Genomic DNA, 57,671 nt, shown 5'->3' on the forward strand with positions numbered 1-57,671 from the left:
TACGTGCTTGGGATAGTGTCACCGAGCTGGCTTCCAGCCGGGCGCAGTTAATCTCTGACAACGACCGCCTGCGCGCCGAAGCTTTGCTCACCCAGCGCAAACTGCAAAAGCTGGCCACGCTGACCGAGCAAAACGTGCGTTTGCGCGAACTGCTCAACTCGTCTTCCCTGGTGGATGAGAGGGTATTGGTGGCTGAGCTTATTGGCGTGGACCCCAATCCTTTTACCCAGCGCATATTGATCGATAAAGGCGAGAACGAAGGTGTCTTTCTCGGTCAGCCAGTGCTGGATGCGACCGGCCTGATGGGCCAAGTGGTGGAAGTACTCCCGCATTCTGCTCGGGTTTTGATGATTACCGATGCGTCCCATAGTCTGCCGGTGCAGATCAATCGCAACGGTTTGCGCGCTATTGCCAGCGGAACCGGCCGCAATGAGTGGCTTGAATTGCGTTATGTTGGGGATACTGCCGACATTCGCGAGGGCGACATCGTGGTCAGCTCTGGTTTGGGGCAACGTTTCCCGGCGGGCTATCCGGTGGGCCGGGTACAGTCGGTTGTGCGCCATCCCAGTCAGTCCTTTGCCGAGGTGCGCGTAACGCCCTCGGCACAGCTCAATCGTAGCCGCTATCTGTTGCTGGTATTCAGCCCTGAGAGCGGTTACGGCGCTGTGTTGCCAGCCCTTGATCTGACACCAGAGGCAGATCTGCCAGCTGAGGCGGTGGGTGCCCAGGACAACACTACCCCGGCAGCGCAAGGAGAGGAGGGCGGTAGCGATGCGCAATAGTCTGGTCATCGCGGCCACCATTGTGGTGGCGCTGCTGCTTAGTGTCATGCCGATGCCGGAGCCCTTTAATATGGGGCGTCCGATGTGGCTGGCGCTGGTTTTGTCGTTCTGGGTTATGGTGCTGCCGCACCGCGTTGGCATGCTTACGGCCTGGCTTGCAGGCCTGCTTACCGATGCATTGTTCGGACAGCTATTCGGCCAGCATGCCTTGGTTATGACCCTGGTTGTCTGCCAGCTATTGCTGTTGCATCAGCGCATTCGTCGCTTCCCATTGTGGCAGCAGAGCCTGGTCATGCTGCCGGTCTTCGGTATTGCCCAGATGGTACTTTTATGGCTCAACAGCTTGAGCGGTAACCGTCCGCCCACCTTGCTGTTTCTACTCCCCGCACTGGTCAGTGCCATACTCTGGCCGTGGATCTTTACCCTGCTGCAGGGCGTGAAGCGGCGATTCCGTGTTAACTGAACAGCGCTTGCTGTTGGCTTCGGCTTCACCGCGTCGCCGTGAGTTGCTGGCGCAGATAGGTATTCCTACGACGCGTGTGGTGTGTCAGGTTGATGAAAGAGTCGAGCCAGACGAGACGCCCGCGGTCTATGTTGAGCGAGTGACACGCGACAAGGTGCGCGCTGGTGTGGCGGCGGCGCCTGCAGGATCGGTGGTGCTGGCGGCTGATACCGCCGTAGTGCTGGACCAGCAGATTCTTGGCAAGCCGCGTGATCGCGCGCATGCATTGCAGATGCTGGGCGCGCTCTCGGACCGTGAGCATCAGGTAATGACTGCTGTGGCAGTGGCCTGCGAGGATCGGGTGGAAGTGCGTCTGGTTGTCACTGAGGTACGCTTTCGTGCGCTATCGGTAGCCGAGTGCGAGCAATATTGGGCGAGCGGGGAGCCGGCAGACAAGGCGGGCGCCTATGGGATTCAGGGATTGGGCGCCGTGTTTGTTGAGCATATCAGCGGCAGCTACAGCGCTGTAGTCGGGTTGCCTTTGATGGAAACTGCTGCATTACTCGATGGATTTGGCATTTCCTGTTGGCAATCCTGCTGACACGCTGTCATGGCGCGCTTAACACCGGTATTCTGGGGCCAAGACTTGAACGGAAGAGCCCATGAGCGAAGAAATCCTGATCAATATCACCCCGATGGAAACCCGGGTAGCACTGGTTGAGAACGGTGTGCTGCAGGAAGTGCATATTGAGCGCACTCTGCGCCGTGGCATCGTCGGCAATATCTATAAGGGCAAGGTAGTCCGCGTATTGCCAGGTATGCAAGCGGCGTTCGTGGATATCGGCCTTGAGCGCGCTGCCTTCATCCATGCCTCGGAAATCTCTGACCGTGAAGGTGCGGCGGTCGAACCTATCAGTGCACTGGTGCATGAAGGCAAAGCGCTGGTAGTGCAGGTTACCAAAGACCCGATCGGTACCAAAGGTGCTCGCCTGACCACACACCTCTCGATTCCCTCGCGCTACCTGGTTTATATGCCGCGCACCCCGCATGTGGGGATTTCGCTAAAGATCGAGGATGAGGTTGAGCGCGAGCGACTCAAACAAGTGGTTGCCGACTGTGTTGAGCAAGAAGGCATTCAGGAGGAGGGTGGCTATATTCTGCGTACCGCTGCCGAGAGCGCGCGGGCGGAGGAGATTCTGGTCGATATTCGCTATGTTCGCCGCCTGTGGTTGCAAATTACCCAGCAGATGGGAGCAGCCCCGGCGCCGTCGGTAATCTACGAAGACTTGCCGCTGGCACTGCGCACCCTGCGTGATCTGGCCAACCCTCGTTTGGAAAAGGTCCGTATCGATTCGCGGGAAACCTTCCAGAAGGTCGAGCAATTTGTGCAAGAGCTGATGCCCGGCGTAGAAGAGTTGCTGGAGCACTACCCTGGTGAACGGCCCATTTTCGACCTTTACAGTGTCGAAGACGAAATTCAGAAGGCCATGGAGCGCAAGGTCATGCTCAAGTCCGGTGGTCACCTGGTGATCGACCAGACCGAAGCCATGACCACCATCGATGTGAATACAGGCGCTTTTGTTGGGCATCGCAATCTGGAAGAAACCATCTTCAAGACCAACCTGGAAGCAGCTACCTCTATTGCTCGCCAGCTGCGTCTGCGCAACCTCGGCGGCATCATCATTATCGACTTTATCGATATGGAGGATGAGGAGCATCAGCGTCAGGTGCAACGCACGCTGGAAAAGCAGCTGGAGCGTGATCACGCGAAAACCAACATTATCGGCATTACCGAGCTGGGTCTGGTGCAGATGACCCGCAAGCGCACACGCGAAAGCCTTGAACAGATACTGTGCGAACCTTGCCCCTGCTGCCAGGGTCGCGGGATACAGAAGACCCCAGAGACAATCTGCTACGAAATATTCCGCGAGATACTGCGTGAAGCGCGCGCGTACCAAGCGGGTGCTTACATGGTGCTCGGCTCGCAGTCGGTTATTGATCGGCTGTTGGATGAGGAGTCCGGTAATGTCGCGGACCTGGAGCTCTTTATTGAGCGCCCGATCAAGTTCCAGGTGGAAACCATGTATACCCAGGAACAATATGATGTGGTCCTGATGTGATGGGCTGGTAATCGGGGTGCAATGGCAACGCTGGATCAAGCAAGGGCTTAACGGTCTGATATTGCTGCTGGTCGCCTGGCTTTTACTGGCGGCCGCCTATGTCAGTCTGGGGCGTCAATTTGTCCCGGCGATTGCCAATTATCAGTCCGAGCTGGTCGCTGAGGCGGAGTCGCTTACAGGCCGCTATATTCGACTTGGTGGCCTGAGTGCGCAGATGCAGGGCGCTCAGCCGGTTTTTCGCCTGCGTGGGCTGGAGGTCCATGCCGACGCGGACCCTGGCAGCCCTGTTCTGTTTGCGCTGGATAACGTAACCGCGCGCCTGGACGTTTGGAAGAGCCTCTGGCACCGCCGTTTGATGATGGATGCGCTGCAGATTGAGGGGTTGTCACTCTCGGTCAGCGAAGATGCACAAGGGCAGTGGCACTTGCGTGGACTGGGCCGACAAACCCAGTCTCTGGGTGGTCTGGATCAGGCAATCAAGACACTGCGCGAGCAGCGCCGCATTACCTTGTTGGATACCCAGATCAGCGTCAGCCCTTATGACGAGCCCCGTTGGCAGTTTGAGCATGGCGAGCTGACCTTGATTAACGGCGCTGGCTGGCAGCGACTCGATGGCCGTTTGCGCTTACCCGACGGTGAGCTGGTGCGCTGGCAAGTCAGCGGTTTGCTCGATAGTGATAATCTGGCTGACCTGTCGTTGGGTTTCTTTCTTGAATTACCGGCGAGTGACTGGAGTCGCTGGCTGCCGCGCGATTGGCTGCAGCGCAGCCATCTGCAGCAACTGGTAGCCGGCGGGCGCTTCTGGGGGAGCTGGCAGAATCAGCGCTTGCAGCGCTTGCAGGCAACTCTGGTGGCCCCTGATGTCAGTTTTGACTTTAAAGACTCACCTCCGTTAGAGGATGTCTTTAGTCGTTTTGAGTACCGCCATAGCGAAAGTGGCGAGCATATCCTGGTCGAGGATTTCAGCCTGCGGATAGACGAGCAGGTATGGCCAATGATGCGCGTTCAAGCAGAGCGCCAGGGTGCGAATGGCGACTGGTCTCTGGCAGTAGACCGGCTATCACTTGATCGTCTGCGTGACTGGGTCCCGCGCTTTGTCGATCACCCGCCCATGGCTGAGTTGGTTACGACTTTGGCGCCGCAGGGTACCCTGCGTAATCTTCATCTCGCTGGACACGGTTCGCCGACCGACCTTAATGCGCTGCAGGTCAGCGCTGTCCTTGATCAGGTTGGTATTCAGGCCTATCACAATGCACCTATGCTGCAGGGTGTCAGCGGCAGTCTGGTGGGCTCGCCGGCGTCCGGTGAGTTACGGGTGAATAACACGCAGTGGAGCATGCAGCTGCCCCATCTGTTTCCAGAGGTCTGGCAGTACGACAGTGCGTTGGGCGCATTGAATTGGTCCTGGTCCAGAGACGATGGGTTAAGGCTGAATACGCCTGGCATGTCGGTAGCAGGCCCGGACGGCAATGGAGCGGCGCTGCTGGATTTGCATCTGCCGCCGAGCGGGCAAACCCCGACCATGGATTTGCGCGTTGCATTGCGTGACTCACAAGCCCCGGTGCATCGGCGCTACCTGCCGTTGCGCGCGCCTGCCTTTAATCCGGCGTTGGCGACCTGGCTGGCCGCCAGCGGTATCAAGGGCAAAGTCCCGCTGGCGATTTTTAGCTACAGCGGCTCACTATTGAAAAGCGCCACCAACGACGAGCGTCAGCTCGGCCTGTACGCCGAGCTGCGTGACGGCGAGCTATTGTTTCAGAACGGTTGGCCGCTGTTGACCGAGGTGAACGCAGATCTGCGGTTGCAGGACGGGATGCTCGATATTCGTGGTGAGCAGGCGCAGCTGTGGAGCACCAAGGCCAGTGATATTCGCGTAGGTGCGCAGGTGCTGGGACGCACCGGTCCGCTCATGTTGCAGGTGGAGTCTGGCTTCGACGGTCCGGTTGGCGATGCGCTTAAACTCATGCAGGAAACCCCGCTGCGCGACCTGAGCAATGATCCGCTGGCCGGCTGGACGGTGGGCAGCGGTCAGGTTTCCGGCGATTTGGCGCTGAGTATTCCCTTACAGTCTGGTGCCCAGTCTCAAACCCGGGCTGACGTGAGCTGGCGTTTGAGTGCCAGTAGCCTGCTTATCCCGCAACTGCAGGAGCCGTTGCGCAAGCTGCGGGGCAATTTCGTGTATTCGCGTGAGCAGGGGCTGCGCTCTGACGATTTAACCGGCACCTTTCTTGGTGCAGCCGTTAAAGCGAGCCTGAGCCAGGCAGACGGCGCCCAGCAGGTAAGCCTGTCAGGCAGCCACAGCGTGGAGCAACTGCGCAGTTGGTCGTTGGCTAGCGCGGTGCCAGCGGGATTGGCCAGTGGCCGGTTCAGTTGGCAGGCGCAGGTCAGGGTGGCTGCGCAGCAACAGCGTATTCAGGTCAGTAGTAATCTGAAAGGCCTGGCTCTGACGCTACCGGCGCCCTTTACCAAGGAGACGCAGAGCGAATTACCGGCCAAGCTGGATTTGCGCATGGCCAATAGTGGCGTCCAGCGCTGGCATATCTCCGCAGATAACGGCCTGGACGCGCAGTTGCTGAAACAGGGCGATCAGATTTCCGGTGACCTTCGCTTTCGCGCCGGAGAAGCGACACAGTCAGCTACTCCCGGTGTAGTCGTGGTTGCCAGGCTGCCGCGGTTGGACTGGGATGAGTGGCAAACGTGGCTGCGTCAGTTACCGGCTGCGTCCAGCCAGGGAGGCGGCCGCGCTGGTTCAGCGGCGAAGGTGGTGCGTCGTGCTGATATAACGGCTGATCAATTTACCGGCATGGGCTTATCGCTGCGTGACCTGCAGGCTGGAATACAGAGAAGGGCAAGTGGCTGGGATCTGGCGTTAACGCAGGCTGATGTTGAGGGCGATATTTATCTTCCGGATAACGACGCTGAGCCTATCAACGTCGACTTGCAGCGCCTCAAGTTGGGGGCGACAGATAAGGAGGCTGCGCAGCTTCTGCCAGCCATAAGCGCGAGCGAGGTTAGTGCTGATGCCGAGCCTGCTGATCCGCTGGAGCGTATAAAGCCATCAACACTGCCGGCGCTGGACGTGCAGATTGCCCAGTTGTCCTGGGGGGCTGAGCCGGTTGGTCGCGTCGCCTTCAAGTTACGCCCGGATGCAACCGGTGCTCAGTTGCCAGAGGTGTTTGCTGATTTACGCGGGCTCAAGGTAGAGGGGAGCATGGATTGGCGTGAATCGCCTGCGCACAGCGTATTCGACGGCAGCATATCCGCTGACAATATTGGTGAGGTGCTGACTGCCTGGCAATATGCACCGACTATTACCAGCAAGACGTTCTCTACTCGAGCACAGCTGAACTGGCCCGGTTCGCCAGCCCTTTTCAGCATGCGCCGTTCCTCGGGTAGTCTGGAGCTTGCTGCGCGTGACGGCATGTTGCAGAGTGGCGACAATGGTACGCAGGCTCTGCGCGTTTTTGGTTTGCTCAATTTCAATTCGCTGACACGCCGCCTGCGCCTGGACTTTTCTGACCTGTTCAGCAAAGGCACTGCCTACGATACCCTGGACGGTGCGATCTACGCGGATAACGGCGTGTTGCACAGTGATAAGCCAGTAGTACTGGAAGGTCCTGGGGTTAAAATGCAGTTTGAGGGTAGCCTTGATCTGCGCAGCGATAAGGTGGATATGGGGGTGCTGGTCACGCTACCGGTAACCAACAACCTGCCGCTCGCAGCGCTGCTGGTAGGCGCGCCTCAAGTAGGTGGCGTACTCTTCCTGGCCGACAAGATTCTGGGTGACAAGGTGGCTCGCTTTGCCTCGGTCAAGTACAAGGTCAGCGGTGACTGGAAACAGCCGGAGGTCGAATTTGATCGTGCCTTTGATGATAAGGCTGCGCTGGAAGAGGATTGAGGTCTCATTCTCATTGCCGCCGTTATTTAACCCACCCGTAAAAGGTTAGCCCTATGTCTCGTGTCGCCGCTATTCAGATGACCAGTCAGCCTGATGTGCAGGAAAACCTGCAACAGGCCGCAGGTTTGATTGCTCGCGCCGCAGAGCAGGGGGCCGAGTTGGTTCTGTTGCCAGAGTGTTTTGCTGCCATGGGTAATCGCTCGCTGGTAGCGATCGCCGCCGCCGAGTTTGGTCCGCAGCGGCCGATTCGTCATTTTCTTGCCGAGCAAGCGCGCGAACACGGTATCTGGTTGGTCGGCGGCAGCCTACCTTTGCCACGCTCAGCAGGCGGCAAACCCATGGCGACCCAACTGGTACTCGATGAGCAAGGCATAGAGGTTGCCCGCTACGATAAGCTGCACTTGTTTGATGTGGATGTTAGCGACAGCCACAAGACCTACCGCGAGTCGGATGATTACGCTTTTGGTAGTGAGCTGGTTTGCCTGGATTCACCAGTCGGGCGGCTTGGGTTGAGCATTTGTTATGATGTGCGCTTTCCTGAATTGTATCAGGGGTTGCGTCTGGCTGGCGCTGAGTTGATTGTGGTGCCCGCCGCCTTTACTGCCGTCACCGGGGCCGCGCACTGGGAGATCTTGTTGCGCGCCCGCGCTGTGGAAACCCAATGTTATGTACTGGCCGCAAATCAAGGCGGTACCCATTACGGAGGACGCCAGACCTTCGGTCACAGCTGTCTTATTGATCCCTGGGGCGAGTTGGTATCCGTCTTGCCCGAGGGGCCCGGCATCGTTACCGGCGAGCTTGATCTCGCCTACCTGAGCGAGGTTCGCCAACGCATGCCGATAATCGCACACCGCCGTTTTGCACCGCCTGCAGCACCGCAGCCGGTTGCCAAGGAGTCGAGCAAGAATGAGTGATCTTATCAGCCAAGCCGAAAATGCCCTGCTGCGTCCCGCCGACCTGACGCCCGATGCCGTCGCCAGCGTGTTGGGCACGTTGGTCGCGGCGCCCGGCGTAGACGCCGCTGACCTTTACTTCCAGCATCAGATCAGCGAATCCTGGGTTTTGGAAGACGGTATCGTCAAGGATGGCAGCTTCCACGTCGATCAGGGGGTTGGTGTGCGTGCGTTGTCCGGGGAAAAAACCGGCTTTGCCTACAGTAACGATATTCGCTTGGCTGCTCTCAGTCAGGCAGCTGGTGCGGCGCGCTCGATTGCCCGTGCCGGTCAGACTGGCACCGTCCAGGCCTGGAAGCGTCCCGCCTTTACCTCGCTTTATGTGGCAGATAACCCGTTGGAAGTCATGGCGCAGGCTGACAAAGTCGCATTCCTGCAACGTATTGATGCCTACACCCGTAGCCTTGATTCGCGCATCACCCAGGTCAGCGTCAGCATGAGTGGCGTGCACGACACCATCATGGTCGCCGCCAGTGACGGTACGTGGGCTGGTGATATTCGCCCGCTGGTGCGCCTCAATGTTAGCGTTATCATTGAACACAACGGTCGTCGCGAGCGCGGTAGCTCAGGTGGTGGTGGACGCACCGATTACCGCTATTTTGAAACAGAAGAGCGCGCTCTGGCATACGCCCGAGAAGCGGTGCGACAGGCTAACGTCAATCTGCAGGCGATTGCTGCACCGGCGGGTAGTATGCCGGTGGTAATGGGCCCAGGTTGGTCCGGTGTGCTCCTGCATGAAGCGGTCGGCCACGGTTTGGAAGGCGACTTCAATCGCAAGGGCAGCTCTGCCTATAGCGGTCGCGTGGGCGAGAAAGTCGCTTCCAGTTTGTGCACCATAGTTGACGATGGCACCTTGCCCGGTCGCCGCGGATCACTGTCGATGGATGATGAGGGGCAGCCTACCAACTGCACCACCTTGATCGAAAACGGCATTCTCAAGGGCTATATGCAGGATAAGTTGAATGCGCGCTTGATGGGCGTACCCGCGACCGGTAACGGCCGCCGCGAATCCTATGCGCACCTGCCCATGCCGCGTATGACCAATACCTATATGTTGGCGGGTGAAAGCGATCCGCAAGACATTATCGCCTCGGTAAAAAAAGGCATCTATTGCGCTAATTTGGGCGGTGGTCAGGTCGACATCACCAGCGGCAAGTTCGTGTTTTCCACTAGCGAGGCGTACCTGATTGAGGACGGTAAAATTACCGCTCCGGTCAAAGGCGCCACGCTGATTGGCAACGGACCGGAGGTGATGAACCGGGTGTCCATGGTAGGGCATGACCTTGAGCTGGATACCGGCGTTGGTGTCTGCGGCAAGGACGGGCAGTCGGTACCTGTAGGCGTAGGGCAGCCGACGCTGAAGATAGATCAGATTACGGTCGGCGGAACCGGCTAAGGCGGCGCAGGAGCTACAAGCTACAAGCCAGATTTTGTGGTGTTCAGGCGTGCGGTGTAACTATGTTAACCGTGTTACGCGCATTAAAAGCCACCCACCCACCCACGCGGGTGTCTTGTCGCTTATGGCTTGAAGCTTGCCGCTGCGCGCCGAAGGCGCGCCTAGCATCCCTCAAATCGTGCGGCGAGCCGGTTCTTGCGGACCTGATCAACCGGGAATACTCGGCCACTCATGGCGACATATACGCCGTGCGGCATGCAGTTGAGTGCACCGACGGCTAAACCCAGATTGAACAGGGCGTCAGAATCGCGAAAGCGGGCTGGTTGCATGGCGCCGGTCAGCACTATTACCTTGCCATCGATATCGGCCAGTCCTGCGCCAGTGACCGTCATGGTGTCTGTGCCGTGAGTAATCAGGATATGCTCATGTGGGCAGGTACTTACCTTGTCGTGAATGAGTTGCCGATCAAGGTCATCCAGTTCCAGGCTGTCCTTTCTGGTCAAGGATTCGATGTTATAGTCAAAACCAACCTGTGCTTGTTGCAATAGCTCGCCGACGACAGGTTCGCCTATCTGGTAGTCGCTGAGCGCATCAAAGTAAACTTTGTCCAGCGTGCCACCGGTGCTGAAAATTTGTACAAACATAGTGGTTCATTCCTGAAGATGCTGTTTGATCATGTCTGCCAATAATACTGCCACCACTGAGAAGCAGGGGAAAGCACCCGATGCGCTTGCCTCACGGCAATGGTGGGTATACATGGTGCGAGCGGAAAATGGCCATCTGTACACGGGGATCAGTACAGATCCCGAGCGCCGTTTTCGGGATCACCAGCGCGGCAAAGGTGCACGCTTTTTCAATCGCAGCCCGGCTAGCGCATTGGTCTGGTGGCGGCGCTGCGAAGGGCACGGTGATGCGCTGCGCCAGGAGCTGTCGACCAAGGCGTTGACGAAGAAGGCCAAAGAGCGACTCATCAGTCAGTTCGATAGCGCTTCATCATTGCTTGTGAAGGCCTGTGCACTGTCATCCGCAGAGGCTAAGCTGAGCGCAAACCAATCGGAGGCTCAGCATGAATGAATTGATTCTGCACCACTATCCGCAATCCCCGTTCGCCGAAAAGGCGCGTTTGATGCTGGGTTTCAAGGGGCTGTCCTGGCGGTCAGTGATGATTCCAGCGGTGATGCCCAAGCCCGACCTCACCGCCTTGACGGGTGGCTATCGGCGCACCCCGGTCATGCAGGTGGGCGCTGATATCTACTGTGATACGGCGATGATCGCTCGTCGTCTGGAGCAAGAGAAGGTTGCGCCCGCACTCATCCCTGAGGGCCGCGAAGCAGCAGCCGTGGGCTTGGCGCAGTTCGCCGATCAGGTTCTGTTTCAGCACGCCGTTGCCATCAACTTCCAGCCCAAAGGGTTGGCCGCGCGTTTTGCCGGTTTGCCTGAGCAAGTCGTGCAGGGTTTTATGGCTGATCGCAAGGCGTTGTTTGAGAAGGGGACTGCCAACCGTCTGGATAGTGCAGTGGCGCTATCGCAGTGGCCCGCGTTGTTGAGCCGCCTGGAGACTCAATTGCAGCGTGATGGTGACTTCCTGCTCGGTGACGCTCCCTGTATTGCCGATTTTGCGCACTATCATGCGCTCTGGTTTGTTGGCAGTAATGCGGCGGTAGCTGACGCACTGGCCGGGTATCCGGCGGTTAACAGCTGGATGCAGCGCATGGCTGATATCGGTCATGGCGTTGCCAGCGAGCTTAGTGCCGAAGAGGCTCTGCGCATTGCCAAGGAAGCCACGCCAGCTGAGCTGCCGTCTAACCCTATTACCAGCCCCGGCAGTTTTGCTCTTGGTCAGGCTGTCACGGTCAGCGCAGTTGATTATGGTGCAGATGAAGTGGCTGGCACCCTGGTATTCGAGGGCGCTGAAGAAATCATTATCGCCCGTGAGGATGATCGTGTCGGTCTGGTGCACGTTCACTTTCCGCGCTACGGCTACGCCATCAAAGCGGCCTGATCTGACCCGCAGCAGGCTACTTGTTTGCAAGGCCGCCAGGAACTGCTCTGGCGGCTTTTTTTGTGCGTGCGATACAGGTCTTTGGTGCTTGGCTGCGCTGCCATTGTTTCCTGCCTGAACTCAGGATTCGCAGGGCATTGCGCAGTACCCTGGCGTTGCCTCAACCCTGGAGAGCCATGCTCTTATGGCCGGATAATTAGTCAGTTCAAAGCCGCCTTCCGGCGCGACGTGGGTGTAGGCATACAGACTGAGGTCCGCGATGCTTAGCTGGTCGCCGACCAGGTATTCGGTTTGTTGTAACTGCTGTTCCATTACTTGCAAGGCTCGATGGCCGCCGGGCTGCTTGGCGTGATATTCCGCTCGGCGCTCTTCTGGCAAGCCAAGATAGCAGGCGATAAAGCGTGCTACCGCGATGTAGGGCTCGTGACTGTATTGTTCAAAAAACTGCCATTGCAGTACTTTGGCCAACGTAAAATTGTCTTGCGGGAGGAGTGCGGAGCCGCTGGCTAGATAATTGAGTATCGCGTTGGACTCGCTGAGTGTGCGCCCATCATTCAATTCAAGTAACGGAACCTTGGCATTGGGATTGAGGATTAGAAATCCGGGTGTACGGGTTTCTTCGCGCAAAATATCAACATGCACCCACTCATGTTCAAGCTGCAACAGATGGCATAACAGCTTGAGTTTGTAACAGTTGCCAGACTTCAGGTCGCCATAGATTTTCATGCCTGCTCCGGTACGCCTGCGCGCATAGTTGCGTCATCCTGCCTACCGGCAATGACCACGGTTCCTGCCAATTTGTCGTGCCAGCCCTGCTTGCGCTTGTCGAAAGCGACCCATAGCAAACCCAGGCAAAACGGGACGGTAGCAACAAAGTAGCCCAGATAGCGGATGATCAGTTGGCCGGTGCCCGGCGGCTGGAATGTGCGGGCGTCGACCACCCGAGCATGCACCGCCATTTTGCCTGGCGTCGCCTGTTTGGCCCTCCAGAACAGGATGACGGCTATGGCTGGCAGTATCCAGGTGAGTATAACGTCCGCCAGGCCGTCGACCGGAGGTGACTGGTAGGGGTCAAAGTAGGCCCAGCCATAGAAGTACACCAGCAGAGGCGTTATCAGCAGCATCATCCATAGAGTATCGATTAGACTGGCGAGAGTGCGCAGCCAAAAACCGATGTAACGCACTTGAGTATTTGTTTGCATGAACGCGGATTCCTTACGACCTGCTAAGTGGGACAGCGTATTCTGCGCAGAGAATCCTGTCATCTACTAGCTCGGTGATACGTCACGACGTTGCTCAATCCTATCCGCTCGACCAAGGTTGGGCTGATGCTGCGCGATTCACCTTGATTGCGATCTAACTTCTGAGATTGCTGCATACAAGGCATCCCATACGTGCGTGGTGCTCTGTGCCGTTAGCCCCTTAACCCTGCAGTGTGCAGGGCTGAATCGCCTCAAGGTTAGGCGTATGCTGTGGCTCAAACCTAGCGCGTAGTCTGGAACCTCTGGCTGTCGCAGCCTCACTTATATGCGGGGGACGTGTGGATAATATTATTCAGGTCAACGAGTTGACCAAAACCTATGAATCTGGCTTCCAGGCGCTCAAGGGCGTGAGTCTGAGTATCCGGCGCGGTGAGATTTTTGCTTTGCTGGGCCCGAACGGTGCGGGTAAAACCACCTTGATCAGTATCGTCTGTGGTTTGGTCAATGCCAGTAGCGGCAGTGTCTTGATCGATGGGCATGACAACGTACGTGATTACCGCAAGGCGCGCAGCAAGATTGGGCTGGTACCGCAAGAACTGACCAACAATATGTTCGATAGCGTATGGTCGACCCTCAAGCTCAGCCGTGGCCTGTTCGGCAAGCCGCGTAATGACGCCCTGCTGGAAGAGATACTGCGGGAATTGTCATTGTGGGATAAGCGAAACGATCGGATCATGGATCTTTCCGGTGGCATGAAGCGCCGGGTGCTGATTGCCAAGGCGCTGTCGCATGAGCCTGATGTGCTGTTTCTGGATGAGCCGACCGCGGGCGTTGATGTGGAGCTGCGCCGCGACATGTGGAATACCGTGCGCCGCCTGCAGCAGCGTGGCGTCACCATCATCCTCACTACGCACTATATTGAAGAGGCCGAGGAGATGGCCGATCGTATTGGTGTTATCAGTCAGGGTGAGTTGATTCTGATCGAGGGTAAGGACAAGCTGATGCAGCAGTTGGGTACCAAGCAGCTGTCGATTCAGCTGCAATCACCCCTCGAAATACTCCCCGAAAGCCTGCGCAGCGACGCGTTAGCACTATCGGCAGATGGCTATGCGCTGGTCTATACCTTTGACGCCCAATGCGAGCAGACGGGTATCGCCGAGTTGCTGAAAAAACTCGATCAGGCGGGTATTGAAGTCAAGGACCTGCATTCAAGCCAGAGCTCGCTGGAAGATATCTTTGTCAATCTGGTGCATGAACGCCGCGATGCAAAACGTGCAGGAGGTGCGCAATGAACTTTTATGGTGTTCGCGCTATTTACCAGTCGGAAATGGCGCGCATGTTGCGCACGACGCTGCAAAGTATAGCCTCTCCGGTTATCTCTACGTCGCTGTACTTTATTGTCTTTGGCGCGGCGATTGGTACACGGATGACCGAAGTAGACGGTGTCAGTTATGGCGCCTTCATCATCCCCGGCCTCATCATGCTGATGCTGTTGAACGAGAGTATTTCGAACGCGTCCTTCGGCATTTATATGCCAAAGTTCACCGGGACGATTTATGAGGTTTTGTCGGCACCAGTGTCGCCGTTGGAAATCGTGGTTGGTTATGTCGGTGCGGCTGCAACCAAATCAGTGCTGCTGGGCTTGCTGGTATTACTGACAGCGCGCCTGTTTGTTGACTATGAAATCCAGCATCCGCTGTGGATGTTAGGGTTTCTGGTGCTTACCGCCGTGACTTTTAGTCTGTTTGGTTTTGTTATTGGGGTATGGGCTGACGGCTTTGAGAAGTTGCAGATCATCCCGTTGATGATTGTTACACCGCTGGCTTTTTTGGGTGGCAGTTTTTACTCCATCACCATGCTGCCACCGTTCTGGCAGACAGTGACCCTGTTTAATCCGGTGGTTTATCTGATCAGCGGGTTTCGCTGGAGCTTTTACGGCGCAGCGGACGTGCATATTGCCGTCAGTCTGGGTATGACGCTGGTATTCCTCAGTATCTGCCTGGTGCTTGTCTGGTGGATATTCCGCACAGGGTACAAGCTCAAGCCTTGAGCCGTGGATAGTGCGCTGGCGCTGACCATTCTTTTTTCTTGCGGCCTTTGCACAGGCCGCAAGCCATCTTCGAACGCATCTTTGGCTGTCTTTGCGGGCCACTCCATGTCTCTCCATGCCAACATATTGACGTCGATTGATCGCTCTTTGAGCTTTCGTCAATATGCTGGTATGGTGGCTTATCGATATTAGTGAATGATTCGCTAATGTAGTTGACTTGGACATAAACACATGCGGCTGTCGGTTCTGCTCCCGATGCCTTGTCAGGCGAACGGAATCGCGCGAGGAGTATCTTGGTGGTGTATTACTTTCTTGCCGACGTTCGGCGTGTGGTTCGTGCTTTTTCCTGCCTGTTCATCTTTTTTTGTTTTTCCGTTCAAGCTGCTACTGCACCTGATTCCAGGCCGGAATCGGTCGCGTTCTGGTACGCGGACAGTCCGCCGTTGCCGGAACTGTCCCAGTTTGATTGGGTTGTTCTTGAGCCGGGTCACGCCAGTGTGGCAGATGTGGCTTTTTTGTCTGCGCAGGGCGCTTTGCCTTTTGCCTACTTGTCGGTGGGAGAGGTTGATGGCGGTATGCTCGCAGAGGCGCAAAGTGCGGGCGTGTTATCCGGGACGGCTAATACCTTGTGGCAAAGCCAGGTTGCCGACCTGAGCAATCCGAAATGGCAGGCGATGCTGCTGGAACGCGCCAAGAGTTATCATGAACAAGGCTATGACGGTCTTTTTCTGGATACGCTGGATAGCTTTACGCTGCTGGCTGATGAGCGTCAGCCAGCCCAGCGTGAAGGGCTACTGGCACTGCTGGAAGCCTTGCATGAGCAACTGCCAGGCATGAAGCTGTTCTTCAATCGCGGGTTCGAAGTCTTGCCGGCGTTCGCTGGCGTGGTCGATGCGGTCGCGGTTGAGTCGTTGAGTGCTGGCTGGAACGCGGCCAGTCAGACCTATGTGCCGGTTTCGGCGAGTGACCGAGAGTGGCTGAATGGCCAGTTGGCGCCTTTAAAGGACGTCGGTATTCCGCTGGTTGCGATTGAATATCTGCCTGCCGATCAACCTGAGCAGGCTCGCTCGCTCGCCAAGGAGCTTGTCAGCGAAGGTTATATTCCGGTGATCACCTCGCCTGACCTGGATCGTCTGGGTGTCAGTAGTATTGAGGTTCAGCCACGGCGTATTGCACTGGTCTATGACCCTCGTGAAGGCGAGCTGACGCTGAATCCAGGGCATGTCTACCTGGGCGGTCTGCTGGAGTACCTGGGTTATCGTGTTGACTATATTCCAGCAGATGCCGACATACCCTTGTCTCCCATGTCGGGCCTCTATGCGGGGGTGGTGATATGGATGACCAGTGGCACGCCTGCTGATGTTTATCGTTTCAATGAATTCATCTCTGCTCGCCTGGATGAGCATATTCCTGTCGCTTTCATGGGCGGTATTCCGATTGATAATCCCGCCATCCTGTCGCGGCTTGGCGTAAACAAGGGCGTCGGCGATCCGCAGTCGGTCCAACTGATTCAGCAGGACGAGAGCCTTATTGGTCACTTCGAGGCGCCATTGCGAATGCATAGCCGCGACCTGACCCCGTTGCAGGTGACAGGGTCAGATCTGGTGCCCGGCCTGACCTTGAGGGACAGTGCCGAGCGTACTTTGGTCCCTGTGGCGATAGCGCCCTGGGGCGGCTTTGCTCTATCGCCTTATCTGTTTCAGGAAAGTGCAGCTGCCCGCCGCTGGGTTATCGATCCGTTCGCCTTTGTTACGCGCGCGTTGCGGCTTGTTGATATGCCAACGCTGGATGCGACTACCGAAAACGGACGCCGTATCGCCACAGTGCATCTTGACGGTGATGGTTTTGCGTCCAGGGCCGAGGTGCCGGGTACGCCATATTCCGGTGAGGTGGTGCTCAAGGATTTCATCCAGGCGCATGATTATTTGACCTCTGTTTCGGTGATTGAGGGTGAGATCGGTGCCAAAGGGATGTATCCCTATTTAACCAAAACTCTTGAACCTATTGCGCGGCGGATCTTTGCCGATCCCAAGGTTGAGCCTGCGACGCACACCTTTAGTCATCCTTTCTTTTGGGAGCCGGAGAAGGCTAGATTGCGTGACGGGTTCAACCCGGAATACGGCATTAATATGGCCATACCCAACTACCCCGTGATGGATCTGAATCGCGAGATAGTGGGCTCGCGCGACTACATCAACACGCACCTGTTGCCGCCTGGCAAAGAGGTGAAATTGATCTTCTGGTCCGGAGAGGCGCTACCCAGCCCCGATGCGATTGGCATCGCTTATGCTGCCGGTATGGCAAACGTTAACGGCGCTGAAACCTATATTACCCGAGCTAACCCTTCGCTGACTGGGCTTAACCCCTTGCACAGGCCGACCCGCGGCGGCTTGCAGATCTATGCACCGGTGATAAACGAAAATCTGTATACCAACCTGTGGAACGGCCCTTTTTACGGCTTTGAGCGAGTGGTGGATACCTTCGAAATAACCGATGCACCGCGACGCCTGCGCGGCATCAACCTTTACTACCACTTCTACTCTGGCACCAAGCAGGCCTCGCTCAGGGCCATGGCTGATATATACACCTACATGGATCGGCAGCAGCCGATCTCGTTGTGGATGGGCGACTACTTGCGCCGAGTGCGTGGTCTCTATGAGGGCGGGTTGGCAAAACGCCTGGACGGTAAATGGCAACTAAGGTCGTTGCAGGGTATGCGCACGGTGCGGCTTCCGCCTGAAATGGGCTGGCCAGATATGTTGGCGTCAAGTGCAGTAGCAGGCGTGCGTGATCTGCCGCAGGGCCGTTATGTTCATTTGGCCAGTGATAACGCGGTATTGGCGCTGCAGCCTGGGCGTGATTCTGCGCCATCCTTGGAGCAGGCCAATATCCCGCTGACGCAGTGGCATTATCGTTCTGAGCGTGAGATCGAGCTGTCCTTTGCCGGTAAGTTTGATCTGCGCTTCTCCGTACGCTACGCCGGAAGCTGTGAGTTGAACGTCGGACAACAACGGATAAAAGGCATACGTCGTGGCGCGCTTGTTGAGTTTGCAGTAAATCGGCACGAGGTGAGCAATGCGATACTCTCCTGCCGCTGAGTCGGCGTCGCTGTTTCGCCCTTGGGCGTTGCTGCTTGCTGGCGTTGTAGTGGTTGCCATGTTGTTTATGACCTACCAGAACAAGGATGCTTTTCTGCCGCAAAAGGGTGAGGTTGACGAGGTGTCGGTCAACTATGCCGAGCTTTTGCTGAATGCTGACCCTGGCGACGTTACCCTCCGTGCCGAGCTGGTCGATATGCTGATTCAACTCGGTGACCTGGATCGTGCGGCAAAGTACTTGCAGGGCTGGAGCGGCGCAAACATGCCGCTTAAACACTTCTATGAGCTGGTACTGAACCTGACTCGGGCGACGGTAAACGATGACCCTGTGGTGATGTCTTCAGCGCAGGCCAGTCTGGCCGTGTTTGATACCAGTGATCTGAGCGTGTCGCAGCAGCGCCAGCTGGCTGAGTTGGCCCTGGCGGTCGGCATGCCGCAGATTGCGGCAAAACTCTACGCCACGCTTGCCGATGCGATCCCCGCGGAGCGTGAAGAGCTGCTGTTGGCGTCGGCACGTTGGTATCTTGCCGCTGGCGATCAACACAGCGCAGGCATTATCTATCAGCGTTTGGCTGCGCACTCAGACAGCCCGGAGCAACGTCGTGACTATGCCAAACTGGCCTACGACACTATGGTTGCCGGTGGCGAGTCGGAGCAAGCCAGCATCTACTTGTTGGATCAATTAGCCCAGGGTGCTATGGCTGCGCCGTTAACCGATTGGTGGTCACGTAGCGTGATTGTTGCTCAGGGGGCGTTGCGGCATGACCTGGCCGATCAGTTGTCGGCGAGTTGGCTGCAACATGAACCTGACAATATTGCAGCCTTGCAGCAGCGCTTTGATCTGCAGTTGGCTGGCGGTGATACACAGGGTGCATGGCGGACGGGGCAGCACCTACTGGACACAGCACCGGCCTCTGCTCGTGCACTCAAGCAGATGGCGCTGCTGGCGCAGTGGACTGGTCGACCGCAGATAGCCCTGGATTACTGGATAGCCTATCTGGGCATGCAACCGGACATGGAGGCGCGCGAGCGTGCCTGGCGTTTGGCGTTTGGCGTTTTCCCTGTTTGACTATAACCGGGGCATTGATCTGCTCTCCGGCGTCACGGCGACACGCCAATTGACGGAAGAGGAACTGGAGGCCCTGGTTTACGCTCAGGAGGCGCGCGGCACCCCTGAGCAGTCCGAGCGCTGGTTGCGTCGTTATCTTGAGCGTGCTCCAGCTCATCGTATGGCCTGGGTCAAGTTGATTCAGAACCTGCAGAACACGCTCCAGCTGGACGCAGAGGCCCAGGTTTGGAAGGACTTTTCCAAGCACCACACCTTGACCACAGCTGATCGGGTGAGCTGGGCCGAAGTACTCTGGAACAGCTATCAGCCCGAGCAAGCCTGGCAGGTCTTGAATGAAGGCACGCTGGAGGTATCGGAGGCGGGCTTCTGGCGATTGCGAGCTGCGCTGGCGTGGGAGCTAGAGAAAGACGATGAGTTACAGGCCAGTTATGAGGCCATGCTGAATAAAGGGCTTGAGCTTAACTTCAGTGAAGAAGGTCAACTGATCACCCTGTATGGCCAGAAACAGCCAACCAAGGCGCTGGAGCTGCTGATTGCCAGCTGGGAGCGTACCGGCGACCCACGCCGTTTGATTGATGCCATTCAGTTGGCTGAACAACTTCAGCAATGGCAGCAATTGAGTCTGCTGGTCAAGGACGCAGAGCAGCAGCCAGGGCTGGCGGCTCGACTACCGGTTATTTTGGCGCAGGGTTTGCTGGCCGAGCGGCGGGGAGAGCGCCAACTGGCTGAGCGCTATTATGTGCAAGGGCTGAAGGCAAACCCGACCAGTACGACGTTACGCGAGCGACTGTTGTGGCTGTACTTCGACAGTAACAATACCGGCAAGCTGGCTGAGCGCTTGCGTCATTGGGAGCCAGGCGCGCAGAACGTGCGCTCGCTCTGGCTGGTAATGGCAGCAGCCAACCAGCTTTTGGGGCGACAAAGCCAGGCGTTGCAGTGGTATCACCGCTACTTGCAGGCGACGCCCAATGATCTATTGGTGCGTGCGGCTTACGCCGACGCCCTTGAGTCTTCGGGGCGCCACGCCGATGCCTTGGCGCTGCGCACCGCCGTGTTGAAGCAACTAATGAAGCAGCCTGACGCCCTGGCGAGCGATGAGAGTCGTTTGCTATGGCTGCGTCTGGTTGCCGTCAGCGATTCTCCAGACGCTGCAGTGCAGCAGGCGCGGCGCTGGCAGGACGGCTCTTCGACGCTATTGCAGTCCTGGTTCAATGCTCAATTGAGCCATCTCGATTCGCTTAATCAGGAGGCGCAGAAAGATGATTGGCTCGCCTGGGGACGTAGTCGAGGTCTGACAACCGATCGCTATAACCTGATTCAGAGTGCGTTCCGTGATTATGATCGCGATGTGCTGACGGCTTTGCTGGAAGAGGGTGGTCTGGACTCGGCTCAGCAGGTTGAGGCTCTGAGCCAGCTGGGCGACAAGGGGCGCGCGCTTTCGGTTGCCTTGTCTGAGCTGGGTGATGAGCAGCCGCTGGCTGTGCGCCAGCAGCTTTGGCGGCAGGCGTTGGAGCTGACCGAGCAGCATCCGCAAGGTCTGCGCGTGCAATTGTCGCGGGAGGATTTTGGCGGCCTGCAGCTTGATGGTCCGCAATTCAGCGCAGCCAGCTACCTGGGTAATGACTGGTATTCGCGCCTGGACCTGGGAGCCGTGAAATATGATTCCCCACTGTTGGCAGACTCAACCCTGGGGCAGGAGCGTAATGCCAGCTTGAGGTTGGAACGGCAGCTGCGTAATGGTGATGCTGCCTTGGTGTTCGATGGCAGTGCCCGCAAGGACGATAACCGGACAGGTTTGGGTGTCGAGCGCCGCTGGAATCTGGGCAGTGATCAATTTGCAGCTGGCTTGGACTGGCAACGTCAAAGCTCGGAGACTGGCCTCATGCGCGCGTTGGGTCAGCAGGACGGCGTTTGGTTGAACGGCAGCCACAGTATTTCCGCACGTGATCAAATCAGCTGGTCGTTAGCGCAGCGGCGCTATGAAACGCGCTCGAATCTGGCGATTGGTGCCGGCCAGCAGGCCTCCCTCGAATTCAGCCAGATCCAGTTTTTTGAGGGGCCAACCTGGGTATTGCGTTCGGGGCTGGAGTTACAACGCAATCAGCTCAAGGGCACCGCATTCGATGACTTGCTGGTAAGTAATGGCGGACCCGTCAACCAGGACGAGTTGAATGCCGATCAGCTTTTGCCCGAGCGCGTGGGCCGGTTTTATGTCGGTAGCCAGTGGCGTCGCGGCTTACCCGGCGCACTGAACCGCACACGCGGGCAGTACACCTGGTTGCTGGATACATCCACCGGCTGGGATTGGGAAGAACAGAGCATGACCTATGCAATCAATGCTGGCTTGGGCGTCGAATTGTTGGGCGACGACGAGCTGTCATTGACCGGTGGCTACCAGTCAGCGCCGATTGGTGGAGATGGTGATTCGGGCGGTAACGTGAACCTTTCATATAGTGTCCGTTTCGGGCGTTGATAACATATTAAGGAGCAACAAAATGCGCGTATTACGTTGTTTTACTCTTATTGCCGCAGTTGTAACTGTCTCTGCCTGCAGTACTTTTTCAGGCAGCAGCAGCCCGGAGTTTCGAGCTGATGCGCAGTGGGGACTGCTACCGATGGTCAACTATTCGCAAACACCGCAGGCGGGTGAGCGCGCGGAGCAGATTCTGCTTAGCGTCTTGTCTGAAGAAGGTATTCAGCCGCGCGTCTACCCGCTCCCGGCTGAGCAGGATCTTATGCTGCTGGACGATCGCAAGCGTTTTGATGATGCGCTGAGCTGGGCTGGTACCCAGTCTTTTGACTACCTGATCAGCGGTAGTGTGGAAGAGTGGCAATACAAGAACGGTCTCGATGGAGAGCCTGCTGTGGGTATCAGCCTGCGGGTTCTGGATCCCAAAACCGGGCAGGTACTTTGGAGCAACAGCGGCGCGCGCGCCGGCTGGTCCCGCGAGAGTCTGGCCGGCTCCGCGCAAAAAGTACTGAACACGCTCATCGGCGACTTGCGGTTTGAATAATGTTTAGACATACCCCCCATAAGGATTACAGCCTTACACCGCGCGCCAGGCATAACTTTGCCTGGCTGGAAACGCCTATTCTGACGGCGGCGGTACTCGGGCTGTGTTTCTGGTTTGAACCCACGGACCCCCTGTTCGTGAACCGTTTCCCTTGGCCAATTCTTGCGCCTTTGCTGCTGGCTGTGCGCTACGGTTTTCTCCACGCTATGGTTAGCGCCGGCATGCTGGTGGTAGCCACCCTGGTATTGATGCGAGAAGGTTATCCTGGGTATGTCGAGCTGCCGGCTTCTTACATCGTCGGCATGTTGGTCAGCAGTATGGTTGTGGGCGAGTTCCGAGACCTCTGGGAGCGCAGGTTACAGCGTTTGCAGATGGCGAACGAATATCGCCAGTTCCGGCTGGATGAATTTACCCGTGCTTATCAGATGCTAAGGTCATCCCACGATCGACTGGAAGAACGGGTCGCCGGCAGCGAAACCAGCTTGCGCAGCTCGCTGTTACTACTGCGTAAACGAGTATTACAGGTTCGGCCAGAAACCAACGTGCTGAAGTCCAGTGCTGATTCCATTCTCAGCGTGCTGGGTCAGTATGGATCATTCAATGCGGCAGCACTTTATCCCGTGGTTGATGGCCAGCTGCAGGTCAGCAAGGCCTATGCTGAAGTCGGCGATATGGGCGCGCTGGATGCAAATGACTTGCTGATTCGGCTCTGCCTTGAACGCGCCGATGTGGTGAGTGTGCGTGATGTCTTCCGTGAGCAAGGCAGAGAAAAGTCCGTGTCCGGCCTGCAAGCCTGTGTGCCATTGGTAACCGTCGACGGTGAGCTACTGGCAATTGTCGTAGTGCGCAGCATGCCCTTTTTCTCCTTTAATGAACGCACCTTTATGTTGCTGGCATTGCTGGGTGGGCATATTGCCGATTTGCTGCATTCCGACGCTCAGGTGCTGGCGCTGGAAAACAACGAAGCTCGGCGTTTCTCGCAACATCTGCAGCGCTCGGTGCTGGATGCCGAAAAGCACGACCTGCCTGGCAGCCTGATGTGTTTCGAGCTGCCCGCGGACAGTACACCGGTATTGAAGGCTCTGGTCGACAGTCAGCGCGGTCTTGACCTGCAGTTGTCGCTGAGCAATAGCCGGGGTATCGATATGCTGTTGGTCTTGATGCCGCTAACCGATGCGCAGGGAAGTCAGGGCTATTTGGGCAGACTTGATCAGATTATCGCAGAACGCATGGGCGGCGAGCTATCCCTGCAAGAGCGTGGAATAACGTCCCACTATCACGAGCTGGGGCGGGAAAATACCCGTGCAGCGCTGAGCGAATTCTTGTATCGGGAGTGCGGACTGAATGACCAGCAAGTGGCTATTTAGTGGTGCGCTGGCGTTTGAGCTAGGCAGTTGGTCAGCGCTGATTGGCAGTCCAACGCCCGTTGAAGCCCTGTATCTGTATATTCTGCCACATGCGATCGGCTCGGCATTGCTGGCGGCGGGGCTTTGGCTGCTGCTTCCCCGGCGCTACAAGTTTCCACTACCGTGGTCTCCGTTGCTGCTGTTCAGCTTTATCTTTTTTATTCCGTTAGTGGGGGTGGTGGGTACGATCGCGGGTGTCTTTGCCGGCTTGTATCTGCCGCGTCGTACGAGTGAGCAGGGTTGGCAGGCGACGCGTATGCCGGCGTTGCCTTTTCGCGCAGTAGAGCAGCGTAATTCGCCGCTATTCAATGATGGTGGCCTGCAGGATGTGCTGCAGTTGGCCAGTGACCCGGAGCAGCGGATGGCGGCGTTGCTGGCGACCAAACGTATGCCCGGTAATGAGGCGGCGCCGATACTCAAGCTGGCGTTGCGTGACCCGGAAGACGATGTGCGTTTGCTCGCCTATTCCATGCTGGATCAGCAGGAAACCGCAATCAACCAGAATATCGAACGCCTGCAGTTGCGCCTCGCCGAGCAGCCACGTGCGCCTAAAGCAGCTCACGCTGCGCTGGCACGCTGGTATTGGGAGTTAGCCTACCTCGGCTTGGCTCAGGGCGGTGTGCTGGAGCATATTCTGGCTCAAGCTTTGCTGCATACGCAGGCGGCGATGGAGGGGGGCGATAATGCTGATCTCGACTTGCTGGCCGGCAGAATATTGATGGCTCAGGGGCAGGTCGAGGAGGCCCGGGAGCGCTTGCAACATGCCGTTGAACTGGGCATGAATCCTAGCCGAGTGGCACCTTTTCTGGCTGAAATTGCTTTTATGGAACAACGCTATAGCGATGTTGCGCTCCACCTTAACGCTATTCCTGAGGCGTTGCGTAACAAGCCGCCGCTGGCGACTGCGGCGAGGTATTGGTTATGAGTGAGAACGCTGAAACAGCGGATATCTGCCTATTGCTGGAAGGCACTTGGCCCTACGTGCGCGGTGGCGTTTCCAGCTGGGTGAACCAGATACTGCTGGGGCTACCCGATGTGCGCTTCTCGGTTGTGTTCATTGGCGGGCAACGCGATTCCTATCCGCGCAGGTACTATGATATTCCGCCTAATGTAGTCCATATTGAAGAAGTCTTTATTGCCGAGTCCTGGCAGCCGGGGACGGTAAAACGAGGCTCGCCGCCCAAGGCTGATCATGCAGCGCTCGAGCAGCTCTATCGTTATTTCCATCATCCGGATACCCCTGATCAATCCATGGTTGATGGTCTGCTCGGTAGCCTGGCTGCCGGAGAGTTAACCTGTGATCAGGTATTGCGCAGCAAGGCGAGTTGGCAGGTGCTGAGCCAAGGGTACATGGAGCATTGTACCGATCCCTCTTTCATCAATTATTTTTGGACATTGCGTACTATTCAGCCGCCGGTGCTGATGCTTGCCGACCTTGCGCGCCGCTTGCCGCGTGCCAAGGCTGTGCATGCGATTTCCACCGGCTACGCTGGCTTGTTGGGTGCTATTTTGAAAACCCATTGGCAGTGCCCGTTTGTACTGACCGAGCATGGCATTTACACCAAAGAGAGAAAGATTGATCTCGCGCAGGCAGCCTGGGTTGCCGATGCCAAGGATGAAGCCCTCAGTGGCGGCCTGGATACGTCTACCGGTTATGTCAGGGCGTTATGGATTCGCTTTTTTGAGCGTACCGGCCTGCTCGCTTATCAGTCTGCTGATCCGATTATTTCTCTGTATGAGGGCAATCGGACACGACAGATCAAGGACGGCGCCAGTGCAAGCCGCACTCGGGTTATCCCAAACGGCATAGCGCTCGCACCCTGGGACCCCATTCGTGCCGAGCGTGCCCCCGGCATTCCTATGGTCGCAGGTCTTATTGGACGCGTAGTGCCGATCAAAGACGTAAAGACCTTTCTTCGTGCGGCGCGCAGCGTGGCTAACGTTATTCCTTCATTTGAGGCCTGGATTGTAGGGCCGGAGGAAGAGGACGAGGTTTATGCGCAAGAATGCCACAGCCTGGTGAGCAGTCTGGGTTTGGGCGACCACGTGCGTTTTCTTGGTTTCCAGAATATTCGCGACATCATGCCCCGCCTTGGTGTGATGGTGCTGACGTCCATAAGCGAGGCACAACCCCTGGTTATTCTGGAGGCCTGGTGTGCCGGTACGCCGGTAGTGAGCACTGACGTCGGCTCTTGTCGAGAGCTGATTGAAGGCGCTGGCGAGGAGGACCAAGGGCTTGGTTCGGCTGGCGAGGTCATTCCCATCGCTGATCCTCAGGCTACTGCCTTTGCCATCCAGCGCCTGCTGCAGGACCCTGTTCGCTGGGCCAATGCGCAGAAAGTCGGTCTGCAGCGGGTTACCCGTCTGTACAGCGACGAACTCATGTTTAGCCGCTATCGCGACATCTATCGCGCAGCAACGGGAGATAACTGATGGCCGGTATTGGCTTTGAACTGCGTCGAATTTTGGCGCGTGACACCTACTCTTCGACCTTGCGAGCTTACGTCTATGCCGGTTTGATCAGTTCGGGCCCCTGGGTGCTGTCGATCATCAGCGTCATGTTGATCGGTGTGATGAGTATCGGTTTTATTGTGCCGGATTTATTGGTCAGGCAGTTTCTGGTAACCGTGACCTATCTGATGGCCACCTCGCTGATTTGTACCGGTGGTTTGCAGCTGTTCTTTACCCGTTTTGTCTCAGACCGTCTGTTTGAACAGCGAATGGACGTGATTACGCCCAATCTGCTCGGCATCCTGATGTTGGTGACGCTGGCGTCAGGTGCCCTGGGTATTCTCGTGCTCTTGTTGCTCTTTGATCAGTCATTTATTTATCGGCTGCTGGTCTTGGCCAACTTTGTCACCCTGTGCAACCTCTGGCTGGTGATTATCTTTCTTTCCGGCATGAAGGCTTACAATCGTATTCTGCTGGTGATGCTGGGTGGCTACGCCTGCATGATCGCGAGTGCCTATTTCCTGCGCATGGTTGGCATGGAAGGGTTGTTGCTGGCATTGCTTATCGGCCATGCCGTACTGCTGTTTGTATTCCTGTTCGATATCCTGCGCGAATACCCGGCGGATCGTCTGATCGCGTTCGACTTTCTGGATAGAGGCAAGGTCTTCATTAGCCTGTTGTTGACCGGGCTTTTTTATAACCTTGGCATCTGGATCGACAAATTTATCTTCTGGTTCAATCCCGGTACTTCGGAACAGGTGATCGGGCCGCTGCGCGCCTCTATGCTCTATGACTTGCCCATCTTTCTGGCCTATCTGGCAATTATTCCGGGTATGGCGGTATTTTTGGTGCGCATCGAGACCGACTTCGCTGAATGGTATGACCGCCTGTTTTCTGCAATTCGCGGGGGGGAAACACTGCAGCACATCCGTCAGCTGAAAAACGAGATGACCCTCTCTATTCGTCAGGGCTTGCAGGAAATATGCAAGGTTCAGGGGCTTACGGTGCTATTGCTGTTTCTCTTCGCGCCCGCGTTGCTGGATCGGCTGGATATCTCCAGTCACTACCTACCACTGTTTTACGTGGATCTGGTGGGGGTGAGTATTCAGGTGGTATTTATGGCGCTACTTAATGTGTTCTTCTATCTCGACAAGCGCGCACTGGCATTGGAATTGTGCGCGCTCTTCGTATTGTTGAACGCCTTGCTAACGCTTATAACGCTGCAGCTTGGGCCAAGTTTCTTTGGTTACGGCTTTACCGTCTCACTGATGATCTGTGCTCTGGTTGGTCTGTTCAGGCTGTCATCAGCACTCGATAGCCTCGAGTACGATACCTTCATGCTGGAGCGCTGAGACCCTCTGCCGGTAGGTTACCGGCAGACAGCGTGGCTTTCTTTATGCAGTCTCAGCGTTTTTTGTTGCGTAGCTGCTGTACCAGGCCCTTGGGTGGGTGCTTGATGACGAGCGCGTCATCACTCTCGTTGTACTCGACCCGCTCACCGAGCAGATGAGATTCGAAGCTGATCGAGAGTCCATCCGCTTTGCCATAGAAACGCATGAAGTTGCTCAGGGTGCGCTTGTCCGCAGGGATTTCGGGGTTCAGGCCATAGTCCTTGTTGCGGATGTAATCGTAAAAGGCGCGTGGCTGTTCTTCATCTATGACGCCTGACAGCTCTTCCAATCCAACCTGTTCGCCTGCGCGGGTCTGACTGTTGACGTACCCAGTCATGGCCTTGGCTTTGTCCTTGACCAGCTCTGGCTCCATCGAGGCCTCGCCGACATAGTCGCTGAAGGCTTGCAGTAGCGTGTTGGTTTCCTCTTCCGGGTTTGATCCTTCAACGCAGCCAATAAAATCACGGAAGTAGTCCGACACGCGCTTGCCGCTGCGCCCGCGGATAAAGGAAATGTAATTCTTCGAGGTCGCGTTCTGCTTCCATTCGGTCAGATTGATGCGCGCTGCCATATTCAAACTGGATAGGTCCAGGTGACGCGCTGAGGCGACGTCGAGCTGCTCGGTTACGGTGACGCCTTCGGTATGGTGCAGCAAGGCGACGACCAGAAACGCAGTCATGCCCTGGCGATAGCGGATGAACAGCACATGACCACCCAGCGCCAGGTTGGAGCCTTCCATCAGGGTTTTCAGCTGTTCGCTGGCTTTGCTGGTAAAGCCGACAAAGTCGATATCCTGGTCGATCAGTTGCTGTAACCAGCCGCTGAACGGATAGGCGCCGCTCTCTTCGTGAAAGTAGCCCCAAGCTTTGTTGGGTTTGCTGTTGTAGGCCTCGATCAAGCCTGCCAGCAGCTGCTCCAATGCTTCAGAGTTGGCCAGCTCGGCGTCACGCAGCGTCAGGCTGGCGGGCTGGCCATCCGGTTTCTTGTGAATCTGGTGAACGATGCTGTTGTCGATCGGCATAGTGGGTATCCCGCGGTGGCTTGCTATGGGGTGGCGCCGATCCCATGATCGGCGCCGTGCGGCATTTACAGGCTGGCGATATGCTTGCGCTGTTCGCTCAGCTGGGACAGTGCCTGCTCAGCGTCGGCCAGCTTGGCACGTTCCTTATCGATCACGGCGGGTGGGGCCTTATCGACGAAGCCCGCATTCGACAGCTTGCCGCCAATGCGTTTGACCTCGCCCTCAAGACGACCGATTTCCTTGTCCAGGCGCGCCAGCTCGGCGGTCTTGTCGATCAGGCCGGCCATGGGCACCAGCACTTCCAGCTCGCCTACCAGTGCGGTAGCCGACAGCGGTGCCTCTTCGCCTTCAGCCAGTACCGTCACGCTGGACAGCTTGGCGAGCTTCTTCAGGAAGGTATCGTTTTCCTGCAGGCGGCGTTGATCTTCGCTGCCCACTTTGCGCAGCAGCAGCTCCAGCTCCTTGCCGGGGGCTACGTTCATCTCGCCGCGAATGTTGCGCACGCCAAGAATCAGTGCTTTTAGCCACTCGGCGTCGCCCTCGGCGGCGGCGTCAATGCGATTCTGGTCTGCTTCAGGCCAGGGCTGCAGCATGATGGTTGCGCCGCTCTTGCCTGCCAGTGGGGCGATGCGCTGCCAGATCTCTTCGGTGATGAAGGGCATGAAAGGATGGGCCAGACGCAGAGCTGCTTCTAACACGCGGACCAGGGTGCGGCGGGTGCCGCGCTGGCGTTCGGCTGAGGCGTTCTCGTCCCAAAGTACCGGCTTGGACAGCTCCAGATACCAGTCGCAGTATTGGTTCCAGATAAACTCGTAGAGCGCGTTGGACGCCAAGTCAAAGCGGAACTGATCGAGTTGGCGAGTCACTTCGGCCTCGGTGCGCTGCAGCTGAGAGATGATCCAGCGATCGGCCAGCGTCAGTTCTACCGGTGATCCGTCAGCGCCGCAGTCCTTGTCTTCGCACTGCATCATGACGTAACGGGTGGCATTCCAGATCTTGTTGCAGAAGTTGCGGTAGCCTTCTACGCGGCCCATATCGAACTTGATGTCGCGACCGGTAGAGGCCAGCGAGCAGTTGGTAAAGCGCAAGGCGTCAGTGCCGTAGGCGGCAATGCCGTCGGGGAACTCGGCGCGGGTCTGCTTCTCGATCTTTTCGGCCAGCTTGGGTTGCATCATGCCGCTGGTGCGTTTGCTGACCAGTGACTCCAGATCAATACCGTCGATGATGTCCAGCGGGTCCAGAACGTTACCCTTGGACTTGGACATCTTCTGGCCCTGGCCGTCGCGCACCAGACCATGCACGTAAACCGTCTTGAACGGGATCTGCGCGCTACCGTCGTCGTTCTTCATCAGGTGCATGGTCAGCATGATCATGCGTGCGACCCAGAAGAAGATGATATCGAAGCCGGTGACCAGCACGTCGGTCGGGTGGAAGGTCTTCAGCGCTTGGGTCTGTTCGGGCCAGCCCAGGGTTGAGAAGGTCCACAGGCCGGAGCTGAACCAGGTATCCAGTACGTCTTCGTCCTGGCGCAGCGGTGCGTCGCCCAGGTTGTGTTTGGCGCGCACTTCGGCCTCGTCGCGGCCGACATACACATTGCCAGCCTCGTCGTACCAGGCTGGGATGCGGTGGCCCCACCAGAGCTGACGGGAGATACACCAGTCCTGGATGTCGCGCATCCAGCTGAAATACATGTTTTCGTACTGCTTGGGCACAAACTGGATGCGGCCATCTTCAACGGCGTCAATCGCCGGCTCTGCCAGCGGTTTGGTTGAGACGTACCACTGATCGGTCAGCCAGGGTTCAATGACCACACCGGAGCGGTCGCCTTTGGGCACCTTGAGGGCGTGAGGCTCGATCTTTTCGAGCAGGCCGAGCGCGTCGAAGTCAGCGACGATCTGCTTGCGCGCGGCAAAACGATCCATACCGGCATAGGCCTCCGGCAGGCTGGCATCGAATTCGCTGTTGACGCTGCCATCAATATTGAAGACCTGTGCCTTGGCCAGTACGGCCGCGTTCTGGTCGAGAATATTGATCAGTGGCATGGCGTGGCGCTTGCCGACTTCATAGTCGTTGAAGTCGTGGGCGGGGGTGATTTTCACACAGCCGGTGCCAAACTCGGGATCGCAGTAATCATCGCCCACAATCGGAATGCGGCGACCAACCAGCGGCAACTCGATAAACTTGCCGATCAACGCCTGGTAGCGCTCATCATCCGGGTTAACGGCTACGGCGGTATCGCCCAGCATGGTTTCCGGGCGCGTAGTGGCAACAATCAGGTAGGTCTTGCCATCAGCCGTGGTGGCACCATCGGCCAGTGGATAGCGCAGATTCCAGAGTGAGCCTTGCTCATCATGGTTCTCGACTTCCAGGTCGGAGATCGCGGTGTGCAGTTTCGGGTCCCAGTTGACCAGCCGCTTGCCGCGGTAGATCAGGCCGTCTTCATGCAGGCGAACAAAGGCTTCCTTGACCGCTTCGGACAAACCATCATCCATGGTGAAGCGCTCGCGGCTCCAGTCCACTGAGCTGCCCAGGCGACGAATCTGCCGAGTGATATTACCGCCAGACTCTTCTTTCCACTCCCAGACCTTGTCCAGGAATTTTTCCCGCCCCAGGTCATGGCGACTAACACCTTGAGCGCCCAGTTGACGCTCTACAACCATCTGGGTGGCGATACCGGCATGGTCGGTTCCCGGTTGCCACAGGGTGTTGCGACCCTGCATGCGGCGGAAACGGATCAGGGCATCCATGATCGAATTGTTGAAACCATGCCCCATGTGCAGGCTGCCAGTGACGTTCGGTGGCGGCAGGGCAATGGTGTAGGACTCGCCAGAGCCCTGTGGAGCGAAGTAGTTGTTCTGCTCCCAAGTCTGGTACCAGGAGGATTCAATGGCGTCGGGCTGGTAAGTCTTTTCCATGGGTGTACTGGTTATCCGGTAATCAATGAGCGATCAGCGCAGTCGCACGGCTCGATTGGCCGTTGGCGAATGTGGCGCAGAGAAAGCCGCCATTATAGCGGTCCGGAGGGGGTATGGCCCAGCCCGGTAGGCTTATTTCAGCTGCTCACGCACTATCTGTTGCAGTTTGCGCTGCATCCGCTTGCGCAATTCGTCTTCGATGGTGGGGATCAGGTCGTCGATCACGCCCTGCAGAATCAGCTGAGCTTCGGCCTGCAGACGGGCTTCCATGCGGACTTCGCGCGCGGTGGTGGCAGTGGCGGAAAGAGCTGGGGGTGGTTCCTCACCAGACATCAGCTGGTCTAGCTGCATCCGCTCTGCCGCCAATTTGGCCAGTGATGCGTACGGCAAAAAGGGGTTGTGTGCCTTGTCCGCGGGACGCGGCGGCAGGCTATAGGGGGGCGTTACATGAGAGCCGGATGCCGGCGGCGCGGTGGGCGCGGGAATGACATCCTGCAGCAGCGGGATGTCGAGTTGATCATCGGGCGAGGTTGGCTGCGCTTCGCTCTGCTCATCGAGCAGGGTGCGAATCGACTCCAGGTCTTCCAGCAGTCGTGAGGGCTCCGAAGGGTCGCGCTGCTTCATGATTCATCCTGCTATCCGTATCTGATGAGATTGTAGAGGATAGCCCCGTTCGCGGTAGAAACGGAAGCGCTCGCGTGCGGGTACGCGAACCACATCCTGTTCGACCACAATTTCTGCCAGACGGGCAAAGCGGCTGAAGAAGCCAGGCGTCAGGTCGCTCAGATTGATCAACAGGTCGTGGTGCTCACCGGGATCGTCTCCGCAACCGCACACGACGGGCTCGTCTACTTCTTCGCCGCGCAGGGCATGAGGCAGGAAAGCCTCTTCGCGAAACGACCAAAGTAGTTGATCAAGCTGCTCCGCCGCGGCTTCGTCCTGGCAATGCAGGTAAACGTGGTGGCCCTTTTGCCAGGCCTTGTGAGCCAGACGGCAGGCGTACTGCAAGCGGGTAGCTGGCTGTGCGCTGTTGAGCAGGTAGAAGTCGATACGGGTCATAAGGGCAGCCTTAAGCTTCAAGCAGCAAGCTACAAGCGGTTACCTGAGGCCTCGAGAGCCTTGGGCTTGTCGCTTGTAGCTTGCCGCTGCTGGCATTAGCCAGCCTGATTAAGCAGGTACTGGGTCAGCAAAGGTACTGGGCGACCGGTTGCGCCTTTGTCCTTGCCACCACTGATCCAGGCCGTGCCAGCGATATCCAGATGCGCCCAGCGGTACGCTTTGGCGTAGCGCGAGAGGAAGCAGCCTGCGGTGATGGTCCCGGCTTTGGGGCCGCCGATATTGGCCATGTCGGCGAAGGGGCTATCCAGCTGCTCCTGATACTCCTCGAACAGCGGCAGTTGCCACGCCCGGTCGCTAGCCTGGGTGCCGGCACTCAGCAGCTGCTGCACCAGGTCATCGTCGTTGCCCATAAGGCCTGAGGTATTACCGCCCAGGGCGACAATGCAGGCACCGGTCAGGGTGGCGATATCGACCACACTGGCAGGCTTGAAGCGCTCAGCGTAGGTCAGGGTATCGCACAGTACCAGGCGTCCCTCGGCATCGGTGTTGAGTACTTCGACCGTCTGGCCAGACATGGTGGTGACAATGTCGCCGGGCTTGGTAGCTGTGCCGCTGGGCATGTTTTCGGCAGAGGCAATCAAACCAATCAGATTGATCGGCAGCTGCATGGCGACGATGGCCTTGATCACACCAAACACGGTAGCGGCGCCGCACATGTCGTACTTCATCTCGTCCATGGTCGCTGCAGGCTTGATGCTGATGCCGCCAGTGTCAAAGGTAATGCCCTTGCCGACCAGAACGTGTGGCTGGTCCTTGGCCTTGCCGCCGTGGTAGCTGATACGAATCAGCTTGGCCGGCTCGACGCTGCCAGCGCTGACCGAGAGCAGCGCGCCCATGCCCAGCGCCTTCATGTCTTTCTCTTCCAGCACTTCGACGTCCAGCTCCTTGTGGGCCTTGGCCAGAGCCTTGGCTTCCTTGGCCAGATAGGTTGGCGTGCAGACATTGCCAGGCAGGTTGCCCAGTGTGCGCGTCAGGTTCATACCCTCGCCGATCGCTGCGCCCTGGGTGACCGCTAGCTTCAATGTGGCGGCATCGGCCTTGTCGGCGGACCAGAGAGCGACCTTTTTCAGCTTGGGCTTGTCGGCCTTCTTGCTTTTGAACTGATCGAATTGGTAAAGATTGTCGTAGCAGGTTTCAACCAGCAGGCGCGTCTGGGCATACAGGTCGCGATCCTTGACGGGGAGGCTGGTGAAGGCAAATACCGCATCGCTGGCCGCTCCATTTTTCAGGGTCGTGATGGCTTTTTGCGCTAGTCGACGCCAGGCGCGATCACTAAGCGCCTCGTCTTTACCACTGCCAATCAATAAAATGCGTTGCGCTGCAATGCCCGGCAGAGCGAACAGCATCAGCGTATTTCCGGCCTTGCCGTCGAGGTCGCCGCTCTTCAGTGCGGCGCTGATTTGCCCGCCGCAGGCGCTGTCCAGCTGTGCCGCTGGGCCACTGAGGGTTTTGCTTTCACTGACCGCGACCACCAGACAGCCGCATTTAATCGTTTCCAGTGCGCCGTGCTTTACGTTGAACTCCATGGTGCTCCCCAAGACAAATCGTGATGATTGACTGATAATACGGGTTAAATCCCGTGGGTGTCTGTCGGGCTGCTGCTGGCAGACATGTCAGTCCTGCATTCTGGCCTATTCGTGCCGACCCTTAAAGACCCCGAGCCAAGGAACTTATCTGTGATTGTTTTTCGCTATCTGAGCCGTGAGGTTTTACAGACACTGGCTGCGGTGAGCGGCGTACTGCTGCTGATCATCATGAGTGGGCGCTTTATCAAGTACCTGGCTCAGGCCGCCGCCGGCCAACTCGACTCCGGCGTATTGTTCATGATCATGGCCTATCGCCTGCCGGGCTTTATGGTGCTGATTCTGCCGCTGGGTATGTTCCTCGGGATATTGCTGGCCTACGGTCGACTTTATCTCGATAGCGAAATGACGGTGCTGTCGGCGACGGGTATCAGTGATCGCAAGATTATTGGTTACACCCAGGGGCCTGCGTTACTGGTGATGCTGATTGTTGGCCTGCTGAGCTTTTGGATTGCGCCTGCCGGGGTGTTGAAGACGCAGCAGTTGTTTAACCAGCAGGATGCGTTGACCGAGTTTGATACGCTGGCTGCTGGCCGCTTCCAGGCCTTGGGCAGCGGTAAGCGGGTCACCTATGCGGGTGGCTTGTCGGATGATCGCACTCAGCTGGAAGATATTTTTATTACCGAGCGTCGGGGGGAGGGCGAGGATGCCAAGCTGGGCGTTCTGGTTGCGGCCACCGGCACGCAGGAGTTGAACGCAGACGGTAGCCGCTACCTGGTGTTGAATAAGGGCTTTCGCTACGAAGGTCAGCCGGGGCAGCCTGATTTTCGTACCATTGAGTACGATACCTACGGCGTTTTGCTACCCAAGCCCGAGGTGCAGACCGAGGTGACAGATCGCGAGGCTATGTCGACCGGACAGTTGTTGCAGGAACCGGGGCTGGATGAGCGCGCTGAGCTGCAATGGCGCATAGCGATTCCGTTACTCGTTCCTATCGTTGCTTTTTTTGCCGTACCGCTGTCGCGAGTCAATCCACGTCAGGGGCGTTTCCTCAAGCTGTTGCCGGCGATTTTGCTCTATATGGCCTACTTGGCGCTGCTTATCAGTGCGCGGGGCTGGATGGAATCGGGTAAAACTCCGGCCGTTCTGGGCTTATGGTGGGTGCACGGGCTCTTTTTGACTATTGGTTTGCTTCTCAACTGGCGGGCGCTGCTGGCGCCAAGCCGCGCCACTGGAGGTGCCCATGCGCAAGCTTGATCGTTACATTGGCAACTCGGTGTTGCTGAGTATTCTGGTAGTTCTGGCGATAATCCTGGGCCTTGATCTGCTGTTCGCCTATATCAATGAGCTGGGTGACCTGGAAGGCGGCTACGGCCCGGTACAGGCATTGCTTTACGTGCTGCTTACAGTGCCGCGGCGGCTGCATGATTTGTTGCCACTGGCAGCGCTGGTCGGTTGTTTGGTGGGCTTGGGCACCCTGGCCAGCAACTCGGAGCTGACCATCATGCGCGCGGCCGGTGTTTCCATTGCGCGCATCATTGGCTCGGTCATGAAGCCTCTGTTGGTGCTGATGGTGTTGGGGGTATTGGTTGGCGAGTATGTGACTCCTTACACCGAGAATCTGGCAGAAAGTCGCCGGGCGATCGCAGAAGGGAGTAATGAGGCGGTTAAGGCGAAGGGCTTATGGCATCGTGAAGGTGAAGACTTCATTCACATCAACGCGGTGCAGCCCAATGGCGTATTGCATGGCGTGACGCGCTATCGCTTTGATGGTCAGCGCCATTTGCTGGAGGCCAGCTTTGCGCGCCGCGCTACCGTGCAGGACAACGACTGGTTGATGGAAGACGTGCAAACCACCCGCTTTGCCGATGATGGCCAGAGTGAGGTGCTCACCACCTTCCAGGATCTGTGGAATATTCATTTGTCGCGCGATCTGTTGCGCGTGGTCCTGCTTGATCCGGAGGTGCTGCCGCTCAAGGGCATCTGGCAATATCAGGAATATTTGTCTAATCAGGGCTTGAACAATAAACCTTATTGGCTCGCGTTCTGGAAAAAACTCTTCCAGCCATTGGCAACGGCCGCGCTGGTATTTGTCGCTATTTCCTTCATTTTTGGCCCCCTGCGCTCGGTGACTATGGGGCAACGCCTGTTTACCGGTGTGTTGGTCGGCTTTGGATTCCAGATAGGGCAGGACCTGCTCGGGCCCTCGAGCTTGGTATTTGGCTTCTCGCCGCTTATTGCGGTGCTGTTACCGATAGCGCTGCTATTTGTAATAGGCGCTTATTTGTTGCGCCGGGCGGGCTAGACGTCAGTTAAACCTGTATTGATGCAGTTCAGGCACCTGGTCCGGGATTGTCTGTCAGGTCTCGCAAAGGCAGAGTGTGTGCCGCTGGCAAGCGGCGGCGTGAGAACGCTCCGGTTTGTTTGTTGTGCAGCTGGATATGCGTTTGCACGAGGCTGTTCTGGATCAACGGCTCAGCGCTCGTCAGGAGCGTAACCTCTCACGCATATTGCGCGAATGCCTTACCAGTATATTCAAGCATGCCCAGCCCCAGGTTATTTCGGTGCAGTTATCGGTGGAACCGAATCGGCTTGTGTTGCAATATCAGAATGATGGCGCAGGGATGCTGTCGCTAGTTGAATAACCAATAGCCGGACTGGGTTTGCTTGGTATTCAACAGCGCTGCGCCGAGTTGGGTGCAGAGGTTTGCTGGTGCTCACCGCTGCATGGCGGCCCGGCGACGCAATGTGATATCCCGGTAAAGGCGAGCTGAAGTGATGAATGATGTCCTGATTCTGGAAGATCAAAAGGATGCTCAGGGCTGGTTGGCAGAGGCCATTTTAATGGCTTGGCCTCAGGTCCGGTTGAGCGTTTATGGGCGTTTGGATGGCGCCCTGCAGGCACTGGAATCGGGGCAGCCCGATCTTTGTCTGGTCGACCTGCAGCTGCCGGACGGCTCAGGTATTGACTTCATTCGCCAGTGCAGCAAGCGGTATCCCGCAACCTTGCTCGTAGTTGCCACTATATATGACGATGATATGCATCTGTTTCCGGCGTTGCAGGCAGGAGCCAACGGTTATCTATTGAAAGACGATAGCCAGAAACAGATCGCGCTGGCGCTAGAGGGGGTAGCCCTGGGTGTGCCGCCGTTATCGCCGCAGATTGCACAACGTATGTTGGGCTTCTTTCAACAGGCTTCGGGAGCCGGTAGCTGGCGCCCTGGGGGTTCTCCGGATGAGGAAGTGGCAAAACTCAGCGAACGCGAGCGTGAGTTTTTGCTGGTTATTGGTAACGGCTATAAAACGGCTGAGGCGGCCGATATGTTGGGTGTGAGTTATCACACGGCAACAAGTTACATTAAAAACATTTACGCCAAGCTGGGGATCAGTAGTCGTGCGCAGGCCGTGCAGGAAGCCATACGCATGGGGTTGATGAGCTAAAAATAGTTACCGATGTAATGCTTCACTTCTTGAAAGTACCCTTTGGCAGAACGACCAGTTGCGTATTGGACGCTATGTCGTGCCATGTCCGAGACTGCTTGTCCACGAGTTGCCAGAAAAATCCCAGACCGGCACAGAGCCAGGAAAGCTGGCAAACCAACAGCCGGATTAATGCTTGCGTGCGGGTGATCGAGAGCCCGTTCGGTTGCTGCAGGCGGATACGCCAAGCCTGCATGCCCAGGGTTTGGCCTTTTTTGGTCCAGAACAGCAGGTAAAAACCGGTAGTCACGATGATGATGATCACGCTGAGCAGATGGTCACCAATAAAGCCACCCGCGTCTGCTTGCTGATGGGCTGTCGCCTCCCCGTATATACCGATGTAAATGCCAAGGTAGGCAAAGGTCGCGACCATGAGTACGGCGAGTAATAACAGCAGGTCGTAACCCGCAGCCGCCAGCCGCCTGATCAAACCGCAAGACGGGAAGTCCCCTTTAGGGGACAGCTGTTTGACTGTCATGGAGTCTCCTGGTCGCGTGAACGCAGTTATCGCCGGGTCAGCGGCTGGCGGTTAAATGATACTGCGTTGAGGCCGCTATTCATGAAAGCGCGAATGTTGGCGTGATCGCTGCCGGTGGGGTTGTCCAGAACAGACCGGTAGTGCTCGGCAAAGCACTGCAGTGTCTGCAGGTCAGTTAGCTGCAGGTCCTGCGCCGCTGCCAATACCTTGCAGGAGCCCTGGTTCTGGTCCTCTGTATTGTGTATGGCGCCGTTCGCAAATGCGCTGGGCTGATAGTGATAGTGTTGCTCGATAAAGCTGAGGGTATCCGCGAATTGGTGCTCTGGCTTGCCCAGGCGGGCGACAAACTGCTCGGGGGTCATGCTTTATCCTGTTTCTGCGCTCGTTCGAAGGCGGCTTGTTGCTGCGGGCTGGCTTCAGTCTGGTATTTGGCTTTCCAGTCAGCGTAGGGCATGCCATAGATGGCTTCACGTGCTTCATCCATGCTTAGCTCGATGTCCATATCGTCTGCTGCCCCCTTGTACCACTTGGACAGACAGTTGCGACAGAAGCCTGCGAGTGTCATCAGCTCGATGTTCTGCACATCCTTGCGGCTACGCAGATGACTGACCAGGTTACGGAAGGCTGCCGCTTCAAGTTCAAGACGTTCCTGTTGGGTCATCATCAACTCCGGTTTTCATCAGCTTATGTTGTTTATGTCAGCGCACCCTTGATGGCTGACAACCAGGTGCGCCAAGCATAAAACGCAATCAGCCAAAGTCAATCGGCCGCGTCAGTTGCGTTGTGCACTCAGAGTAATGGATACCGATTCAGCAAAACGCAGTGCGTGCGGCTTGTCTACTTCGACTTCCGCATAGTGCACTTGTTGGTGCTGCATCACTATGTCCAGCAGCTCTTGGGTCAGCCGCTCCAGCAGGGCAAAGCGGTTGCCCTCTACATGGGCAATGAGCGCTTTGGTGATGGTGCGATAGTTCAGCGCCTGAGTTATCTCGTTGACGGCGACAGCATCGTCGGCCGGGTAGAGTATGGTCACATTGATCAGGATGTCTTGCTGATTGTGGATTTCTTCATCCTTGATGCCAATGTAGGTGCGTAGACGCAGGTCCTTGATGCGGATGCGGGCCAGGCCCGGTGCCAGTATGCTCATCTCAGTTCCGACCAATCAGCTGCAGGAACTCCTGCCGGGTATTAACCGAGTTACGGAAGTCGCCCAGCATGACCGAGCTATGCATGGATGAATTCTGTTTTTCTACGCCGCGCATCATCATGCACATATGCTTGGCTTCGATGACCACTGCGACGCCGCGTGCATTGGTGACCTTCTGCAGTGCTTCGGCGATCTGTCGGGTCAGGTTTTCCTGGATCTGCAGTCGCCGCGCGAACATGTCGACGATGCGGGCCACTTTCGACAGGCCAATCACCTTGCCGGTGGGGATGTAGGCGACATGCGCCTTGCCGATAAAGGGCAGCATATGGTGCTCACACAGCGAGTAAAGCTCGATATCCTTGACGATGACCATCTCATCATTGTCAGACTGGAAGAGCGCGCCGTTGACGATCTCGTCCAGTGATTGGTTGTAGCCGTGGCAGAGAAACTGCATGGCTTTGGCCGCACGTTCAGGTGTGCCCTTGAGACCTTCGCGCTCGGGGTTTTCTCCCAGATTGGTCAGTACTTCCAGATAGTTCTGTGACAGCTTTTCCAGGCTCATAATGTCTTCTCGTCGGCTCATTTAAGATGCCGGCCGCCATTTAGCGACAGGCATGTTCCGGTTGTGTAGGGGTTGTCCAGCAGATAGCGAACCGACTGGTAAACCACCTCGGGGCCGGGCTCCATGCCCATTGCCGACTTGGCCAGTGCTCTGGCTCGATAGTCGGCATCATCGTCTTCATTGAACATGATCAAGGCCGGGTTGATGCAGTTGACCTTGATACGTGGGGCCAGTTGCGCGGCAAAGGAGCGCGATAGTCCCTCTAGTCCTGTTTTACTGGCGCAGTAAGCTATATGCTTGGCGCTACCCTTGCGGGTTACATCGTCGCTGATGTGAATGATGTCCCCGGTTGCATCGGCAGGGAACAGGTCTGCACACTGGCTATTGATCATGTAGGGGGCTTGCATGTGCACCATGAACATTTGCTGCAGTGCAGCATGACCTTCCTGGTCGTCCATCCAGATAGACGCATTGTGGATAATTGCGCGCAGGCTGACGGCCCGCTCATGCAGTTGATCAATCAGCCCCTGGATGCCTGCCGTGGTAGAAAAATCGGCGAGCAGTACTTCAACACCTTCCGGTAGTGCAGCGTCACGCTGCTCATCCAATGCTCGGCAGCTGATGATGACCCTGTGTCCATCTTCTACCAGGCGTTTGGCGCAATGCAGGCCGACCCGCTGCGCGGCACCCGTAATGAGTATACTTGTGGCTTGGCTCATAGCTCACTTGAGTCAGTAATAAGTGTATAGATGCGGTTGTTTTGATGGGCTGTACAAGATGGACAGCATCGTTCAACAGCGGTGTGAATTGCTCATGTTAACACGCACAACCCGCTTGGCATCAGTCTATTGGTGATTACGTTGTAGTTGCTATCAGATCAGTGTGCCAGCGTTGCCGCAAAAAATCGTAATATTATGTACAATACTCGTACAACTGATCCGAGAGCCAAGGCGACCCGCCGCCCGTGACCATACAATGACTGATTATGCTTCTGGCCCACTTCTGGCCAACGATACGCTGTATCCCATACGTGAGGTATCTCGCTTGTCTGGCGTTAACTCGGTGACCTTGCGCGCATGGGAGCGGCGCTATGGGTTGTTAGTACCGCAGCGCACCGAGAGTGGTCACCGTCTCTACTCAATGCGTGATATTGAGCGGGTCAAGGCGATCGTCAGCTGGATTGGTCGAGGCGTTCCGGTCAGCAAGGTGGCTTCTATTATTGACCGGCAGACGCAGCCCTCGCTGAGCGCTGCAACAGCTGCGCACATAGAAGATCAGGCAGAGCAGTATGTGCTCGCAGCGCGCACCCGTTTGATGGATGCGGTTGCCAGTGGGGATGTGCTTGAGCTTGAACGAGCCTACTCCCTGTTATTTTCGCACTGGACGCTTACGCAGGTATGCAACGATGTGTTGCTGCCCGTGTGGCGGCAGTATCGTACCCGAGCTGGGCAGCCCGGCTCGACTGCGCAGTGGGCGCTGCTGGATGGATTTTTGCGCGGCCGTCTATTGCAGCGGATTGCTTTTGTCCGTCCCGACCGCCCCAGTGTCATGCTGGTTGGTTTGCAGCCACCCCAGGATGAAGTGGAAGTGCTGGTTGCGTCCCTGTTTCTGGCTGAGGCCGATCTGAATATCGCCTATCTGACGTCCTTGCCAGCGGCAGAAGATTTATTGATCATGACCCAGAGCGGGCGCTATCAGGGCTTGCTGCTATTCAGTGACCTGGCATTGGATAACAGCCTGTTGACCCGTCAGTTGCCGCGACTGAGTCAACAATTGGACTGTGCTGTAGCGGTGTTGGGGGCGTGCTGTGAATTACAGAGCACGGCTCTGGCTAAGGCGCAGATAAGTAGCCTGGGGCTGGTGCAAGGTACGCTAACCGAGCGAGTTCGCCAGTTGCTTGGCGGTTATCTTGCTAGTTGAAATGAAAGCAGGTCGGTTGATAGCGCCGGCTATCAACTTGGTGCTCCGCGTAATTCGTTTAGTTCCTTTTCAAGCGCGTCGGCTCTCTGTTGGGCTTCAATCTGGGCCGATACGTCTTTTTGAATGCCGATAAAGTAGGTCAATCGGTCGGCTTCATTGAACACCGGAGTGATCGACAGTTCGTTCCAGAACAGGCTGCCATCCTTACGGTAATTGCGCAGCACGGCGCGGCAAGGCTCACCTTTCACAATACCTTCGCGAATGATTCTTAAGCCCTCCTGGTCAAAATCACCGCGCTGCAAAAAACGGCAGTCCTGATAGAGGATTTCATCCGCGCTGTAACCGGTCAGCGCTTCAAATGCAGGGTTTACATAAATAAGAATGTTGTCGTCGCCTTCCTGTTCGGCGACTACGATGCCGTCGTTGGACGCGTTGACCACCAGCTGCAGTAATTTGGCATTGATCATGGTGTACACAGACTCCTTTATGCTTTTCGGCATTCTATAGCAGTGGGCAGGACTGTCCAGCTGCGCTGCGCCCCGCTGAGTGCTTTGCGGCATAATAGCGGGATTGATGAATCGAGTGAGAGGGGAGTGGAGTAATGCATCTGGTTATTCTTAGCGGCACTGTATTTGGTACGGCGGACCTGGTCGCGGATGAGGCGCAAGCCCTGTGTGAGGCTGCAGGGCTCAGGGTCAGTCGGTTGCGATTATTGAATCTGGACGCGCTGCTCGCGTTGCAGCCCGAGGCGTTACTGGTCTGCACCTCTACCACCGGCATGGGCGAGTTGCCTGAACCCTTGGTGCCGCTCTTTCATGAGATGCGCGACCGCTTTCCGTTGCTGACAGCCATGCCCTTTGGCGTGATCGCTCTTGGCGATGCTGCCTATGGCGATACCTTTTGCCAGGCTGGCGAGGAGTTTCGCGAGTTACTGCTGGAGCTGCAGGCCCGTGAGGTCGAGCCACTGTTGAGGCTGGACGCCAGCGAGACCGTGACGCCGGAAACCGACGCAGAGCCCTGGGTTGGGCGCTTTATAGCCGCATTAAAAGCCTGATCAGCCGGCATTGGCAGGCAGCGGTGCACCACTGGCAAGTTGGGTCAGCCGCTCCTCATCCAGGATCAGGATCTGACCATACTGAATCTGCAGCCAGCCCAGGCTCTCCAGGCGTTTGAGTAACTTATTGATGCTCTGGCGCGAGCTGTTGAGCATCAACCCCAGTGATTCCTGTGAGAGCTGCACACAGGGACGCCCGCCCTCATCATCGGTCTGGCCGTAATTGTGCGCGTGCATGAGCAAGCGCTTGGCTAGGCGCGATGAAAGCGGCAGCAAAGCACTGTCTTCCAACATGGCGAAAGAGATACGGATGCGCCGGCACAGCAATTTCATGAATAAGGGATAGAGTTCCGGTCGGCGCTCCAGTATCTGTTGAAAGCCGACGCGCGGAATCATCAGCAGTTCGGTATTGCCGCTGGCGATGGTGTCGTGGGAGCGGGGTAGTCCATCAAACAGCGATATTTCGCCGAACCAGCTGCCGGGTGTCAATACGGCCAGCACTGCTTCGCGACCATCGGGGCCAATATTGCTGATACGCGCTGCGCCGCTGATAACGCCGTATAAACCGTCCGGCTGATCGTCCTTGGCATAGACAAATTCGCCGTCAGTCAGCGTACGCACTCTGGCCAGGGCCAGCATTTCATCCAGCACATCCTGCGGCAGTTCGCTGAACCAGCGATTCTTCTGCAGCAGCTTGGCCAGGCGATCAGTGTCCTGCATGCCAGACACTGTAAAGTGTTTGACAGTCCGCTTCGCCGTCACCGTCTAGACTCCCTCTCATACTGAATATCCCATAGTATGCCGCATGCACTGGGGGATGTCCTGTACCGGCAGCGGCCCACAAGGGGGCCTTTACATTATTCCAACAAAAGAGGATTGCCCGATGAACGCAGTACATTCACTGGTGGAAAAGAGCGTCAAAGAGCACGTCAGTCCTGAAGAGTGGCAGGTCCGGGTTGAGCTGGCGGCGTGCTATCGGCTGATTGCCATGTACGGTTGGGACGACCTGGTCTTCACCCATATCTCCGCCAAGATTCCGGGCACCGAGCACTTCCTGATCAACCCCTATGGCTTGATGTTTGAGGAAGTGACTGCATCCAACCTGGTAAAAATTGACCTGCAGGGCAACAAGGTAGTGGAGTCGCCCTACGACGTAAATCCCGCCGGTTTTACGATTCATAGTGCGATCCACGAAATACGTCACGATGCCAATTGCGTATTGCACACCCATACTGCCGCCGGTATCGCTGTGTCGACGCAGAAAGAAGGTATTTTGCCCATCTCTCAGCAGTCGATTTTTGTGCTCAGCAGCCTTGCCTATCATGATTATGAGGGCGTTGCGCTGAACGCTGAAGAGAAGCCTCGCCTGCAGGCAGACCTGGGACGCGCCAACAATCTGATACTGCGCAACCATGGCTTGTTGGTGTGTGGTAAATCGGTTGCTGAAGCCTTTCTGACCATGTACACCCTGCAGCGCTGCTGTGAAATTCAAGTACGAGCACAAGCACAGAACGCCGAGCTGATTCCCATTCCGCAGGCTGTTCTGGATGGCGCCGCGGCCAGTATGAAAACGGTTACCAAAGGTGCTGGTGCCGGGATCGCGTGGCCCGCGCTGCTGCGCAAAATTCAGCGTGTAAATCCTGGTTTTGACGTTTAACCGGATGGATAAACTCAGCGGCATTCCCCTGGACGACTGGATCGTTCAGGGGCGCGAGTTCAACTATCGAGGTTACAAAACCCGCTACTGGGTGGCAGGCGAGGGTGAACCTCTGTTGTTGATTCACGGCTTCCCTTCCGGCTCCTGGGATTGGCACTATCTCTGGCACTCACTGGCCCGTCGTTACCGGCTGATTGCCGTCGATATGATGGGCTTTGCATTTTCAGCCAAGCCACGGCATTACCACTACAGTTTGCTGGATCAGGCCGACTTGCTGCAGGAGGTGCTTCGTCATCTCGGTGTGGACAGCTACCATATTCTGGCGCATGACTATGGCGATAGCGTGGCTCAGGAGCTTTTGACGCGAGAGTTTGTTGGGCCGGGCAGGTTGAATTCGGTGTGTTTTCTAAACGGCGGTTTGTTTCCGGAAACGCATCGTCCGGTCCGTTTGCAGAAGCTATTGATGAGCCCTATTGGCTTTCTCGTTGGGCGTCGTTACCAGCGTGAGAACATGGCGCAGACCTTTGGCAGAATTTTTGGACCTCAGACGCAACCGAGCCAGCAGGAGATGGACGGCTTTTGGCGCATGATGGAGTTCAATCAGGGGCCCAAGGTGATGCATCTGTTGATTCGTTATATAGCCGAACGCAAGGTACAACGCGACCGCTGGGTGGATGCCATGCAGCGTACCGAGGTGCCGATGAGGGTTATTGACGGCGCAGTAGATCCGGTCTCGGGCGCTCACATGGTGGCGCGCTATCGCGAGCTGATTCCGCAGGCGGACACCGTGTTGCTGGACAATATAGGCCACTATCCGCAGGTCGAAGCGCCGGACCAGGTGCTGGAGCACTATCTGGATTTTCGTTCGGTGTGTGCAGGCAGCGAGCATAGCCTTGCTGTTGAATGCTAAGAAGCCTTACATGGGCTAATACCGGCCTGCATCTGCATCGATGCGGGCCAGTATTAGCCGTTCGAGTTTACTGCCCCGCTACCAAAGCCTCGTCATTGCCAGCACTATCTGCTGTCGGCTCTCGTTTGCGCCGCCACTGGCCAAAGTATCGAGAAACGCCAAACTCAATACCAATCAACGCCATCACGAGAAGCCACTGCAGTGCGACTGTAACGTAGTAGCTGAACCATATCTTGCTGACTTGGCGTTTGGTGAAGTCGAGAATGGCGCGTGCGCTGAACAGGGTATCGAACGGCTCGTCGGTCATATCTTCGATGGTATCAGCGCTGAAGCGGGTATATTCGGCGCCTTTGCGCACGACTATATCTTCAATGATCACTTTATCAACCAGCCAGACCAGTTGGGCTCTGGCTGAGCGCTCGAGTACCTTTTGCGTAAAGCGCTGCAGCAGGCCCAGCTCTTCCGGGTTTTCGAACACCTGAATGGGGTTGGTCGCCATGTAATTATCGACCATCAGCAGCAGTGCGTCCCGGGGAGACAGCGAGGTGTACTGGGTTAGGTCGTAGTCCTGCGCAACACTATCAGCGTATAGATAGAAGTTGGCCATGATGGCGAGACTCATCTGCTGGACTGCAGGCTCCTGTCGGTCTATCTCGCGGTGCAGCTGCTTTTCAACAGCGTAAAGTACACCTGCCTGCACGCCAACAAAGCCCCCCATACAGGGTAGCGCCAGGAAATACAGTTTGAGTAGCCAGTGATGCCAGCGATTAGCGCGTGCCAGGTAGCCGCGTTTTTGTAACCATATGGCGAAAATGATGCCGACAGTAGTGCCCAGGAGTAGGCCGCTGGATATGTTGAAAAAAATGATCCAGCCGTCCAGGTTGGCCCAAAAGCTTGCTACAAAGTCCTTTGCCTTGTTCACCCGTCTTTCCCTAGTTCGATGAAAACCCGGGATAATACCAGTCTGATTTTTTGCTGCTATTTGGCTTTAGTTTTATGTGAGCCATGCACGCCACCAGCCGCGTTTAGGCTCACGTTGGTAGTGGTTGATCGCGATCGCTGCGCCGACACAGCCCCATTGAGGCGTAAGGCCTGAATAGTGTCAGCGCAGTGAGCGATTGAGCCTGAGGTAGGACTACTGTTGTTCGTCGCGCAGAAAGACCAGCTTGTTTTCGCTGCTGGCGCTGGCGTCGAAGTAGTAACCATCGGTGTTGAAGTCCTTCAGGCCCTCGGGGTCTTGCAAGCGCTCCTTGATGACGTAGCGTGCCATCAGGCCGCGTGCTTTCTTGGCGTAAAAGCTGATGATCTTGTACTGGCCGTTCTTGCAGTCTTTGAACACCGTATCAATAACCCTGGCGCGCAGCGCTTTGGGTTTTACCGCGCCAAAATATTCTTGTGAAGCCAGGTTCAGCAGCACTTGGTCGCCTTGCGCCTCAAGGTCAGCATTCAACCATTCACTGATGCGCTCGCCCCAGAAGGTGTAGAGGTCCTTGCCACGTGGATTGGCCAGCTTGGTCCCCATTTCCAGTCGATAGGGTTGCATCAGGTCGAGCGGACGTAGCACGCCATAAAGGCCGGATAGCATGCGCAGGTGCTCTTGCGCGAACGCGAAGTCATCACTGCTGAAGTCCTCGGCATTCAGACCGGTGTAAACGTCACCCTTGAACGCCAATAATGCCTGTTTGCTATTTTCAAGCGTGCTCTCGGGCTCCCAGCTGCCATAGCGGGCCACATTCAGGCTGGCGAGCTTGTCGGACAGCGACATCAGCTTGGCGATGTCCTGTGGTGATTTCTCTTTGAGCACGTCGATCAGTTCGGCGCTGTGGTCCAGGAAGCGTGGCTGGGTGCTTTTCTTGGTAATCGGCGGTGTTTCGTAATCAAGGGTCTTGGCGGGGGAAATAACCATTAGCATGGGCTGGCTCCTGTCGTCTGCATGCCCAGTATTATGCCTTAAAGGCGAGCTGCAAGCCTCTTAAGCCGCAAGCCGCAAGCCGCAAGCCGCAAGCTACAAGTCACAAGCCGCAAGCCGCAAGCCACAAGCTACAAGCTAGAAGCTAGAAGCTAGAAGCAGTTTGCGAGGTGGTGGGTTTTGGGTCCAGGCTCAATAGAGGGTGAGTCGGAGTTTCTCGAATTGCCCCTGGAATGAGCTAGAGCAGCGGTCACAATCTTCTTTCAGCTTTCAGCTTTCAGCTTGTAGCTTGAAGCTTGAAGCTTATGGCTTGAGGCTTGCCCCTATGTGGCGCCGGCCCAAGGGCCGGCGCCATATCCTAGAGGTGTGTTTCTGCGTACTCAGCCAGTGCAGAGCGTGGTACGCCTTGCAGGTGGATGTGTACACCGTGGGGGAAGTCTTTGAAACATTCGGTCAGGTAGGTCAGGCCCGAGCTGGTGGCATTGAGGTTGGGGGTGTCGATCTGCGCCAGGTTACCTAGGCAGACGACTTTGGAGCCGGTGCCGGCGCGGGTAATGATGGTCTTGATTTGATGTGGCGTCAGGTTCTGGCTTTCATCGATCAGAATGAAGCTCTGCTGGAAGCTGCGGCCACGGATGTAGTTCAGTGATTTGAACTGCAATGGTACGCGGTCGAGGATGTAGTCCACGCTGCCGTGGGTGCTCTCATCATCCATGTGCAGGGCTTCAAGGTTATCGGTAATCGCGCCCAGCCAAGGCTCCATTTTTTCCTTTTCAGTGCCGGGTAGAAAGCCAATATCCTCATCCAACCCCTGAGTGCTTCGAGTGGCGATGATGCGGCGGTAGGTCTTGGTCACCATGGTTTGTTCGATCGCCGCGGCCAGGGCCAAGATCGTTTTACCCGAACCGGCCGCACCGGTGAGGTTAACCAGGTGAATATCCGGGTCCAGCAGCGCGAACATGGCTAGTGCCTGGAAGATGTCTCGCGGTCGCAGCCCCCAGCATTCCTGATGTAGCAACGGCTCCTGATGCAGATCCCGGATGGTCAGGTGACCGCCATCAATGGCTTTGACCCAGCCAATAAAGCCCTGGTCGTCAATGATGAAATCGTTCAGGTGCAGCGCTGGTAGATTGTCGATCAACTGCACGTTGTGCAAGGTTTGGCCGGTGAGCTGACGGCTTTCAACCTTGTTGACGCGGTCCCAGAAAGAGCCCTCAACCTGATGATAACCACGCGCCAGCAAATCGATATCGTCGAGCAGCTGATCGGTATGGTAATCCTCTGCATCAATACCGCAGCCGCGCGCCTTGAGACGCATATTGATGTCTTTGGAGACCAGCACGATTCGACCATCGGGGTAGCGGTTCTGCAGGTGGCAGAGCTGATTGATGATCTTGTTGTCATTCAGATCGTTGGGCAGACAGTGGGCGGGGATTGCGTTTTTTTCCATCAGGATGGCGAGTGTGCCGTTGGGGCCAAGCTTGCCGCGCTCAATGGGGACGCCCTTGTCGACCTGGTCCGGTGGAGCCACACCCAGGGTCTTGTCGATCAGCCGGATAGCCTGACGGCAGTCGGCGGCAATGCTGGTTTTACCTGACTTGAGCTTATCCAGTTCTTCCAGAACGGTCATGGGTATGACGACGTGATGTTCTTCGAAATTCAGCAGCGCGTTGGGATCATGAATGAGTACGTTGGTATCAAGGACGTAGAAGGTGTGTTCGGTAGGTCCGCACGCTTCCATATGCTATTACCTCGCAAGGGCCGGTGACGCTTGGTCTGTATCAGGCGCTTGAGCTGCACCTGGCAGTCCGCAAGGCCGACTCGCAAACCAATGGGTATCAAGGGATCACCTGTTGGCGTGGGCCGGTTAATCGACATATAACGCAAAGAATATGACTCTCACAAGCGTGCGCGGGGCATATTTTGCAAAAAGCCCGAAATAGACGAATGGCGCTGGGCAGGTGTGGAAAAAGCAGGATATAGTCATTGGCCAACCTGCGCTGAAGCAGGCGGTTTTTGCCTTTCTAGATCGACTCTCCCCGCGCTTTTTCGCTGTCCACCCAACGCTGCTTGCTGGTCTTAGTTCCTGCGCTGTCGGGGTGCGTTTGGCTGTGCGCGAGACGAAGCAAAACGCAGGTGTCTGCGCTTGGCTTGGAGTTGAGGCGCTTGGTTTTTTGCGGGCGTTTGAGCCTCAGCCTGGATAACCTTAGCTGAGGCTCAATGCATTCAGCGGCGGCCCTGAGGACGGTCGCGACGACCCGAAGCGCGTTTGCGACTGGCTGCGGCTGCGGCTGCCTGCTCTGCTTCATTGGCGTCGCTGGCGGCCTTCTCTTCGGTGGTCTGCTGGCTCTGTGGAATGGCTCTGAGGAAGTGCTCCTCCGGTGGAATGCATTCCAGCTTGCTGCCAAGCAGTTCTTCGATCTGCGGCACCTGAAAGGCGTCGTCCTCACCGGCCAGGCTGATTGAGGTGCCCTTGGCGCCGGCGCGACCGGTGCGGCCAATACGGTGGACGTAATCTTCCGCATCTTCCGGCAAGGTGTAGTTAATCACATGGCTGATGCCGTCAATGTGAATGCCACGACCAGCAACGTCGGTCGCTACCAGCACGCGCAGCTTGCCATCGCGAAAATTGTCCAGAGTGCGCACGCGCTTTTGCTGTGGCACATCACCGGATAGTTGCGCTGCATTGATGCCGTCGCGTACCAGACGCTCCTGCACTCTGCGCACCTCATCCTTGCGGTTGGCAAACACCATGACCCGTTCAAGATCGAGTTGGGTGACCAGGTTGTACAGCACCTTGTATTTGTCTTTGCCGCTGACGGCATACACTTTTTGCGTAATGTTCTCGGAGGCGGGTCGTTCCGGCTCGATTTCCACGATTGCCGGATCTACCGTCCACTGTTGCGACAGATTCATCACGTCATCGCTGAAGGTGGCGGAGAACAGCAGGGTCTGGCGCTCGCCTTTGCGCGGTGTCTGTCGGATGATCTGACGAACCTGCGGGATAAAGCCCATGTCGAGCATACGGTCGGCTTCATCGAGAATCAGCACTTCGATCAGATCCAGATGTATCTCGCCGCGATTACAGAAGTCGAGCAAACGGCCTGGTGTCGCGACCAGAATATCGCAGTGGCGTTTTTCCAGTTGCTTCAGTTGTTTGTCGTAGTCCATGCCGCCAACAAAGGCCATGACGTTCAGCGGGCAGTGCTTGGTCAGGCCTTCAGCATCGTTGGCGATCTGCATAACTAGTTCGCGGGTCGGCGCAATGATCAGCGCTCGTGGCTCGCCCATGAAGCGCTCGTCAGGAGCGGGTGTTTCCAGCAGCTGGGTGATGGTCGAAAGCAGGAAGGCAGCGGTTTTACCCGTTCCCGTTTGCGCCCGGCCGATGGCATCGTGGCCTTTCAGAGTGTTGCCCAGTACGGCAGCCTGAATGGGTGTGCAGTAACTAAAGCCCTGGTCCTGGATCGCGCGCATGACTGAATCGGGTAGCGGGAAGTCGTGGAAACGGGTTTTGTCAGCTGCGGGCTCGACCTGAAAGTCGGTGATACTCCAGGGCTTTTCCGGGGCAGGCTCTACTTGCTGCTGGCGCGGTGCGCGTGGCTTTTTGGCTACAGGCTTGTTTGTTGCAGCGCGCGGCGAGCGTGGTGTGGCGTGCTCGTTATCGGCTGGCTGGCTAGTCATTTTGCTAGGCCTTGCGTGCTGTTCCATCGCAGGTGCGGCAGGCGGTGCGGCTTGTTCTTCTGGTTTTTTTAATAGTTTCTTCAGTGCTTTGAGCACAGGCGTCTCTCGGTTATGTGAACAAAAATGATGTACCAGTGTAAAGCAAGGCTGCGCGTTAGCGAAGCCTTGCGGAGGTTGTTTTTTGATCAGGTGATGCCTGCGCCCCCGGGACGAAACAACAGCAGGGCCTAAAGCCCGAGGCGCTCTACCAGCCAGCTGCGAATGTCGGCGACTTCCTGCGGGCATACCTCGTGGCCCATGGGGTATTGGTGCCACTCGGTCTGATGACCTGCTGCCTGCAGCAGGTCATGGGCCTCGCGCCCCATGCTCATGGGTAGTACTTCATCGCCGCTGCCATGGGCGCAGAACACGTTTAGTTTGGGAGCCTGTTTGGCCTGTTCCAGCACAGCACCCAGATCAGGGCCATAGGTCGACAGCGCCATTACGCCAGCCAGGGGGAGCTCGCTTTGTACTGACGTCGTCAGTACGACCGCACCACCCTGGGAAAAGCCAGCAAGAATGACGCGCGAGGGCATGATGCCTTTGCTTTGTTGGTCGGCGACCAGGCCTTTGACCGTGGCCACGGACTCATCCAGCTGCGCTTGATTGATTGCTCTGGCTGGCGACATGCCCAGAATGTCATACCAGCTGGGCATCGGCATGCCACCGTTAATAGTCACCGGACGGGTAGGCGCCTGTGGAAAGACAAAGCGCACGCCGTGGTTTTGCGGTAACCCGAGCGCAGCCACCACCGGAACAAAGTCGAAGCAGTCTGCGCCGAGGCCATGCAACCAGATTACGCAACTGGTGGCCTGCGTGGCGGGTTCGATAATGTGCGGCTGTTGTGACATGCGTTACTCCTTGAAGGTAAGACGGTAATGGACTGGGCTGGCCGGACGGCTTGGCAGGTCCGACCCAGGCGGTGCTGATGTTGCGTCAGGCGCGCGACATGAACTTGCCGGACTCGGTATTGATACGGACCACTTCACCGGTCTCCAGATATTCAGGAATCTGTATCTCCAGTCCGGAGGCAAAGCGCGCGGTTTTGGTGCGTGCGCTGGCGGAGGAGCCCTTGATCGCGGGCGGTGTTTCTTCGATCGGCATTTCGACTACGGCAGGCAGTTCGATACCGACCAGGTTGCCTTCTACCAGCAATCCGTAAAGGCCTTCGATGCCTTCAAACAGGTAGTCCAGCTCAGCTTCCAGCTGGTCTGTACTCAGGGTGAACTGGGCGAAGTCTTCGTTATCCATGAAGGTATAACCATCGGCATCCTGAAACAGAAACTGCATCTGACGCTTTTGAAAGTCGATGGCACTGAGCATGTCGTCGCCGGTAAAGCTTTGATCCAGTTTCTGCTTGGTCTGCACATGGTTGAAACGCACCTTGTACAGCGTCGTTCCGCTACGTGAGGAAGGACTTTTAACCTCGATCTGGCTGACGATGTAGGGTTGGTTGTTGATCTGGACGATATGGCCTTTTTTCAGTTCGGCAGCTCTGGGCATGACAGGTGACTCAGCAAGGTTGAAGATAACGCGTATTTTGCGCCCAGCGCTGGCTTTCCGGCAAGCCAGCGGCATAGGGCAGGGCACAGGGTCACATGGGGGGGGAGCCGTCGCCCGGCTCATCATCGGCTCTATCGCTCGGGGTTTGCGGATCAGGATCAGGGCGGCTGGTGGGTAGCGCCTTGCTGCTCTGATCAGCCGGTTCGTCTATACGATAGCTGTGTACCAGTTTTTCCAGACCCTTGCTGTCGCGCAGATTGATATCCAGCTGACGGAAGGCGATCTCAATACCGTTTTCCTTGAACAGGCGGTCGATCTCGCGGTTGATTTCGTCAGTCGCCTGGTTGCGATCAGCCAGCTCTTTCACGTGCACGCGAAGTTCGTGATCCAGTGTGCTGTCGCTGAAATTGAGGAACAGCACCATTGGTTCAGGGTCTTTCAACACCCGGGCATTATTGGCTGCTATCTGCATCAGTAATTGGCGAACCTTGGCCACGTCGGAGCCATAGGCAACGCCAACCTTGATAATGACGCGGGTGATGGTGTCCTGTAGTGACCAGTTGATGATCTGCTCGGTAACAAAGTTCTTGTTGGGAACAATGATCTCTTTATTGTCGAAATCAGTGATAGTGGTGGCACGGATGCGTATGCGGTTGATAGTGCCGGACAAGGGCCCAATGGTGACTACGTCACCAATACGCACCGGGCGCTCGAACAGAATGATCAAGCCTGAAATAAAGTTGGCGAAAATTTCCTGTAGACCAAAGCCCAAGCCAACGCCGAGAGCCGCGACCAGCCATTGCAGTTTGTCCCAGCTCACGCCCAAGGAAGAGAGCGCACTGACCAGACCGAAGCCGACGATGACATAGCTCAGCAGGGTGGTAACTGCGTAGCTGGTGCCTTGCCGCAGCTCCATGCGCGACAGTACCAGGATCTCCAATAACCCCGGCAGGTTGCGCGCAAGGGTAAAGGTCAGAATCAGGGTGATGAGTGCGCCGAGGATATCGCCGGCACTAATGGGTACCGCTTCGCCGGCGGTGACGCCGTCGCCTGAGTATTGCCAGAGGGTGACTGACTCCAGATAGGACGCGGCACTGATCAGGTCGGCCCAGGTAAAGTAGAGCGCAACGGTGAACAGGATCACCAGTGCCAGCTTGGCCAGTCGTAACGACTGCTGGTTAATCTGCTGAATGTTCATTTCCGGTACTTCAACAGAGGGGACTTCGCTATCCTGACCCTCGCGGGCCTCTGCTGCCTGTCGCTTGGCGACTGCGCGCTGGTAAGCGAGCCGGCGTCCAGCGACGTTCAGGTTGCGCACTACGGTGCCTTCGACCAGCATCCAGAGCACGATCAAATAGAGGCTATCGATAAAGCGTTCAGCCAGCTTGACTGCGGTGTAGTGGTAGCCCCAGGCGGTCAGGCCCGCGAGTGCCAGGGGGGCGATAATCAACACTACGGTGGCGCTGAAATGCAGAACCCGCGAATCATAGAGTGGCTCACTGCGCCACATGATGCGGCCAAGCAATCCGGCCAGTAGAAACATGCCCAGCAACATGATGGCGCGACCTAGCGCGTCTCCACCCATTTGCTCCGGTAACGAGCCGTGAAGCCCAAAGACCAGTACCAGCGGCATGAGTATCCAGGCCAGGCGTCTGGTCAGCACATGCAGCCGTTGAACCAGCTTGTCGTCCCAATGGAAATGCCGAACAGCAATGCCCCGTGGGTCCAGTACTCGATACAGCAGATGCAGCACGACCCAGGCCAGACTAAGTTTGAGCAATGCCAGCCCGAGTGAGGGCATAGCCGCTTCGTGGCCCAAGTGCATGATCAACCCGAGGTTCATCAAGGCGATCGGAATAGGACTTATCAGTAACAGCGTCAGAACCAGTGCGCGCGGCGTATGCCAAGGACTATCGCGGCGGAAATGGCCCACTTCGTCATTCAGTGTATTTAGCCGGCGGCGCATACTTGGCTTGCGCCAGAAATAAAGCCCCAGAAAAATGACAAAGCCGCCTACCCAGGGGTAATGCTTTTTCAAGGTGCTAAGCACGTTCTCTGCGACCTGCTTGAGGTGCAGGCTCTCTACCTGACGCTTGGCCTGGGCGGGGAAGTCGAGCACCCAGTTCTTGTCCAGAGGACGGCTGCTGGCTACCCAGAACAGTTGATCATCAATGGTGCGCTGCAGGTCGTTGCTCAGTTGCTGCAGCTGGCGCTGATTGATTTGCAGGCTGATGGCCAGATTGATCAGGGTATTGATGTTGTTGTTCAGCTGTTCAACCAGGGTCACCCGGCTGTTAACCATTTGCTCGAGGCCGGGCCGCAGCGTATCGCGCTGGCGCACCGGAATCTGCAATAAGAGGTTGTTCAGGTAGGCGTCTGGATTGCTCAATTCATCGCTATGCTGGTTGAGCTCAAACTGGCGCAGACGCAGATCGGCAATCTGGTCAGCGATACGGCTGTCAATATTGACCTTGGGTAGAGCGTTTTTCTGTTGATGCAGGATGCGTGACAGCAGCAGGCTGCCTTCGAGCACGTCTATCTGCTGTTCCAACGCCTTGTCGACCTGTGACAGGTGTTCGGTCTGCTGCTTGGTTTCGATATTTCGTCGGGTCAGGTCACCGATCTCGCTGGTCGCTGACAGGAGCTCTTCGCTCAATCCGCGGTTGATGCTGCTTTGCTGTTGCAGCACCTGATTCTGTGTTGCCTGCTCGGGTAGCGTGGCGTCGCTGACCGTTTTTTCCGATTGGCTTTGACGCTTCTCGTTGATGACGTCCTGCAATACTTTAATGTCGTCTTCGATCTGGCGGATCTGCAGGCTCAGCAGATTCTTTTTCTGCGTGGCCAGGTCTTGCAGCGCATTGTTTCCGGATAGTTTCTGGCGCAGCAGGTCGTTGGTCAGCTGCAAATAGTCACGCTCGGCCTGCAACATATCGATCCGCGCACGGCTTTGCTGGGTAGGCGGCTGGCGTTGCAGGGAGCGCAGCTGGTCGGCAACAGCTTGCGCGCGCTTTTGGTTCTCCGAGACACTGGCCTGGGTGCGCTCAGGTCGCGTCTGCGCTGCAATCAGTTCACCGTTAACGGCGGTGAGTTCGTTTTGCCAGGTGAACATCTGATTGACCTGGTCAGCCAGCTTGGTTTCCAGTTCATGCAGGCTCAAGGCCTGAAAGTTGTCCTTGCGCGCGCCGCCGGAAGTGTCGCGTTTAGCCAGCTGGTTATGTTTAGCGCGAATGCTCTGCGTCTCGCGCGGTGCGTTACTGATTTCCTGCTGCAGGTTATTCTGATCTTCTTTGGCTTGAAGACCTTGCTTGAGGTAGTTCAGCGTGCTCTGGTACAGGTCATTCAGCTCACGTTTGTCGGGTTCAGCCAGCGAGCTGTTGTTCAGCGTTTCAATGCTGGCATTGACGTTGTCGATGCGTTCGCTCAGGTCATCAGGCGTCGGAGTTTCCTGGGCCAGAACGCCGGTGCTGAGAAAGAGGCAGAGCATGATCGATGACAGAAAGCGCAACATTAACGGTAATCCTGATTTGGCCTGACCTGAAGGGTAGCCGCCTGGCTCCTGCTTGGGAAGCTGACCCGCGCTGCGGCGTAAAGTTTCCGAATCCTGAAACGCAACAGGCCACCCTCTGGAGGTGGCCTGTTGCGATGCACTGGATCAGATCCGGGTCACGCTATCAGAACCATTCATCCTGCATGTCCAGGCAGGTAGCGTCTCGGTTTTCCAGTACGTTCAGGTCGTGGTGGCAGGAAGGCACTTCCCACAGCAGAAAGTAGCGCGCCGCCTGAAGTTTGCCCTGGTAAAAGGCAACGTCGGCCTCAACACCCTTGCTCAACCCTTTTTGCGCATGCACTGCCTGCTGCAGCCAGCGCCAGCCGATGACCATGTGACCAAAGGCCTTGAGGTAGAGTGCGGAGTTGGCCACTGCCTCGTTCACCTTGCCTTGTCCCAGATCGCCAAGCAGCGCGACTGTTACTTTACCCAGGTGCGCGAGTAGCTTCTCCAGGGGCTCGCGTAGCTCGTTCAGCTCAGCATGGGCGGCAGCCTGTTTGCAGGTGGCTTGAATCAGTGCGGACAGCTGCTTGAGTGCCGAGCCATTGTTCATCACTACCTTGCGTGCCAGCAGATCCAGCGACTGGATGCCGTTGGTGCCTTCATGTATCGGGTTCAGGCGGTTATCGCGGTAATACTGTTCAACCGGGTATTCGCGTGTGTAGCCGTGACCGCCGAGTATCTGGATAGCCAGTTCGTTGGCTTTCAGACAGTAGTCCGATGGCCAGGCCTTGACGATGGGCGTCAGTAGATCGAGCAGCTCCAGCGCCGTCTTGCGCTCGGCTTCGGTTTCCAGGGTTTCGGTATCGTCGAACAGACGGGCCGCATACAGGCCAAGATCAAAAGCGCCTTCAACATAGGATTTCTGGGCTAGCAGCATACGCTTGACGTCAGTGTGCTCAATGATCGACACCTGAGGGGCGGTCGGGTCCTTGCCATCGGGCAAGCGGCCCTGTGGACGCTCGCGGGCATAGTTCAGAGAGTACAGGTAGCCGGCGTAGCCAAGCATTACCGCGCCCATGCCTACGCCAATGCGCGCTTCGTTCATCATCTGGAACATGCAGGCCAGGCCCTGGTGTGGCTTGCCAACCAGATAGCCGACGCAGTTGTCCTTGTCACCGAAGTTCAACGCCGTAGAGGTGGTGCCGCGCCAGCCCATCTTGTGGAATAGGCCTGCCAGTACCACGTCGTTGCGCTCACCCAGGCTGCCGTCATCGTTGACCAGAAACTTGGGCACGATAAACAGCGAGATACCTTTTACCCCGGGCGGTGCGTCGGGCAGCTTGGCCAACACCATGTGTACGATGTTTTCGGACAGCGGGTGATCGCCGCCGGAAATGAAGATCTTGTTGCCCTTCAGGCGGTAGCTGCCGTCAGCGGCGGGCTCTGCCTTGGTGCGAATGTCCGACAGCGAGGAGCCGGCATGTGGCTCAGTCAGCGCCATGGTGCCAAAGAAGCGACCTTCGATCATTGGCTGCAGGAAGCGCTCTTTTTGCTCTTCGGTACCAAAATTCTCGATCAGATTGGCCGCGCCCATGGTCAGCATGGGGTAGGAGGAGGTGGCCGCGTTAGCTGATTGGAAATGGGCAAAACAGGCTTGCGAGAGCAAATTTGGCATCTGCATGCCGCCTTGCTCGAAGGTGCGGGTCGCGTTCAGGAAGCCGGCTTCCAGAAAGGCGTCTACCGCTGGCTTGACCTCGGGGATCAGCTCGGCCGCGCCGTCAACGTACTTGGGTTCGTTCTCATCACTTTTGCGGTTGTGCGGGGCAAACAGCTTTTCTGCGATGGTACGCGCCGTGCCGATGGCCGCATCGAAGGTTTCCCGGTTATGGTCGGCAAAGCGTGGGCGCTGGGTCAAACCTTCGGCATCCAGTACTTCGTAGAGTTCGAAGGCCAGGTTGCGTTGGTCAATGAGCATTTCGGACATAGCAG

General features: G+C 56.9%; 50 protein-coding genes (1 of these 50 running past the window's edge). 26 read left to right on the forward strand and 24 right to left on the reverse strand.

Features of this window, described 5'->3' with window-relative positions; translation table 11 throughout:
* The 7 genes from mreC to tldD all read left to right on the forward strand — a co-directional run.
* Nucleotides 1–782, forward strand: the 3' portion of a protein-coding gene (gene mreC, locus EF096_RS08015; RefSeq protein WP_123889104.1) for a rod shape-determining protein MreC. 154 nt of this gene lie to the left of the window's left edge; only the last 782 of its 936 coding nucleotides appear in the window; its start codon lies beyond the left edge, outside the window; its stop codon occupies nt 780–782.
* Nucleotides 772–1,245, forward strand: a complete 474-nt coding sequence (gene mreD / locus EF096_RS08020) for a rod shape-determining protein MreD (protein ID WP_123889105.1) — start codon at nt 772–774, stop codon at nt 1,243–1,245. Before mreC ends, mreD begins: the two co-directional genes overlap by 11 nt.
* Nucleotides 1,235–1,825: a Maf family protein gene (locus EF096_RS08025; protein ID WP_123889106.1), complete on the forward strand. Its 591-nt coding sequence runs from the start codon at nt 1,235–1,237 to the stop codon at nt 1,823–1,825. The genes mreD and EF096_RS08025 overlap by 11 nt, the downstream gene beginning before the upstream one ends.
* Nucleotides 1,826–1,886: 61 nt before the next feature.
* Nucleotides 1,887–3,344: a ribonuclease G gene (gene rng, locus EF096_RS08030; protein ID WP_123889107.1), complete on the forward strand. Its 1,458-nt coding sequence runs from the start codon at nt 1,887–1,889 to the stop codon at nt 3,342–3,344.
* A gap of 16 nt (nt 3,345–3,360) precedes the next feature.
* On the forward strand, nt 3,361–7,242 hold the full coding sequence (locus EF096_RS08035) for a YhdP family protein (RefSeq protein WP_158611247.1): 3,882 nt from the start codon (nt 3,361–3,363) through the stop codon (nt 7,240–7,242).
* Nucleotides 7,243–7,295: 53 nt separating this feature from the next.
* Complete coding sequence (locus EF096_RS08040) at nt 7,296–8,156, forward strand: carbon-nitrogen hydrolase family protein (protein ID WP_123889109.1); 861 nt, start codon at nt 7,296–7,298, stop codon at nt 8,154–8,156.
* Complete coding sequence (gene tldD, locus EF096_RS08045; RefSeq protein WP_123889110.1) at nt 8,149–9,591, forward strand: metalloprotease TldD; 1,443 nt, start codon at nt 8,149–8,151, stop codon at nt 9,589–9,591. The genes EF096_RS08040 and tldD overlap by 8 nt, the downstream gene beginning before the upstream one ends.
* Nucleotides 9,592–9,752: 161 nt before the next feature.
* Here tldD and EF096_RS08050 read toward each other — a convergent pair whose 3' ends face one another.
* On the reverse strand, nt 9,753–10,235 hold the full coding sequence (locus EF096_RS08050) for an asparaginase domain-containing protein (protein ID WP_123889111.1): 483 nt from the start codon (nt 10,233–10,235) through the stop codon (nt 9,753–9,755).
* 31 nt (nt 10,236–10,266) lie between these two features.
* Between EF096_RS08050 and EF096_RS08055 the strand changes: the two genes are divergently transcribed.
* Nucleotides 10,267–10,665: a GIY-YIG nuclease family protein gene (locus EF096_RS08055; RefSeq protein ID WP_123889112.1), complete on the forward strand. Its 399-nt coding sequence runs from the start codon at nt 10,267–10,269 to the stop codon at nt 10,663–10,665.
* A complete protein-coding gene (locus tag EF096_RS08060) occupies nt 10,658–11,593 on the forward strand; it encodes a glutathione S-transferase family protein (protein ID WP_123889113.1) in 936 nt (311 codons plus the stop codon). The genes EF096_RS08055 and EF096_RS08060 overlap by 8 nt, the downstream gene beginning before the upstream one ends.
* Before the next feature lie 120 nt (nt 11,594–11,713).
* On the opposite strand, the gene EF096_RS08065 is transcribed toward EF096_RS08060, so the two are convergent.
* A complete protein-coding gene (locus EF096_RS08065) occupies nt 11,714–12,319 on the reverse strand; it encodes a glutathione S-transferase family protein (RefSeq protein ID WP_123889114.1) in 606 nt (201 codons plus the stop codon).
* Nucleotides 12,316–12,795, reverse strand: a complete 480-nt coding sequence (locus EF096_RS08070) for an RDD family protein (RefSeq protein ID WP_123889115.1) — start codon at nt 12,793–12,795, stop codon at nt 12,316–12,318. Before EF096_RS08070 ends, EF096_RS08065 begins: the two co-directional genes overlap by 4 nt.
* Nucleotides 12,796–13,133: 338 nt before the next feature.
* Between EF096_RS08070 and EF096_RS08075 the strand changes: the two genes are divergently transcribed.
* The 10 genes from EF096_RS08075 to pelG all read left to right on the forward strand — a co-directional run bounded on the left by EF096_RS08075 (nt 13,134) and on the right by pelG (nt 27,235).
* The gene (locus tag EF096_RS08075) at nt 13,134–14,087 is read left to right on the forward strand and encodes an ABC transporter ATP-binding protein (RefSeq protein ID WP_123889116.1); all 954 of its coding nucleotides are present in this window, start codon (nt 13,134–13,136) and stop codon (nt 14,085–14,087) included.
* Nucleotides 14,084–14,845 carry an ABC transporter permease gene (locus EF096_RS08080; RefSeq protein ID WP_123889117.1) on the forward strand — a complete coding sequence of 254 codons (762 nt, stop codon included), beginning with the start codon at nt 14,084–14,086 and terminating at the stop codon, nt 14,843–14,845. The genes EF096_RS08075 and EF096_RS08080 overlap by 4 nt, the downstream gene beginning before the upstream one ends.
* A gap of 293 nt (nt 14,846–15,138) precedes the next feature.
* Nucleotides 15,139–17,943, forward strand: coding sequence for an endo alpha-1,4 polygalactosaminidase (locus EF096_RS08085; protein ID WP_372237868.1), 2,805 nt, complete (start codon nt 15,139–15,141; stop codon nt 17,941–17,943).
* Entirely contained in the window at nt 17,921–19,012 is a 1,092-nt protein-coding gene (locus EF096_RS08090) for a tetratricopeptide repeat protein (RefSeq protein WP_123889118.1), read from the forward strand. The genes EF096_RS08085 and EF096_RS08090 overlap by 23 nt, the downstream gene beginning before the upstream one ends.
* The gene (locus tag EF096_RS08095) at nt 18,975–21,485 is read left to right on the forward strand and encodes a tetratricopeptide repeat protein (protein WP_123889119.1); all 2,511 of its coding nucleotides are present in this window, start codon (nt 18,975–18,977) and stop codon (nt 21,483–21,485) included. Before EF096_RS08090 ends, EF096_RS08095 begins: the two co-directional genes overlap by 38 nt.
* Nucleotides 21,486–21,507: 22 nt before the next feature.
* Nucleotides 21,508–22,026, forward strand: coding sequence for a penicillin-binding protein activator LpoB (locus EF096_RS08100; RefSeq protein ID WP_123889120.1), 519 nt, complete (start codon nt 21,508–21,510; stop codon nt 22,024–22,026).
* Nucleotides 22,026–23,393 carry a PelD GGDEF domain-containing protein gene (locus EF096_RS08105; protein ID WP_123889121.1) on the forward strand — a complete coding sequence of 456 codons (1,368 nt, stop codon included), beginning with the start codon at nt 22,026–22,028 and terminating at the stop codon, nt 23,391–23,393. Before EF096_RS08100 ends, EF096_RS08105 begins: the two co-directional genes overlap by 1 nt.
* Nucleotides 23,371–24,357, forward strand: a complete 987-nt coding sequence (locus tag EF096_RS08110; protein ID WP_123889122.1) for a tetratricopeptide repeat protein — start codon at nt 23,371–23,373, stop codon at nt 24,355–24,357. The genes EF096_RS08105 and EF096_RS08110 overlap by 23 nt, the downstream gene beginning before the upstream one ends.
* Entirely contained in the window at nt 24,354–25,865 is a 1,512-nt protein-coding gene (gene pelF / locus EF096_RS08115; RefSeq protein ID WP_123889123.1) for a GT4 family glycosyltransferase PelF, read from the forward strand. The genes EF096_RS08110 and pelF overlap by 4 nt, the downstream gene beginning before the upstream one ends.
* Nucleotides 25,865–27,235, forward strand: coding sequence for an exopolysaccharide Pel transporter PelG (pelG, locus tag EF096_RS08120; protein WP_123889124.1), 1,371 nt, complete (start codon nt 25,865–25,867; stop codon nt 27,233–27,235). Before pelF ends, pelG begins: the two co-directional genes overlap by 1 nt.
* A gap of 52 nt (nt 27,236–27,287) precedes the next feature.
* On the opposite strand, the gene yejK is transcribed toward pelG, so the two are convergent.
* From yejK to EF096_RS08145, 5 genes are all read right to left on the reverse strand, one after another.
* The gene (gene yejK / locus EF096_RS08125) at nt 27,288–28,295 is read right to left on the reverse strand and encodes a nucleoid-associated protein YejK (RefSeq protein ID WP_123889125.1); all 1,008 of its coding nucleotides are present in this window, start codon (nt 28,293–28,295) and stop codon (nt 27,288–27,290) included.
* Between the two features lie 65 nt (nt 28,296–28,360).
* On the reverse strand, nt 28,361–31,210 hold the full coding sequence (locus EF096_RS08130) for a valine--tRNA ligase (protein ID WP_123889126.1): 2,850 nt from the start codon (nt 31,208–31,210) through the stop codon (nt 28,361–28,363).
* Between the two features lie 132 nt (nt 31,211–31,342).
* Entirely contained in the window at nt 31,343–31,834 is a 492-nt protein-coding gene (locus EF096_RS08135; RefSeq protein ID WP_123889127.1) for a hypothetical protein, read from the reverse strand.
* Nucleotides 31,835–31,837: 3 nt separating this feature from the next.
* Nucleotides 31,838–32,269 carry a DNA polymerase III subunit chi gene (locus tag EF096_RS08140; protein ID WP_123889128.1) on the reverse strand — a complete coding sequence of 144 codons (432 nt, stop codon included), beginning with the start codon at nt 32,267–32,269 and terminating at the stop codon, nt 31,838–31,840.
* A 95-nt stretch (nt 32,270–32,364) separates the two neighbouring features.
* Entirely contained in the window at nt 32,365–33,855 is a 1,491-nt protein-coding gene (locus tag EF096_RS08145; RefSeq protein ID WP_123889129.1) for a leucyl aminopeptidase, read from the reverse strand.
* 150 nt (nt 33,856–34,005) lie between these two features.
* Here EF096_RS08145 and lptF point away from each other — a divergent pair, with 150 nt between their 5' ends.
* From lptF to EF096_RS08160, 3 genes are all read left to right on the forward strand, one after another.
* Nucleotides 34,006–35,109: an LPS export ABC transporter permease LptF gene (gene lptF / locus EF096_RS08150; RefSeq protein WP_123889130.1), complete on the forward strand. Its 1,104-nt coding sequence runs from the start codon at nt 34,006–34,008 to the stop codon at nt 35,107–35,109.
* On the forward strand, nt 35,096–36,157 hold the full coding sequence (lptG, locus tag EF096_RS08155) for an LPS export ABC transporter permease LptG (RefSeq protein WP_123889131.1): 1,062 nt from the start codon (nt 35,096–35,098) through the stop codon (nt 36,155–36,157). The genes lptF and lptG overlap by 14 nt, the downstream gene beginning before the upstream one ends.
* Nucleotides 36,158–36,630: 473 nt before the next feature.
* Nucleotides 36,631–37,293, forward strand: a complete 663-nt coding sequence (locus tag EF096_RS08160; protein ID WP_123889199.1) for a response regulator transcription factor — start codon at nt 36,631–36,633, stop codon at nt 37,291–37,293.
* A 22-nt stretch (nt 37,294–37,315) separates the two neighbouring features.
* Here the strand turns inward: EF096_RS08160 and EF096_RS08165 are convergent, their stop codons facing one another.
* From EF096_RS08165 to folM, 6 genes are all read right to left on the reverse strand, one after another.
* Nucleotides 37,316–37,810, reverse strand: coding sequence for an RDD family protein (locus EF096_RS08165; protein WP_123889132.1), 495 nt, complete (start codon nt 37,808–37,810; stop codon nt 37,316–37,318).
* A gap of 26 nt (nt 37,811–37,836) precedes the next feature.
* On the reverse strand, nt 37,837–38,172 hold the full coding sequence (locus EF096_RS08170; RefSeq protein WP_123889133.1) for a HopJ type III effector protein: 336 nt from the start codon (nt 38,170–38,172) through the stop codon (nt 37,837–37,839).
* The gene (locus tag EF096_RS08175; protein WP_123889134.1) at nt 38,169–38,471 is read right to left on the reverse strand and encodes a DUF1244 domain-containing protein; all 303 of its coding nucleotides are present in this window, start codon (nt 38,469–38,471) and stop codon (nt 38,169–38,171) included. Before EF096_RS08175 ends, EF096_RS08170 begins: the two co-directional genes overlap by 4 nt.
* A gap of 111 nt (nt 38,472–38,582) precedes the next feature.
* Nucleotides 38,583–38,957 (reverse strand): dihydroneopterin triphosphate 2'-epimerase, encoded by a 375-nt coding sequence (folX, locus tag EF096_RS08180; protein ID WP_123889135.1) that lies wholly within the window; start codon nt 38,955–38,957, stop codon nt 38,583–38,585.
* Nucleotide 38,958: 1 nt separating this feature from the next.
* Nucleotides 38,959–39,519, reverse strand: a complete 561-nt coding sequence (folE, locus tag EF096_RS08185) for a GTP cyclohydrolase I FolE (RefSeq protein WP_123889200.1) — start codon at nt 39,517–39,519, stop codon at nt 38,959–38,961.
* Nucleotides 39,520–39,536: 17 nt separating this feature from the next.
* Nucleotides 39,537–40,238, reverse strand: coding sequence for a dihydromonapterin reductase (gene folM / locus EF096_RS08190; protein WP_123889136.1), 702 nt, complete (start codon nt 40,236–40,238; stop codon nt 39,537–39,539).
* Between the two features lie 256 nt (nt 40,239–40,494).
* Here folM and EF096_RS08195 point away from each other — a divergent pair, with 256 nt between their 5' ends.
* On the forward strand, nt 40,495–41,439 hold the full coding sequence (locus tag EF096_RS08195; RefSeq protein ID WP_123889137.1) for a MerR family transcriptional regulator: 945 nt from the start codon (nt 40,495–40,497) through the stop codon (nt 41,437–41,439).
* Between the two features lie 32 nt (nt 41,440–41,471).
* On the opposite strand, the gene EF096_RS08200 is transcribed toward EF096_RS08195, so the two are convergent.
* Nucleotides 41,472–41,906: a PAS domain-containing protein gene (locus EF096_RS08200; RefSeq protein WP_123889138.1), complete on the reverse strand. Its 435-nt coding sequence runs from the start codon at nt 41,904–41,906 to the stop codon at nt 41,472–41,474.
* Nucleotides 41,907–42,040: 134 nt separating this feature from the next.
* Here EF096_RS08200 and EF096_RS08205 point away from each other — a divergent pair, with 134 nt between their 5' ends.
* Entirely contained in the window at nt 42,041–42,493 is a 453-nt protein-coding gene (locus tag EF096_RS08205; RefSeq protein ID WP_123889139.1) for a flavodoxin domain-containing protein, read from the forward strand.
* On the opposite strand, the gene EF096_RS08210 is transcribed toward EF096_RS08205, so the two are convergent.
* Nucleotides 42,494–43,213, reverse strand: a complete 720-nt coding sequence (locus tag EF096_RS08210) for a Crp/Fnr family transcriptional regulator (RefSeq protein ID WP_123889140.1) — start codon at nt 43,211–43,213, stop codon at nt 42,494–42,496.
* A 163-nt stretch (nt 43,214–43,376) separates the two neighbouring features.
* On the opposite strand from EF096_RS08210, the gene EF096_RS08215 reads away from it, so the two are divergent.
* Both EF096_RS08215 and EF096_RS08220 read left to right on the forward strand, forming a co-directional pair.
* Complete coding sequence (locus EF096_RS08215; protein WP_123889141.1) at nt 43,377–44,150, forward strand: class II aldolase/adducin family protein; 774 nt, start codon at nt 43,377–43,379, stop codon at nt 44,148–44,150.
* Nucleotides 44,151–44,154: 4 nt separating this feature from the next.
* Nucleotides 44,155–45,060: an alpha/beta fold hydrolase gene (locus EF096_RS08220; protein ID WP_123889142.1), complete on the forward strand. Its 906-nt coding sequence runs from the start codon at nt 44,155–44,157 to the stop codon at nt 45,058–45,060.
* Between the two features lie 67 nt (nt 45,061–45,127).
* On the opposite strand, the gene EF096_RS08225 is transcribed toward EF096_RS08220, so the two are convergent.
* From EF096_RS08225 to EF096_RS08260, 8 genes are all read right to left on the reverse strand, one after another.
* Nucleotides 45,128–45,982, reverse strand: coding sequence for a hypothetical protein (locus EF096_RS08225; RefSeq protein WP_123889143.1), 855 nt, complete (start codon nt 45,980–45,982; stop codon nt 45,128–45,130).
* Nucleotides 45,983–46,195: 213 nt separating this feature from the next.
* Complete coding sequence (gene yaaA, locus EF096_RS08230; protein ID WP_123889144.1) at nt 46,196–46,972, reverse strand: peroxide stress protein YaaA; 777 nt, start codon at nt 46,970–46,972, stop codon at nt 46,196–46,198.
* Between the two features lie 355 nt (nt 46,973–47,327).
* Nucleotides 47,328–48,710, reverse strand: a complete 1,383-nt coding sequence (locus tag EF096_RS08235) for a PhoH family protein (RefSeq protein ID WP_123889145.1) — start codon at nt 48,708–48,710, stop codon at nt 47,328–47,330.
* A gap of 485 nt (nt 48,711–49,195) precedes the next feature.
* Entirely contained in the window at nt 49,196–50,746 is a 1,551-nt protein-coding gene (gene rhlB, locus EF096_RS08240) for an ATP-dependent RNA helicase RhlB (RefSeq protein WP_218565741.1), read from the reverse strand.
* Nucleotides 50,747–50,877: 131 nt separating this feature from the next.
* The gene (locus EF096_RS08245; RefSeq protein WP_123889147.1) at nt 50,878–51,540 is read right to left on the reverse strand and encodes an alpha/beta hydrolase; all 663 of its coding nucleotides are present in this window, start codon (nt 51,538–51,540) and stop codon (nt 50,878–50,880) included.
* A gap of 85 nt (nt 51,541–51,625) precedes the next feature.
* On the reverse strand, nt 51,626–52,192 hold the full coding sequence (efpL, locus tag EF096_RS08250; protein ID WP_123889148.1) for an elongation factor P-like protein EfpL: 567 nt from the start codon (nt 52,190–52,192) through the stop codon (nt 51,626–51,628).
* Nucleotides 52,193–52,283: 91 nt separating this feature from the next.
* Complete coding sequence (gene mscK, locus EF096_RS08255) at nt 52,284–55,700, reverse strand: mechanosensitive channel MscK (RefSeq protein ID WP_123889149.1); 3,417 nt, start codon at nt 55,698–55,700, stop codon at nt 52,284–52,286.
* 163 nt (nt 55,701–55,863) lie between these two features.
* Nucleotides 55,864–57,666, reverse strand: coding sequence for an acyl-CoA dehydrogenase (locus EF096_RS08260; RefSeq protein ID WP_123889150.1), 1,803 nt, complete (start codon nt 57,664–57,666; stop codon nt 55,864–55,866).
* Between the last annotated feature and the right edge of the window lie 5 nt (nt 57,667–57,671).

This window comes from Pseudomonas neustonica (assembly GCF_003797945.1).
Taxonomy (GTDB): Bacteria; Pseudomonadota; Gammaproteobacteria; order Pseudomonadales; family Pseudomonadaceae; genus Halopseudomonas; species Halopseudomonas neustonica.

Coding starts and splice junctions, on each gene's coding strand:
- mreD (WP_123889105.1), top strand. CDS start 772: ATGCGCAATAGTCTGGTCATCGCGGCCACCATTGTGGTGGCGCTGCTG.
- rng (WP_123889107.1), top strand. CDS start 1,887: ATGAGCGAAGAAATCCTGATCAATATCACCCCGATGGAAACCCGGGTA.
- EF096_RS08040 (WP_123889109.1), top strand. CDS start 7,296: ATGTCTCGTGTCGCCGCTATTCAGATGACCAGTCAGCCTGATGTGCAG.
- tldD (WP_123889110.1), top strand. CDS start 8,149: ATGAGTGATCTTATCAGCCAAGCCGAAAATGCCCTGCTGCGTCCCGCC.
- EF096_RS08050 (WP_123889111.1), bottom strand. CDS start 10,235: ATGTTTGTACAAATTTTCAGCACCGGTGGCACGCTGGACAAAGTTTAC.
- EF096_RS08055 (WP_123889112.1), top strand. CDS start 10,267: ATGTCTGCCAATAATACTGCCACCACTGAGAAGCAGGGGAAAGCACCC.
- EF096_RS08060 (WP_123889113.1), top strand. CDS start 10,658: ATGAATGAATTGATTCTGCACCACTATCCGCAATCCCCGTTCGCCGAA.
- EF096_RS08065 (WP_123889114.1), bottom strand. CDS start 12,319: ATGAAAATCTATGGCGACCTGAAGTCTGGCAACTGTTACAAACTCAAG.
- EF096_RS08070 (WP_123889115.1), bottom strand. CDS start 12,795: ATGCAAACAAATACTCAAGTGCGTTACATCGGTTTTTGGCTGCGCACT.
- EF096_RS08080 (WP_123889117.1), top strand. CDS start 14,084: ATGAACTTTTATGGTGTTCGCGCTATTTACCAGTCGGAAATGGCGCGC.
- EF096_RS08090 (WP_123889118.1), top strand. CDS start 17,921: ATGCGATACTCTCCTGCCGCTGAGTCGGCGTCGCTGTTTCGCCCTTGG.
- EF096_RS08100 (WP_123889120.1), top strand. CDS start 21,508: ATGCGCGTATTACGTTGTTTTACTCTTATTGCCGCAGTTGTAACTGTC.
- EF096_RS08105 (WP_123889121.1), top strand. CDS start 22,026: ATGTTTAGACATACCCCCCATAAGGATTACAGCCTTACACCGCGCGCC.
- EF096_RS08110 (WP_123889122.1), top strand. CDS start 23,371: ATGACCAGCAAGTGGCTATTTAGTGGTGCGCTGGCGTTTGAGCTAGGC.
- pelF (WP_123889123.1), top strand. CDS start 24,354: ATGAGTGAGAACGCTGAAACAGCGGATATCTGCCTATTGCTGGAAGGC.
- pelG (WP_123889124.1), top strand. CDS start 25,865: ATGGCCGGTATTGGCTTTGAACTGCGTCGAATTTTGGCGCGTGACACC.
- yejK (WP_123889125.1), bottom strand. CDS start 28,295: ATGCCGATCGACAACAGCATCGTTCACCAGATTCACAAGAAACCGGAT.
- EF096_RS08130 (WP_123889126.1), bottom strand. CDS start 31,210: ATGGAAAAGACTTACCAGCCCGACGCCATTGAATCCTCCTGGTACCAG.
- EF096_RS08135 (WP_123889127.1), bottom strand. CDS start 31,834: ATGAAGCAGCGCGACCCTTCGGAGCCCTCACGACTGCTGGAAGACCTG.
- EF096_RS08140 (WP_123889128.1), bottom strand. CDS start 32,269: ATGACCCGTATCGACTTCTACCTGCTCAACAGCGCACAGCCAGCTACC.
- EF096_RS08145 (WP_123889129.1), bottom strand. CDS start 33,855: ATGGAGTTCAACGTAAAGCACGGCGCACTGGAAACGATTAAATGCGGC.
- lptG (WP_123889131.1), top strand. CDS start 35,096: ATGCGCAAGCTTGATCGTTACATTGGCAACTCGGTGTTGCTGAGTATT.
- EF096_RS08160 (WP_123889199.1), top strand. CDS start 36,631: ATGAATGATGTCCTGATTCTGGAAGATCAAAAGGATGCTCAGGGCTGG.
- EF096_RS08165 (WP_123889132.1), bottom strand. CDS start 37,810: ATGACAGTCAAACAGCTGTCCCCTAAAGGGGACTTCCCGTCTTGCGGT.
- EF096_RS08170 (WP_123889133.1), bottom strand. CDS start 38,172: ATGACCCCCGAGCAGTTTGTCGCCCGCCTGGGCAAGCCAGAGCACCAA.
- EF096_RS08175 (WP_123889134.1), bottom strand. CDS start 38,471: ATGACCCAACAGGAACGTCTTGAACTTGAAGCGGCAGCCTTCCGTAAC.
- folX (WP_123889135.1), bottom strand. CDS start 38,957: ATGAGCATACTGGCACCGGGCCTGGCCCGCATCCGCATCAAGGACCTG.
- folE (WP_123889200.1), bottom strand. CDS start 39,519: ATGAGCCTGGAAAAGCTGTCACAGAACTATCTGGAAGTACTGACCAAT.
- folM (WP_123889136.1), bottom strand. CDS start 40,238: ATGAGCCAAGCCACAAGTATACTCATTACGGGTGCCGCGCAGCGGGTC.
- EF096_RS08195 (WP_123889137.1), top strand. CDS start 40,495: ATGACTGATTATGCTTCTGGCCCACTTCTGGCCAACGATACGCTGTAT.
- EF096_RS08200 (WP_123889138.1), bottom strand. CDS start 41,906: ATGATCAATGCCAAATTACTGCAGCTGGTGGTCAACGCGTCCAACGAC.
- EF096_RS08205 (WP_123889139.1), top strand. CDS start 42,041: ATGCATCTGGTTATTCTTAGCGGCACTGTATTTGGTACGGCGGACCTG.
- EF096_RS08210 (WP_123889140.1), bottom strand. CDS start 43,213: ATGCAGGACACTGATCGCCTGGCCAAGCTGCTGCAGAAGAATCGCTGG.
- EF096_RS08215 (WP_123889141.1), top strand. CDS start 43,377: ATGAACGCAGTACATTCACTGGTGGAAAAGAGCGTCAAAGAGCACGTC.
- EF096_RS08220 (WP_123889142.1), top strand. CDS start 44,155: ATGGATAAACTCAGCGGCATTCCCCTGGACGACTGGATCGTTCAGGGG.
- yaaA (WP_123889144.1), bottom strand. CDS start 46,972: ATGCTAATGGTTATTTCCCCCGCCAAGACCCTTGATTACGAAACACCG.
- EF096_RS08235 (WP_123889145.1), bottom strand. CDS start 48,710: ATGGAAGCGTGCGGACCTACCGAACACACCTTCTACGTCCTTGATACC.
- EF096_RS08245 (WP_123889147.1), bottom strand. CDS start 51,540: ATGTCACAACAGCCGCACATTATCGAACCCGCCACGCAGGCCACCAGT.
- efpL (WP_123889148.1), bottom strand. CDS start 52,192: ATGCCCAGAGCTGCCGAACTGAAAAAAGGCCATATCGTCCAGATCAAC.
- mscK (WP_123889149.1), bottom strand. CDS start 55,700: ATGTTGCGCTTTCTGTCATCGATCATGCTCTGCCTCTTTCTCAGCACC.
- EF096_RS08260 (WP_123889150.1), bottom strand. CDS start 57,666: ATGTCCGAAATGCTCATTGACCAACGCAACCTGGCCTTCGAACTCTAC.